52 protein-coding genes and 10 pseudogenes (1 of these 62 running past the window's edge) are annotated in these 57,671 nt (G+C 55.7%); 35 read left to right on the top strand and 27 right to left on the bottom strand.

Annotated features, from left to right (window positions below; genetic code table 11):
- The 9 genes from ASC97_RS23320 to ASC97_RS23280 form a co-directional block, all read left to right on the top strand.
- Positions 1-236, top strand: the final stretch of a protein-coding gene (locus ASC97_RS23320; protein ID WP_057470723.1) for an MDR family MFS transporter. 1,384 nt of this gene lie to the left of the window's left edge; only the last 236 of its 1,620 coding nucleotides appear in the window; its start codon lies beyond the left edge, outside the window; it ends in the stop codon at positions 234-236.
- Positions 237-271: 35 nt separating this feature from the next.
- A complete protein-coding gene (locus ASC97_RS23315) occupies positions 272-1,477 on the top strand; it encodes an adenylate/guanylate cyclase domain-containing protein (protein WP_244481556.1) in 1,206 nt (401 codons plus the stop codon).
- Between the two features lie 393 nt (positions 1,478-1,870).
- Entirely contained in the window at positions 1,871-3,355 is a 1,485-nt protein-coding gene (locus ASC97_RS33370; protein WP_156390441.1) for a S8 family peptidase, read from the top strand.
- Positions 3,352-3,576: a hypothetical protein gene (locus ASC97_RS23305; protein WP_057470720.1), complete on the top strand. Its 225-nt coding sequence runs from the start codon at positions 3,352-3,354 to the stop codon at positions 3,574-3,576. The genes ASC97_RS33370 and ASC97_RS23305 overlap by 4 nt, the downstream gene beginning before the upstream one ends.
- 9 nt (positions 3,577-3,585) lie before the next feature.
- Positions 3,586-4,845 (top strand): SagB family peptide dehydrogenase, encoded by a 1,260-nt coding sequence (locus tag ASC97_RS23300; protein ID WP_082530120.1) that lies wholly within the window; start codon positions 3,586-3,588, stop codon positions 4,843-4,845.
- 211 nt (positions 4,846-5,056) lie between these two features.
- Complete coding sequence (locus tag ASC97_RS23295) at positions 5,057-5,278, top strand: hypothetical protein (protein WP_156390440.1); 222 nt, start codon at positions 5,057-5,059, stop codon at positions 5,276-5,278.
- Between the two features lie 35 nt (positions 5,279-5,313).
- Positions 5,314-7,359, top strand: coding sequence for a B12-binding domain-containing radical SAM protein (locus tag ASC97_RS23290; RefSeq protein ID WP_057470717.1), 2,046 nt, complete (start codon positions 5,314-5,316; stop codon positions 7,357-7,359).
- Positions 7,360-7,687: 328 nt separating this feature from the next.
- Positions 7,688-8,314, top strand: coding sequence for a hypothetical protein (locus tag ASC97_RS23285; RefSeq protein WP_057470716.1), 627 nt, complete (start codon positions 7,688-7,690; stop codon positions 8,312-8,314).
- Entirely contained in the window at positions 8,311-8,799 is a 489-nt protein-coding gene (locus ASC97_RS23280; protein ID WP_057470715.1) for a hypothetical protein, read from the top strand. Before ASC97_RS23285 ends, ASC97_RS23280 begins: the two co-directional genes overlap by 4 nt.
- A 291-nt stretch (positions 8,800-9,090) precedes the next feature.
- Here the strand turns inward: ASC97_RS23280 and ASC97_RS23275 are convergent, their stop codons facing one another.
- On the bottom strand, positions 9,091-11,319 hold the full coding sequence (locus ASC97_RS23275) for a tetratricopeptide repeat protein (RefSeq protein WP_156390439.1): 2,229 nt from the start codon (positions 11,317-11,319) through the stop codon (positions 9,091-9,093).
- Positions 11,312-12,130, bottom strand: coding sequence for a hypothetical protein (locus ASC97_RS23270; RefSeq protein ID WP_156390438.1), 819 nt, complete (start codon positions 12,128-12,130; stop codon positions 11,312-11,314). Before ASC97_RS23270 ends, ASC97_RS23275 begins: the two co-directional genes overlap by 8 nt.
- Before the next feature lie 381 nt (positions 12,131-12,511).
- Between ASC97_RS23270 and ASC97_RS23265 the strand changes: the two genes are divergently transcribed.
- Positions 12,512-12,841 carry a sunset domain-containing protein gene (locus ASC97_RS23265; protein ID WP_057470712.1) on the top strand — a complete coding sequence of 110 codons (330 nt, stop codon included), beginning with the start codon at positions 12,512-12,514 and terminating at the stop codon, positions 12,839-12,841.
- A gap of 484 nt (positions 12,842-13,325) precedes the next feature.
- On the top strand, positions 13,326-13,967 hold the full coding sequence (locus ASC97_RS23260) for a recombinase family protein (protein ID WP_057470711.1): 642 nt from the start codon (positions 13,326-13,328) through the stop codon (positions 13,965-13,967).
- A 13-nt stretch (positions 13,968-13,980) separates the two neighbouring features.
- Here ASC97_RS23260 and ASC97_RS34190 read toward each other — a convergent pair whose 3' ends face one another.
- Both ASC97_RS34190 and ASC97_RS23250 read right to left on the bottom strand, forming a co-directional pair.
- Positions 13,981-14,781: an HNH endonuclease gene (locus ASC97_RS34190; RefSeq protein ID WP_156390437.1), complete on the bottom strand. Its 801-nt coding sequence runs from the start codon at positions 14,779-14,781 to the stop codon at positions 13,981-13,983.
- A 168-nt stretch (positions 14,782-14,949) separates the two neighbouring features.
- Positions 14,950-15,429 carry a YccF family protein gene (locus ASC97_RS23250; RefSeq protein ID WP_057470753.1) on the bottom strand — a complete coding sequence of 160 codons (480 nt, stop codon included), beginning with the start codon at positions 15,427-15,429 and terminating at the stop codon, positions 14,950-14,952.
- Between the two features lie 104 nt (positions 15,430-15,533).
- Here ASC97_RS23250 and ASC97_RS36315 point away from each other — a divergent pair, with 104 nt between their 5' ends.
- Positions 15,534-15,911: a helix-turn-helix domain-containing protein gene (locus ASC97_RS36315; RefSeq protein ID WP_057470709.1), complete on the top strand. Its 378-nt coding sequence runs from the start codon at positions 15,534-15,536 to the stop codon at positions 15,909-15,911.
- A 3-nt stretch (positions 15,912-15,914) separates the two neighbouring features.
- Here the strand turns inward: ASC97_RS36315 and ASC97_RS23240 are convergent, their stop codons facing one another.
- Entirely contained in the window at positions 15,915-16,409 is a 495-nt protein-coding gene (locus tag ASC97_RS23240; protein ID WP_057470708.1) for a hypothetical protein, read from the bottom strand.
- 691 nt (positions 16,410-17,100) lie between these two features.
- Here ASC97_RS23240 and ASC97_RS36310 point away from each other — a divergent pair.
- Together ASC97_RS36310 and ASC97_RS23220 are read left to right on the top strand one after the other, a co-directional pair.
- A pseudogene (locus ASC97_RS36310) lies at positions 17,101-18,596 on the top strand (integrase core domain-containing protein).
- 187 nt (positions 18,597-18,783) lie between these two features.
- Positions 18,784-19,065, top strand: a pseudogene (locus ASC97_RS23220) (DsrE family protein); the annotation flags it as partial.
- Positions 19,066-19,497: 432 nt separating this feature from the next.
- Here ASC97_RS23220 and ASC97_RS23210 read toward each other — a convergent pair.
- The 3 genes and pseudogenes from ASC97_RS23210 to ASC97_RS33360 all read right to left on the bottom strand — a co-directional run.
- Positions 19,498-20,601: an NADH:flavin oxidoreductase/NADH oxidase gene (locus tag ASC97_RS23210; RefSeq protein WP_057470705.1), complete on the bottom strand. Its 1,104-nt coding sequence runs from the start codon at positions 20,599-20,601 to the stop codon at positions 19,498-19,500.
- A 489-nt stretch (positions 20,602-21,090) separates the two neighbouring features.
- Positions 21,091-24,693, bottom strand: coding sequence for a hybrid sensor histidine kinase/response regulator (locus ASC97_RS23205; RefSeq protein WP_057470704.1), 3,603 nt, complete (start codon positions 24,691-24,693; stop codon positions 21,091-21,093).
- A gap of 298 nt (positions 24,694-24,991) precedes the next feature.
- Positions 24,992-25,252 (bottom strand): annotated as a pseudogene (locus tag ASC97_RS33360) (catalase-related domain-containing protein); the annotation flags it as partial.
- 280 nt (positions 25,253-25,532) lie between these two features.
- Between ASC97_RS33360 and ASC97_RS23195 the strand changes: the two are divergent.
- The 9 genes and pseudogenes from ASC97_RS23195 to ASC97_RS23160 all read left to right on the top strand — a co-directional run bounded on the left by ASC97_RS23195 (position 25,533) and on the right by ASC97_RS23160 (position 31,556).
- On the top strand, positions 25,533-25,742 hold the full coding sequence (locus ASC97_RS23195; protein WP_057470751.1) for a cold-shock protein: 210 nt from the start codon (positions 25,533-25,535) through the stop codon (positions 25,740-25,742).
- 124 nt (positions 25,743-25,866) lie between these two features.
- Positions 25,867-26,082: a hypothetical protein gene (locus ASC97_RS23190; RefSeq protein ID WP_057470702.1), complete on the top strand. Its 216-nt coding sequence runs from the start codon at positions 25,867-25,869 to the stop codon at positions 26,080-26,082.
- A gap of 194 nt (positions 26,083-26,276) precedes the next feature.
- Positions 26,277-26,498, top strand: a complete 222-nt coding sequence (locus ASC97_RS36065) for a hypothetical protein (RefSeq protein ID WP_338012537.1) — start codon at positions 26,277-26,279, stop codon at positions 26,496-26,498.
- A gap of 138 nt (positions 26,499-26,636) precedes the next feature.
- Entirely contained in the window at positions 26,637-26,909 is a 273-nt protein-coding gene (locus tag ASC97_RS23180) for a hypothetical protein (protein WP_057470701.1), read from the top strand.
- A gap of 588 nt (positions 26,910-27,497) precedes the next feature.
- Entirely contained in the window at positions 27,498-28,016 is a 519-nt protein-coding gene (locus ASC97_RS23175) for a hypothetical protein (RefSeq protein ID WP_057470700.1), read from the top strand.
- A gap of 72 nt (positions 28,017-28,088) precedes the next feature.
- Positions 28,089-28,424, top strand: a complete 336-nt coding sequence (locus ASC97_RS23170; RefSeq protein WP_057470699.1) for a hypothetical protein — start codon at positions 28,089-28,091, stop codon at positions 28,422-28,424.
- Positions 28,425-28,504: 80 nt separating this feature from the next.
- Positions 28,505-28,737 (top strand): annotated as a pseudogene (locus ASC97_RS35580) (IS3 family transposase); the annotation flags it as partial.
- A gap of 117 nt (positions 28,738-28,854) precedes the next feature.
- Entirely contained in the window at positions 28,855-29,007 is a 153-nt protein-coding gene (locus ASC97_RS35575) for a hypothetical protein (RefSeq protein WP_244481555.1), read from the top strand.
- 728 nt (positions 29,008-29,735) lie between these two features.
- Positions 29,736-31,556 (top strand): ABC transporter ATP-binding protein, encoded by a 1,821-nt coding sequence (locus tag ASC97_RS23160; protein ID WP_057470698.1) that lies wholly within the window; start codon positions 29,736-29,738, stop codon positions 31,554-31,556.
- A 208-nt stretch (positions 31,557-31,764) separates the two neighbouring features.
- Here ASC97_RS23160 and ASC97_RS35570 read toward each other — a convergent pair whose 3' ends face one another.
- From ASC97_RS35570 to ASC97_RS23145, 3 genes and pseudogenes are all read right to left on the bottom strand, one after another.
- A complete protein-coding gene (locus ASC97_RS35570; RefSeq protein ID WP_057470697.1) occupies positions 31,765-32,028 on the bottom strand; it encodes a DUF6522 family protein in 264 nt (87 codons plus the stop codon).
- Positions 32,029-33,050: 1,022 nt separating this feature from the next.
- Positions 33,051-34,216: pseudogene (locus tag ASC97_RS23150) on the bottom strand (IS110 family transposase).
- 199 nt (positions 34,217-34,415) lie between these two features.
- On the bottom strand, positions 34,416-34,940 hold the full coding sequence (locus tag ASC97_RS23145; protein WP_057470696.1) for a hypothetical protein: 525 nt from the start codon (positions 34,938-34,940) through the stop codon (positions 34,416-34,418).
- Positions 34,941-35,336: 396 nt separating this feature from the next.
- On the opposite strand from ASC97_RS23145, the gene ASC97_RS23140 reads away from it, so the two are divergent.
- Complete coding sequence (locus ASC97_RS23140) at positions 35,337-36,911, top strand: carboxylesterase/lipase family protein (protein ID WP_156390435.1); 1,575 nt, start codon at positions 35,337-35,339, stop codon at positions 36,909-36,911.
- Between the two features lie 4 nt (positions 36,912-36,915).
- Positions 36,916-37,167: a response regulator gene (locus ASC97_RS23135; protein WP_057470695.1), complete on the top strand. Its 252-nt coding sequence runs from the start codon at positions 36,916-36,918 to the stop codon at positions 37,165-37,167.
- A gap of 30 nt (positions 37,168-37,197) precedes the next feature.
- Here the strand turns inward: ASC97_RS23135 and ASC97_RS23130 are convergent, their stop codons facing one another.
- Entirely contained in the window at positions 37,198-37,734 is a 537-nt protein-coding gene (locus ASC97_RS23130; RefSeq protein ID WP_057470694.1) for a response regulator, read from the bottom strand.
- A gap of 228 nt (positions 37,735-37,962) precedes the next feature.
- On the opposite strand from ASC97_RS23130, the gene ASC97_RS36060 reads away from it, so the two are divergent.
- A complete protein-coding gene (locus tag ASC97_RS36060) occupies positions 37,963-38,313 on the top strand; it encodes a low affinity iron permease family protein (RefSeq protein ID WP_338012536.1) in 351 nt (116 codons plus the stop codon).
- 12 nt (positions 38,314-38,325) lie between these two features.
- Here ASC97_RS36060 and ASC97_RS23120 read toward each other — a convergent pair.
- From ASC97_RS23120 to ASC97_RS23105, 4 genes and pseudogenes are all read right to left on the bottom strand, one after another.
- Positions 38,326-38,673, bottom strand: a pseudogene (locus ASC97_RS23120) (low affinity iron permease family protein); the annotation flags it as partial.
- Positions 38,674-38,736: 63 nt separating this feature from the next.
- A complete protein-coding gene (locus ASC97_RS23115; RefSeq protein ID WP_057470692.1) occupies positions 38,737-38,967 on the bottom strand; it encodes a hypothetical protein in 231 nt (76 codons plus the stop codon).
- 73 nt (positions 38,968-39,040) lie between these two features.
- Positions 39,041-39,616 carry a cysteine hydrolase family protein gene (locus ASC97_RS23110; RefSeq protein ID WP_057470691.1) on the bottom strand — a complete coding sequence of 192 codons (576 nt, stop codon included), beginning with the start codon at positions 39,614-39,616 and terminating at the stop codon, positions 39,041-39,043.
- Positions 39,617-39,622: 6 nt separating this feature from the next.
- Entirely contained in the window at positions 39,623-39,937 is a 315-nt protein-coding gene (locus ASC97_RS23105) for a hypothetical protein (protein WP_156390434.1), read from the bottom strand.
- Between the two features lie 251 nt (positions 39,938-40,188).
- On the opposite strand from ASC97_RS23105, the gene ypfJ reads away from it, so the two are divergent.
- From ypfJ to ASC97_RS23090, 3 genes are read left to right on the top strand one after another with little or no spacing between them, the layout of a single operon-like run.
- Positions 40,189-41,064: a KPN_02809 family neutral zinc metallopeptidase gene (ypfJ, locus tag ASC97_RS23100; RefSeq protein ID WP_156390433.1), complete on the top strand. Its 876-nt coding sequence runs from the start codon at positions 40,189-40,191 to the stop codon at positions 41,062-41,064.
- Complete coding sequence (locus tag ASC97_RS34935) at positions 41,064-41,582, top strand: hypothetical protein (RefSeq protein ID WP_057470689.1); 519 nt, start codon at positions 41,064-41,066, stop codon at positions 41,580-41,582. Before ypfJ ends, ASC97_RS34935 begins: the two co-directional genes overlap by 1 nt.
- An 8-nt stretch (positions 41,583-41,590) precedes the next feature.
- Positions 41,591-42,034, top strand: a complete 444-nt coding sequence (locus ASC97_RS23090; RefSeq protein ID WP_057470688.1) for a DUF421 domain-containing protein — start codon at positions 41,591-41,593, stop codon at positions 42,032-42,034.
- A 40-nt stretch (positions 42,035-42,074) separates the two neighbouring features.
- Here ASC97_RS23090 and ASC97_RS23085 read toward each other — a convergent pair.
- Positions 42,075-42,939 (bottom strand): annotated as a pseudogene (locus ASC97_RS23085) (alpha/beta fold hydrolase).
- Between the two features lie 473 nt (positions 42,940-43,412).
- Between ASC97_RS23085 and ku (ASC97_RS23080) the strand changes: the two are divergent.
- Genes ku (ASC97_RS23080) through ASC97_RS23070 form a run of 3 tightly spaced genes read left to right on the top strand, consistent with a single transcriptional unit; the run spans position 43,413 to position 45,411 of the window.
- Positions 43,413-44,318, top strand: coding sequence for a non-homologous end joining protein Ku (gene ku, locus ASC97_RS23080; protein WP_057470687.1), 906 nt, complete (start codon positions 43,413-43,415; stop codon positions 44,316-44,318).
- Between the two features lie 12 nt (positions 44,319-44,330).
- Positions 44,331-45,143 (top strand): non-homologous end joining protein Ku, encoded by an 813-nt coding sequence (ku, locus tag ASC97_RS23075; protein WP_057470686.1) that lies wholly within the window; start codon positions 44,331-44,333, stop codon positions 45,141-45,143.
- A 4-nt stretch (positions 45,144-45,147) separates the two neighbouring features.
- Positions 45,148-45,411 (top strand): hypothetical protein, encoded by a 264-nt coding sequence (locus tag ASC97_RS23070; protein ID WP_057470685.1) that lies wholly within the window; start codon positions 45,148-45,150, stop codon positions 45,409-45,411.
- Between the two features lie 240 nt (positions 45,412-45,651).
- Here the strand turns inward: ASC97_RS23070 and ASC97_RS35560 are convergent.
- The 3 genes and pseudogenes from ASC97_RS35560 to ASC97_RS35960 form a co-directional block, all read right to left on the bottom strand.
- Positions 45,652-45,908: pseudogene (locus ASC97_RS35560) on the bottom strand (SDR family oxidoreductase); the annotation flags it as partial.
- A 659-nt stretch (positions 45,909-46,567) separates the two neighbouring features.
- On the bottom strand, positions 46,568-46,807 hold the full coding sequence (locus ASC97_RS34180) for a hypothetical protein (RefSeq protein WP_057470684.1): 240 nt from the start codon (positions 46,805-46,807) through the stop codon (positions 46,568-46,570).
- A gap of 1,448 nt (positions 46,808-48,255) precedes the next feature.
- Positions 48,256-48,384: a hypothetical protein gene (locus tag ASC97_RS35960; RefSeq protein WP_274534170.1), complete on the bottom strand. Its 129-nt coding sequence runs from the start codon at positions 48,382-48,384 to the stop codon at positions 48,256-48,258.
- A 1,229-nt stretch (positions 48,385-49,613) separates the two neighbouring features.
- Here ASC97_RS35960 and ASC97_RS35555 point away from each other — a divergent pair.
- On the top strand, positions 49,614-49,769 hold the full coding sequence (locus ASC97_RS35555) for an entericidin (protein WP_082530122.1): 156 nt from the start codon (positions 49,614-49,616) through the stop codon (positions 49,767-49,769).
- 8 nt (positions 49,770-49,777) lie between these two features.
- Here ASC97_RS35555 and ASC97_RS33330 read toward each other — a convergent pair.
- A pseudogene (locus ASC97_RS33330) lies at positions 49,778-50,132 on the bottom strand (SRPBCC family protein).
- Positions 50,129-50,421: pseudogene (locus tag ASC97_RS33325) on the bottom strand (ArsR/SmtB family transcription factor). The pseudogenes ASC97_RS33330 and ASC97_RS33325 overlap by 4 nt, the downstream one beginning before the upstream one ends.
- Positions 50,422-50,656: 235 nt before the next feature.
- Between ASC97_RS33325 and ASC97_RS23040 the strand changes: the two are divergent.
- Entirely contained in the window at positions 50,657-50,926 is a 270-nt protein-coding gene (locus tag ASC97_RS23040) for a hypothetical protein (RefSeq protein WP_057470680.1), read from the top strand.
- Between the two features lie 229 nt (positions 50,927-51,155).
- Here ASC97_RS23040 and ASC97_RS23035 read toward each other — a convergent pair whose 3' ends face one another.
- From ASC97_RS23035 to ASC97_RS23015, 5 genes are all read right to left on the bottom strand, one after another.
- Positions 51,156-51,941 carry an ABC transporter permease gene (locus ASC97_RS23035; RefSeq protein WP_057470679.1) on the bottom strand — a complete coding sequence of 262 codons (786 nt, stop codon included), beginning with the start codon at positions 51,939-51,941 and terminating at the stop codon, positions 51,156-51,158.
- The gene (locus ASC97_RS23030) at positions 51,938-53,119 is read right to left on the bottom strand and encodes an ABC transporter permease (protein ID WP_082530115.1); all 1,182 of its coding nucleotides are present in this window, start codon (positions 53,117-53,119) and stop codon (positions 51,938-51,940) included. The genes ASC97_RS23035 and ASC97_RS23030 overlap by 4 nt, the downstream gene beginning before the upstream one ends.
- Positions 53,116-54,180, bottom strand: a complete 1,065-nt coding sequence (locus ASC97_RS23025; RefSeq protein ID WP_057470748.1) for an ABC transporter ATP-binding protein — start codon at positions 54,178-54,180, stop codon at positions 53,116-53,118. Before ASC97_RS23025 ends, ASC97_RS23030 begins: the two co-directional genes overlap by 4 nt.
- A 94-nt stretch (positions 54,181-54,274) precedes the next feature.
- Positions 54,275-55,315 (bottom strand): ABC transporter substrate-binding protein, encoded by a 1,041-nt coding sequence (locus tag ASC97_RS23020; protein WP_156390431.1) that lies wholly within the window; start codon positions 55,313-55,315, stop codon positions 54,275-54,277.
- Between the two features lie 121 nt (positions 55,316-55,436).
- Entirely contained in the window at positions 55,437-55,985 is a 549-nt protein-coding gene (locus tag ASC97_RS23015) for a cupin domain-containing protein (protein WP_057470678.1), read from the bottom strand.
- A 183-nt stretch (positions 55,986-56,168) separates the two neighbouring features.
- Between ASC97_RS23015 and hisD the strand changes: the two genes are divergently transcribed.
- Entirely contained in the window at positions 56,169-57,467 is a 1,299-nt protein-coding gene (hisD, locus tag ASC97_RS23010) for a histidinol dehydrogenase (RefSeq protein WP_057470677.1), read from the top strand.
- The last annotated feature ends 204 nt before the right edge of the window (positions 57,468-57,671 follow it).

Here is a 57,671-nt window from a genome sequence, read left to right as displayed (position 1 = left end):
CCACCCGCGTTCGCGTCGCCAAGCTGACCGCCTACTTCATGAACCACGGCATCAGCGACCAGGCGGCGGCAACACACAAGGCCATGGTTGCGATTGCGCTGAACCTCAGGAAGCAGGCCAACATCATGGCCTTCAGCGATACGTTCTTCCTGCTCGGCGTGGCACTCGTCATCGCGCTGCTCGCCACGCTGCTCCTGAAAAAGCCCGGCAAGCTCTCTGGCGGCGGCGCTCACTGATCCCGCAATCGAAAGGCACGAGGATGAACACGATCATGCAGCGGCCAATGTCCCGTCGCCAGCGCACGGAAAGAAACCGGAACGCAGACACCGGCTCGATCCTCTCGGTCCTCGAATGGTTGTCGGGAGACGAATGCCACGCAATCGACGAAGCCGGACTGATCGCCGGCCTTGGGCGCAGACTTCGCCAGATAGGTCTTCCGGTCGACAGGCTGACCCTGCACCTGATGACCCTTCATCCTGAGATCCTCGGACGGACGCTTGCATGGGCGCCAGCCGAACCGATCGAGATCCATGACCGCGAACACGGGATGAAGCTCGCTTTCGCCACCAGCCCCCTGCGCAAGGTGATGGACAGCCGCGAACCGATGATCGTCGACGCCAATGACGAGAAATGGCCATGGAAGCATATCGACGTTTTCAGGGATCGCGGCCTGGTGCAGCTCGTCATCGCGCCGCTCTGCAATGCCGATGGCCCCGTCAGCGCTGCGGGGTTCGGCACCAGGCGACCCGGAGGGTTCACGGCGTCGGAAATCCGCGTTCTCGAGCGAATTCTTCCCGCACTTCGAAACACCTGCGAACTGCGCGTGATGCGGCAGGCCGAACTCTCGCTGCTCGACGTCTACATCGGGCCGATGACCACCCAGCGCATTCTCGCGGGAAGGATCAGGCAGGGCGAGATCGAGACCATGGAGGCCGCGCTCCTGCTATGCGATCTCCGTGGCTTCACCGAGCTTTCAAACAGGCTGCCCGAGGAAAAAGTCCTCGAACTGCTGAACGCCTACTTCGACATCGTCGTTCCGGCGATCACCGGCCAGGGCGGAGAGGTTTTGAAGTTCATGGGTGACGCCGTGCTCGCATTCTTTCCGAGCTCGGACGCCGAAATGGCAAGCGAGCAGGCGCTCGCGGCCACGGACACGATCCTCGACACCCTGTCGCGCTTCGAACTCGAGGGCGTCCGCGTCGAGGCCGCCGTGGCTCTTCACTACGGGAGGGTCAGTTACGGCAATGTCGGTTCCGGAAGCCGCCTCGACTTCACCGTGATCGGCTCCGACGTCAACCTTCTCAGCCGCATCCAGACGGCCTGCGGCACGCTCGGGAAATCCGTGCTGATGTCGGACGCATTCCGACGCCGAGCAGGGGCCGAGAATGTCGTCTCCGCGAAATTCCACCACCTGAAAGGGTTCGAAGACGCAATCGAACTCTTCACGGTCCCGACGCCGCAAAGGCAAGCTGGCTGAGCGATCGGACAACAAAATAAATGGCGCACCCGACAGGATTCGACCAGGAGGTAAAAGTTAAAAAAAACAATGCCTTGTACGAGCTACTGTCATGGAGGTTGTCACGAAAAATGTCACAGGTCTTCGTGACGCAATTCCTGGGCGGCGGTCGTTCTCGCAATCAACCTCGCGGTTGCAAATGATGTTATTGTTAGAGCAGATCCCTCAGACCGCTCCAGCGAGACCTCATATCCAACGAGGTGTGGACCAACTTCTGAAAAGCGGCTACGGAACTTGACACAGGGGTTCAAAAGGGCAGCGGCTTTCGAATCTCCCAAAGCACCTTGCGCTCTTGCGGATTAAGAGTACTTTTACTTGTAGGTCTATTAGAAAACCACAAGGGATATTCTTTCCGTGGCCGACCGTTACATTTTAATGGAAAGACCGACCAACACTAGGTCATTTGAAGCAGTCAATCTTCTCGCAACGCTCCCCGTCGTGAACGGTGGAGGCGGAGCTTTCCACGATATTGGGGGCCTCGGGGTGAACGTGCACATTATCGATAATGTGTCACCCTCAGGTCCCCGCCTAGCCACCATTGCCGATAGTGATGTGGCAGCGCTAAACAGTTCGCGGTCTCCTATCGTCGCAGTGAAGGAGGCATTTCTCCCACGTCTCGAACGACTAAACTCTCAGCCTGCATTGCTGGAGGGAGATGCCCTTCCAATGGATCGGCGCGAGGTGGTATTTACCGTCAGGGATAGTACGTCAGACCGACCGCTTAAAGGTGTAACGGTCGTGGCATACTGGGATGTTAGCCAAAAAGCCGGGGCAAAAGGAGTTACCAGTGCTGACGGCACTGTTCGCCTTTTTGTCAAACAGCTGAGAATAGAGCAGCTCCTCTTATTGCCTGAGGGAACTTATTGGAGCCGTTCTCTGACCAACGTCAGCTTTTCTGAGGCCTTCACTATACAACTTGATCCCATAACGTTGCCGTACAGTGATGCGCTTCATTTTTACTACGGAAACTCAAGTTTCAACGAGAAACTTGGTGTGCGCGTGGGGGTTCTAGATACTGGTTGCGGTCCACACACGTCGCTAAACCTAATAAGTGGACGCAACACCGTTACGGGTGAAGATCCAGGTGCGTTCGACGACTGGCATTTTCATGGAACTCACGTTGCAGGCATTGTAGGTGCTCGTCGAACATCACCGGACTCAATTTCCGGAATGGCCCCGGCAGTACAGATTGTGCCATATCGCATCTTCGGCCTCGGCCAAGACAGTGCAAGTAATTACTCTATTTTGAAGGCATTAGTGTTTGCTGCAGAAACTAGATGTGATGTGGTAAATCTAAGTGTTGGCGGGGGGGCCGAAGACGATGTCGTGAAGGAAGCGATACGCGATGCCCGGGAAAACGGGATGCTTGTGGTTCTTGCGGCTGGAAACGACAGCAGGGCGCCTGTTCGGTACCCCGCTGCGTATCCAGATGCCGTGGCTGTTTCTGCGATGGGCCGCTTGGGGACATTCCCATCGAGTGCCTGCGAGTCGTTGCAAGTGTTGTTTCCCCCCAAAGCTACATTGCCACAGGAGTTTATTGCCGCAGCGTCGAATATTGGAACGCAGATAGCCTTTACGGCTCCGGGAGTTGGGATTGTATCGACACTCCCAGGTGACCGATTTGGCGCCGAGACCGGTACTTCAATGGCGGCACCCGTCGTTACCGGATGGGCGGCGTGTGCGCTTTCTCAAAACGAAGCCATATTTAGTTCACCTCGGGACCGCGCGCGATCCGACGCTATCCTAAAGCTCCTACAGTTAGGAGCAATCAAGCAAGGCTTCGGAGCCGAATACGAGGGTTTTGGGATGCCTGAACCGTACAGTGGAAACATAGCATGAGTAGATTTGTCTTGTTTCACCGAACCGGTCAGCCTGAAGAAGCCGAGCGGCTTCGCATCCAAGCGCTTCCGGGGGTTCAGTTGATCGATGGGGAAAGCAAAAGGGCGATGCTTGTGGAGATGCCAGACGAACAAGTTGAAGCGGTTACTAAGGAAGTGGGGTCGGATTGGCTTGTAGCACGTGAGGACGCCATTTCCTCGCCTAATGACCCAGTTGCATAGGTTTGGAAAATGAAGCAAGGCAAACCCAAAGGGGGCAAACGGTCTGAGGCGACTTCCAGACTAGGTCAGGCCACGCGGATCAAACGTACACAATACGCTCAATTCCACTTTATTTCCTCCGATTGGAGTGAGTTCGTTCCATCAGACGTACGGGTCAAATCTCTGGGGAACAAAGTTGTCGGGTTCTCCGGTTTAACAAACGTACTTATTAATTTTGATACTGAGAAGTTGATGGCGTTTGCGGAATTGAGTTCAATTGAATGGATCTCCGTCTACGGGCTGCTGCGTTCTGGAATAGGGGAAAAGACGATCTCCCAACTTGTGGAGAAAGGATTTGCCTATTTCGACGATGTTAGCGAATGGAGTGTCTTTCTTAGATCCAAGGAAGAGCTGATAACGAATACTGGATGGAAAAGCAGTTCCTACATGTGTCATGTCGCCAACATGTGGCAGGACATGAGCCAATCGCTTGGGGACTATGGTCGCCTAGATGCGTTTGACGAATTTTTACCGAACGAAAAAGACCCAAGGAGCATACTTCCCGCGCTGTGCCCCGCTCCCCCCGCACTTTACCGTCGAGAGGACGCTTTATCGCGCGTGCAGCTTAAATCCGAAACTACGCAGGGGCATTTAACGAACTTGCTGCGCAAACGGCGTAGTAGGCGGTGGTTCACGGACGAATCCCTAAAGCGAAAGCATCTTTCAGAACTCCTGGAGAATGCATTTGGCTGGCTCGCGACCAGAAAACCGATGCCTACGCTAACTGTTGTGAGAAAGTCTAGCCCTTCGGGCGGCTGCCTTCATCCAACTGAATGCTATGTTTTGGTCATGAACGTGGAAGGCATCTCGCCAGGATATTATCACTATAACGTTGCAGAGCACAGTTTGGATCTGCTTCGTGGTCTTACCTGTGAAGAGGCCGTGAAAGATGCCCAGGAAATCGCGTCTGGACAGTACTATTTTCGAAGCGCCGCTATCTGCCTCATATTAGCTACTCGGTTCGACAGGCTATTCTGGAAGTATTCGGATCATGCGAAAGCGTACGCGGCGTCATGGGCGGATATTGGCCATATCAGTCAAACGCTATATCTTTTGACAACTGATATGGGCATTGGGATGACCTTCACGGCTGCAATATCCGATGCCAACGCAAACGTGGCATTGGGCCTAGATGGCGTGTCTCAAGGCTCTATGGCTGCAATCGCGTGCGGGAACGTTCACCCAGAACTCCGTCGCAATTTGGAGATGACTTTTACACCGCGCGTGTAGTGTTTTTTCGTGCTGCATTGATTGGTTCAGAGAGTAACCCAAGATAAATAGGCGCGAGTAGACGACGAGATCCAAACAGAAGTTGCATTCAGAGCTAATATGTGCTTTTGTTAAATCTATAAGCCCCACGTTGCTGACGTCCAGGCTTAATATCACTTCAAGTGTTCACATACGTCGACCTTTCCCTCGCAAAAGTACTATGGAGGAAGCTATGTCCGTTGACGCGGAGATGTTAATTCAGGTTTTGGAAGAGGCTTCGAACGGAGACGTGGAAGCTGCGATCGCGAAGCACGGTGCGTCTTTAAGCGATACCGAGAAGGCTCAATTGCGGCGACTTACGCCTGCCCAAATCAAAACCACTCTTAAGAATCTTCAGGACGCAAATAAAGCTCTGAATAAAATGCTGATATTGGACGTAAACAACAATCTATAGCTTCAGAGGGAGCAATTTGAAGGTGGGGGGCGAGGATGATCGCTGTTATTGTAAATCCGCCGTTCGTTGACCCAACCTGCCCACCTCACTTTGCAGCGTATCTAATTGGTTGCGCCAGGAATAACGGCATCAGTGATGTCGTATTCGCAGACCTTAACGTCGAAGTGTATAATCATTTTTTTGAGCAGGAATTTTATGCTGGCGTCAAGTCAGAATGCGCTGACGTGTTGGATCGCGTGGGGCAGATGCGGGCGCCCCATAAACTTGATCAAGCAAGATACAGGGCGGCACTGTCAGCGGAGGGAATCTCGTGGGAGGCTTTGCACCTTGCGGAGCTCATAATGAAGTCCCCGTCGGAATTCTACGATATTCAACGGTATAAAGCTGCCGCTTCACTTATACTGAGATATATGAGATGTATTGGAGCCGGTAATCTTCCATCCCTCATTGGGTTTGGGACTTTACACGCTGCGCCGTATACCACTTATAATTTTTTTGAAGATCTACAGAGTGACGTATTGCTTCATGCTGTCATGTCATCGATCGGTGGCGTTGTTGAAAAATTTATTCAATCACATTTGGACAACCCCCCGAAAGTATTTGGTATCTCATGCAATTACCAATCTCAACTTTTGGCTACGATAGGGATTGCTAAGCAGCTGGAAATTCGGTTTCCGGGTGCAAGGATAATTCTTGGTGGCACGGAAATTACTGAGCTATACAAAAGTGCCGATTCACTAAACCTGCTATGGCGCCTATTTCCGCGTGGCGTCATCTTAGTGGTAGGCGAAGGCGAAACAGCCTTCGTGAAAATCTTGTCAGCAGTGAGGGATGGTCGGTCCGACTTCAAGTCCCTCCACCCAAATATTGCAAGCGAAAGCGACGGAAACCGTGTGACCGATGCGTCTATCGAGGATATAAACGCAATTGGAGACCCGGCGTATGACATCTATTCACTTGATAGATATTGGTCTCCGGAACCAGTGCTGTTGTACTCCCCGACGAGAGGTTGTTACTGGAATAAATGCACATTTTGCGATTACGGCCTGAACTTCAATTCACCTACATCGCCTTCTCGGCAACGTCGCCAAGAGTTAATCGCATCCGACCTCGATTATCTTAGTGGGCTCACACGTCACGTCTATTTGGCCGTTGACGCTATTGCACCGTCTATATTGCGCAAGATTGCGCAGCAAATTGCAGATGCAAATATAGAACTAAACTGGAGCGCCGAGGTTCGGCTGGAGCGCAGAACTACTTCCATCGTCGACGCGCTTTTACTAAAAAGTGGCGGGTGTGTGGCTCTTTCGTTTGGGCTTGAGTCGGCCGTTCAAAGGGTTTTAGATCTCATCGACAAGGGGGTTCGAATCGACGCCGTGCGACCGCTGTTGGAATCCCTAACCGCTGTTGGGATCCATTGTCAATTGATGGGATTTGTTGGGTTCCCGACTGAGACAATAGACGAAGCCCGAGAAACGTTTCGTTTTTTGGTCGCGACACAACAATCTTGGACTTTTGCAGGCATTGGGGATTTCGTACTTACGCCTGGTGCGATTGTCGCGCGCGAGCCGTCCAGGTTTGGAATCGCGGCCTTACGGCCCGCACCGGGGGCATTTTCCCGAAGCTTCGAATGGGTGGACGAAGAGGCCAAGCCCCAGTCTGGGAATCGCAACGGCTTCGTTAGACAAGAGTTTTCCGGCGTTGGTGGTAGTATCTTTCCGCGCCCGTTCCTCGGGGGGATAGACACCGCACACTCCTTGCTCTACTTCGCGCAAGCCACGCCAAGTGATTTGCGTTCTAAGCTGAAGGCGGCATATCGTCCACTCGTTGAGCGACAATTTCGTACCGTAGCGTTCCCCGCGGTAATGGAATTTGCAACCGCTGACGAACTTGCCCAGCAGCGGTCTCATGCAATCCCGTGCGCCTTTGATTCGACGTTCGCTGAATTCGTCGCTCCTCAGCGGATGGTTGATAGAAAGCCCACCTCTGTATCGGTTGCACCAAGTGGAAATATCTATTTACGCGTTGATTGTGGGGGCAATGACGAGGCCATTGGTTGGATCGAGGAACTCTTTGTTTGATGTCTTCGGTAAAAGATTAGGCAACGGTTTGTCGTAAAACGATCAAGTTTACTAATGCAAACGGGCGACTGCGGAACTTATGTATGGTTTAGCATGCGCCTAGCCAAGTATTATTGGATTTCCGATTTTATGGAGGAGTAGGATGGTACACCTATCGAGCAGGATGATTCAGATCGCGTTACTGACTCTCGTGATAATTCTTGCACCGCATTTGTTGGTGGCGAGACCAGATAAAGACAAGACAAATGAGTACGTTAAGCCGACGATAACTGAAGTGAAACGTCAGATCATTCATGGAAAGCTTGTTTGAACCATATCGGGATGTGTTATGGACATACCATCTGCATTGGACGAGCGGGCGGCTTGGAGAGAATTCAACGGTCCGAAATTCTCCTTAAGGCTGTTTTTCGCTTGTGCAATTTCCGTTCTCGCGTGCAGCGTGGTTAAAGTTGCCGTTGCTGGGCCGAGTGAACATTCAGAGTTGAACGAGCGCGCGAGGGCTTATGCTGAGGTCCTTCAGGGCGATCCGATCCGAGTAATTTGCGATGCCGTGAAGGCGGAGTTTGCAGTCGACGGTGAATGTAGCGGTTCGATGTCAAATGGGAAGAAGAGTATACGGGCTAAACTCCTGGTAGATAACGAAGCCCAGAAGAGTTTTCAGATTGTTATTTCAGGGCTAAGCACTGCACTTGCGGTGGGGAGGAAGGGAAGCACTGAGCAACATAAGGTATTCGTTCTCTGCGGTTTCGACGGATCGCTTCGGCCAATTATTTTGGTGTACGACTTCGAGAGCCTTATAAAGTCGACACCATATTTGGACGGGTCAGACGATGACAAATACATATTGATGGACCGCGATCTGTCGGGTCAGGTCGAGACTTTCCAGGAAGGAATCAAGGCATCGATATGGTCCCGGTTTCATACTTTAGTAAACGAGAAAGTGGGCGCGCGATGACCGATCGTTACAGGGCGGACTACTTCCGGTATTTTGCCGGCGCACTTCTGTTGGGAACACATACGGTAGTCATAACAATACTATTTCTCTCCGATCGATCTCCTAAGATTGAGGACCGTATTGGAATAGTACTCATAGCGATCCCGGTGACCCTAGCGTACGTAGTCGCCTTTTTGAGGTTCTCGACGCAGCATGCATCCGCTGACTTAAATAACGAAGCGGAAACCTACAATGTCCTTGCTGTTGCGACAATGTCGTCGGTTATCATGGTCTTCTGCATTGCTTTGTTGTTAGTATCCATCGGTTACACCTTTTTCTCGTTTTCAGAGCCGCAACAGTTCAAACTCATATTGGGAGTAGTTGAGACCGCTTTCGGAGGCTTGGTTGGAACGATATTTGAGATGTTATTTGGCGTAAGAATCGAAACGGGAAGCGCTACCGGAGGGGCGTCCATAAAAAATTCATCTGCTCCTGACGTCCACTGAAACAGTTGGGAGCTGATGCACCCTCGCGAGCCTTTCCCCAGGGAGCCGTTTCGTTTTGTGAGGAAGGATGGTGACATGCTATGTGGGGAAACGACAGCAGTCTTTGCTCATCTTCTTCGATGATTTGGTGTCCACCTATTTTGGTGGACACTTCATGCCTGAGAGCACTGCGCGTGCGCAGAAATTCGCGCTCTGGATAGGGTAGGTGATGCCTTCGAGTCAACGCCGCTTTCCTGGCGCCAAAGCTATTTTGTGAACAGCGAGAAGCCGCAAGACATACAAGTGTGCCATTCAATGTAGATTTGCCATCTGTCCGCCGGCGCCGATTGCCCCGAAACCATTGAGCACGGAAATTGCTTTATCGACAAATGGTGTGACATCAAGGGGATCAAGAACCTCGAATTTGTCCAATTCTCCCTGCTCGTTGATAGTTAGTTGATACAAGCACGCAGCGCTGGTGCCCTTGGAATCCTTAGCTCTTAGAAAATCAAATCGGGCCGCAGGTATATCGCCCACAAGTGCATGCAGCACTCCGCTGTTGTACCAGTGCAGCTGAATTGCATCTTCATCAGCGTACTGTAGGGCTGCTTGCAACCACAGCCGTGCCTCCTTGTAGTTGCCATCGCCTATGTAAAGGTACCCAACATTGTTTGCGTTTTGATGCAACCGGCTCTGTTGGAGACTGAAGGCTGCCTCCGCGAATTCTTTGGCCCTAGTGCCATCTTTGTGGGTGACATAATAGTGTGTGACCATGTCCATGAATTCATTCGCGACTCGCGTTGACAAATGCTCATCGCCTAAAAGCTGAATTGTGTCTGCGGCGGCCTTTGCGGTCGGTACGACTATATCCCAAGATTGGATATTGATTTCGAAGCCAACTTCAAGCCCTCGGGCCGTCAGATCGTCAAATCTGCGTCTTATTTTCTTCAGGCCAGCAAGATGCTCTGGTTCGCGCCAGATGTACCAGGCTTGCCCCTGGGCCATGTCTGATTTGAACTGTAGTTCAATCAGGCGAACAGCCTTCCCCGGTCCTTGGTACAAGATACTCGTAAGCATGTTTTCCAAGAGTGGTGTTGTTTCATAGTCAGTGGGAACAGGTTTGCCGGCCAACAGATCAATGGTAGGCGCGATGTCTTGCGCACCACTTTCGGTTGTGATTCCTCCAATGGGAATCATTGCCTCAATGTCTGGAGCTACCAAGGCGAACAAGGTGAATATGTAGTTTTCGACCGGTAGCTCGGCCAAAGTGACTCGCGTATTTTTGCTTCGTGCAATGTACTTGAGATAAACTCTGTCGAATTGGTCGCCGCAGAACCTCGTCGAGTGACCATCGATAACAATAAGTCCGAGGGTCTCCAGTTCTTCACTTATTTGAACAAACTGCTCTTGCTTCCAACGCGTTTCGCCATGCAGTAAATATTCTAGTCGCCAACTGTCGGAGACCGAGAGTTCTTCCGTGCCGCCGCACAAGGCCTCAAGCGCCTGCAAAAAGTTTGCTCTAAGCTTCCTGGCGGATTTGATTACAGAACGATCATTGACATTTTGACCCCGCGCAAGCTCAGCCTGAATACCCTCTATGGTAGTCAAGTTGAGGCTAAATCGCTTTGCCTTACCCTCCTGGCAACGTCGAAACAGTTCATGACAGATGAGTTGTATTTCATAGGGCTTTCTGGCTGAGAGAGCCTCGACCTCTTTTATAAAGGAGGAAGACGCAAGCGTTCTAATGTCTCGTGGCGTGAGAGCAAATCTTTCAAGGGGTCGTTGAACGCATTGGCGAACGTCGTCATCGCCTTTAAACGGGCCAATATCAATCCTCTTGAATTGTCTCATGATCGGAGAGAAGACGTCGTCCATAATTGGAAAGAAGTCCTCGGTTGCTGCGAACATAAGCATATACCCAGGTAGATTCATAAATATGTTTCTGAGTTTCTCGAGTATTATTCGATTGTTTTTTAAGACATTGCACTCATCAATCAGTAATATTATTGGTTTTTTTACCTCTGCAGAAATGGTAATAAGGTCATCCGTAACAATTTCATCCGGTACGTTGAGAAGTTTATTGCCCGCTCTTAATGCTTGGGCAATCAGGATCGCGCTCACAAAAGGAATTTGCTCAACGTCTTTAACTTCACCTGACGCGGTCAGCTCGAGGTAGTGGAAAAATGCAGCGCCTTTCCGACCTCCGAACGCTCCAGCAGCAAACGCCGCCATAATTATAGCGCTCAATACTTTTCTAAAAAAATCGAGATCTGTAAGGACGTCACCTTCGTTGAGATTGATCCGCACCGGGCAAAAATCTCGGCGCTTTGCCTCTAATTCGGCCATGTTTAGAAAGCTGGTTTTTCCAGATGCGCGGGCGCCCACCAGAGCTAAATGGATTGGTCGGTTCGTGTTCTTTGCGTGATTTAAATAATAGATAACGTCCGAGGTTTCAGAGGATCGCCCATAAAATGACCTCTCCTCTGAAACCGGGTTGGCGAAATCATAGGGATTTGGCAGGTCTCTAAGTTTCTCAAGCATCGAACCGTTCCGCAGTGGTTAGCATTTGCCTAAGGTCGTCGACGGCATGTATTCCGAATTGCACGGCTTCTCGCTCCTCTATCCATTGGCGCTTTTTGAGGGCTTGGCCCAAGCCCGAGGGAAGTCCTTGGTAACCTTCTAACAGCATAGAAAAAGCTCTGATTCTCTCTGTCGACCGCCCTAGATAGGCGTCTTCGAACCACCATTGGTCGAGAGCATCGAAAATTTCGGATTGATAGTCCGTGTATGTCTTACCCAACCTCATTGCGACAAGCGCGCCTTCGATTGCGTCAACGAGACGAGCGAGGTAAGCGGTGATAGGTACGTGGGCTGCGGCAGATTGCATCAACCGCTTAAGGTCTGTCGGCGGGATGCACCCGACTATTCTATCACGAGCAGTCCTGAGGTAAGCTAGATCGCGGTCTGTGAGATATCTTAGGTGGGCAATCTTGTTTCGAATTGCCTCCAGTTCGCCCAGGTGGACTCGTACGCCATCTTTGTTGCGAAAGGTTTCCGCGAACAAAGTCCAGTTCCCGCCCATTTCAATAAGAATACGCAGGTGCGGAAAATCCGAATAATAGAGGGGAGAATGCGGGACAAGTTTCGCCCAAGGAATAGATCGCTCGTATTCCAACCCGTCAGATATGCGCTTTCTAATGTCGGGTGGCAGTGCTTGCTTTAACCACTTCTTGCCGAACTGCTGCTCCAGGTTTCTTGTGATGAGCTCCCTTAGCACTACCTCTATCTCAAAGAACAGCTCGTACCCCTCAACGCTTCGCGATTTAAAATCGGAGTAACTACGCTCGCCCATGAATTCACCCGTTAGACTCAGCTCTATTGGACGTATCATAAGTTGAATGTGCGTGATAGTAACTCTTCAGTCGGCGAGGCGTAGACAGAATGCGGTCGCAATGGTTCAAGGCGTGATGCGGGAACAACGCATGCTCATTCTCGATGAGGAAAAGGTATGCTGTACCCTGTACATGAAGGAACGCGATGCCTAATTGACCTGGCCGACGATTTCCTACTGTACTTATTCCGATGAGCGGTGACGCTGGTTGGAGTTGTTGGGATCATTGATTTCCGTCGGAAATGATAAAGCGGTGCGCCGATATCCCGAATTTTAGCGAAACCTTAAATCCAACAGCAAACCCCGAATGCTACAACCTTGAGAGGTCATTGAGGGTGCAACATGAAATTTCCAGCGGTTGTAGCATTCGGTTCGGTAGCAGCATTCTTGGGGGCCGATGGCTACACCGTGTTGCCAGATTCTATGAGTGCACCGATTGCAAATTTATTTTCTGTTTCGCCACGCCCGATGATCATTGAAAACGGCGTAATCGTCCAAAGGGGCTCGACTTGCAGTATCAAGGGCAATGTCAGCATCATCAGTCGCGAGCGCATCTATCAGGTTCCCGGCCAGCACTACGACGTCACAAAGATTTCGCCGGAGTATGGCGAGCGCTGGTTTTGCTCGGAAGCCGAAGCGCGTGCTGCTGGATGGCGTAGAGCTGGTTACTAAAGGTGTTGTCGAAAGGTCCAGGGGAAGCCCGGATCGCGACCGCCTATGAAAAATTAGAACGTATTGCTGAAACGCAAAAAAACCGGACGAACCGCGGCTGTGATTTGAGTGCTGGTCAGCATAAAAGATTGGGTCCCCACGATGGTCGAGCGCCAGTCGTGATACCGGGCGAGGCTTCTAGGCCGGCAACAGCCGCTTTCTCGAAGCAAGATTATATCGACGTCGGCCGTCGCGGCCCACAAGTCGCCGCAACCCTTTAGCCGGCGCACCGCCCTCACAGCGGCAATAGGGTTCTTTCACCTTCCCGGTTCAACCAGGTGTAGGATATCCATCCCACGCGCGTGTGTGATGCCACTTTGAAAAGGTATGCTTAAAACGAAGTCTTGATAGGATGCCGGACGAGTACTTCGATAAGCCGCATTGACTATATAAAACGAAGCGATATCTATCGAAGTAGAAAAAACGAAGTGAGGGTCGTGTTCATATGTTCATTCGGGCTTATTTGCGCGCGTCGACCAAAGAACAGGACGCTACCCGAGCGGGATCACAACTCCAAAATTTCGCTGAGGAACGCGGGTTTAAAATTGCCGCGAGATACATAGAGAACGAGAGCGGGACTTCGCTGAAGCGTCCTGAGCTGTTTCGGCTCCTGGCGGATTGCCAGGCAGGTGACGTGCTTCTTGTGGAGCAGGTAGATCGCCTGAGCCGATTGAACGGCGATGACTGGGCCAATCTCAAGGCTGCGATTGCTGCGAAGCGCGTTCGGGTGGTTTCTCTCGATCTTCCGACATCCTATCAACTAATTCACGCCGGTGATGAATTCTCGTCGCGAATGCTCGATGCCATCAATGGAATGATGCTCGATATGTTGGCCGCAATTGCGCGCAAGGATTACGAGGATCGCAGACGCCGCCAAAACCAAGGTATCGAGAAGGCCAAAGCCCGCGGTGCGTTTAAAGGAAGACCAGAGGATACGAAGCGAAATGCAGCTCTAATAGGTATGCTCAAGGGCGGACAGACCTGGTCGCAAATCGTGAATGCGACGGGGGTTTCGACCTCGACGTTGTCTAGGCTTGCTAAGCGAATAAGGGAGGAGCACCTGCCTGGACTGAGATCGAGCTCCTGAAAGCAGGGGGCGGCTAATCTCCAAGCGTTATCGCCGATTTGCCGAGAAGCGCCCTTATGACATTGACCGACCTAAGCGAGTTTCCAAGATGTGCGATACTGTGGCAGTTTGGGCAAAGCGGCACGAGGTCAGTTTTTGGATTCACAATGGTCCTGCCTGTCGCTGAAAGGGGCTTGCGATGGTGGATGTGGACAAAGCCATTCGCAACTTCACCGTAAACAGATTTGAGGTCCATTTCGCAGGCCAGGCATTGCGTGCCGTGAATTCGGACGGCCTCGTTGCGCAGTTTGGGATCACGTTCAAATCGAGTACCGTAGACAACTTTCTTGCCGCCTTCTTCACCAACCGTTGTCAAACCATCATCAGATCCAATGTCCTCGACGGCATCGATAACATCCATGCCTGCAATCCCCGCTACGGCCCGGAAGACATCGTAACTCGACTGGCGAACACCATCACGCCAAAAATTGTCCTTACGCGCGTCTGGGATTGTCTCCAGTGTCTCTCCGGCAAGTCGATGTGGAACGGCCTGTGAAAAAGGTGTGTACTTTTCAATAGTAACAAACAGATCACCCTTCTCGCTCTTGGGATCAGGAGAGTGAGAGCCAGCGATTGAAAAGGCAAAATAATGAGGATCCGGTGACATGCGCCTAGAGGCAAACTCTTTGTCGCGCAATCTCCCTTTGTAATGTAGCAGAAGCGTGCCAGGCGTCAGCAATCGCGAATATCGGCGAGGGAAATGGTACCGAGAACCGGTATCGTCCTCCCACTGAGTTAGATCGTTTTCGACAATAACCGTATACTGCTGCGTCAACTGCGTACCCCGCCCGTTTATAGAAGGGGCCAGCTTGGATCAGACTTGTATACTTGCGCAAGCATAAATTGGGATATTAATACCGCCCCGGTTATGATCCAGGTAGGCGATCTTGGGGAATTCCCATCGCGCGCTGTTCTCTGCCCGCGATGGCTTCGATTTATCTGTCTATGCGACGGCGCCGCCACGTAGCTTTGAAAGCCTATTGGATGCGTTGAGACGGCGAACCTCGTGTGCAAATTCCTTGGACACAACTCGGCGCCCGACTGGCCAAAGTGAAAGGCCAGCGAGCTTGAATGATTGAATTCCAAAGGGGATCGTAATGATAAAGAAGCAGTTGATCACCCCGGCAACGAGATAAGCCAGAAAGAGAATCCAGCCGAATGAGCAAAGCCAGGCGACATTGGCGACGAACCCAATAGTACCAGTCGCTGCGGTTAGCGCGGTCACGCCTTTCGCATCGATTTCACGAATATGAACAACGTCTTTCCCAAACGGAAACGCCGAAAGCTTAGCCATTTCGACAGCTGCTCTTGAGATAGGCAAACCAATAATTGAAACTGCAAAGAGCGCTGCACCTATAAGCCAGATTCCGGCCAGCCAAATGCCCCCAAAGACAAACCAGATTATATTTCCAACTAGTCTCATGTTATCCCTCTCTTCAAACCCTCGCGGTGCAGCGCTTATAGACCACATCACAGTATTCGTCCATCAAAAAACGTAGTAAACTACGGAATTTAGCCGTAGCGTATATGGGTTCTTTTTTGACTGTCGCGAAGCGATGTTCGGCGATGGCGTCAAGCAGGGACATAGGGAAGTCGATAAGAGAATTGCGGAAGGCGAGACGCCTGACGCAACGAAGCCTTGGTGAGTTAGTCGACAGGTCAGAAGACGCGATCTCGCAAATAGAACGCGGGGTTAATATACCAACGATAGAAACGTTGGCATCGATTAGCTCCGCGCTGGGTGTCTCACTTGACCAACTAATGCACGCTGATGATGGAATGATTTCTGATGAGCGCGCCCGGTTGCTCTCACGCGCAAATTCGATACTGGCGACCCTGCCTGACAATCACCTTGCGATCGCCCTGGAGCAAATTTCTCTTCTCGCGAAACTGAACAAGAACTAAGAGCTAAGCCACCCTGAGGCCAGCCCAATAGGCCTTTGCGTCATCCACGTGTGGCGATCGCAACAGGTCGGTCAGTGGCAATCGCCATGAAGGCAAATCTTTGATTCCGAGTAGCACGAGTTCATTTGCGATCTCACGTAGAAGATGCTCGGGAACCTCCTTATTGCGTGCCAACTTCATGGGCCCAATTTTAAAGCCGGTTGGTGCGTCGTTGAATAGTTCGATTACGACTTCAGGGGTGCCTGTCCAAACGCAATAATACCGTTCGCCGTTCGCCACGTCGAAAATCATATCGTCAAGACAGTTCCCTAGTCTTTTGCCAGCCAGTCTCATTTCCTCGTCCGTTTTGAGGAAGGTGATCTTATCGCTGTCCTCTGCCGGCGGACCGGGGAGCGGAAGTCTTCCAAATAAACTCGGATCAATATCAAAGGGAGCTGAGAAGAAAACCTCCTCGGGCTGATAAATCTTTTCGATAGCCACACTATAGAGTTGCGACACCGATCGACGTAGCTCCTAAGCTTGGCACTTGAAGCACCAAGGGCCTTCATCAAATCAATGTGGGAATTGAGAATACGCGCCGAATGTGTGTCGGGGATAAAAGAGAGTACCGATGCTCCTAGTACTGCCGGATCGATAACACGCACGGCATTCAGGGACCCGCTTGTGAAAATTACTGTGCCTTTAAGGGCTTGGATTTGCCGCTCTGGGGGATTGGTCAGTAGATACGCTACCAAGTCGTCGTAGAAGGCCTTCTCGCGTACGAAGTGTGTCTCCTTATTCAGAAGTTCAAAGGCGAGGGGAGGGAGCCCAAGTTTCCTAACTACGTCACGGCCTTTTCCGAAGTGCACCAAACTGGCAAATTCTTCAATTTGCAGTCCAGAGTTCGAATAATAGCGGCCAGTTTCGTCAAAAGACACGGCCAACGCGAGAGCCGTTATTTGCTTCCTTCGTCCGATCAACGAGATCCATTCCGAAAGAAAGCCATGTGAAATTCTTTCTAACTCTGCTGCTGACCTTGCCCCGTTGAAATAATCCATTTTGAAGTAAGCTCTGGCCCATTGAGAGGACCAGAGAATGAAGCGCAACCGTTTCACAGACGAACAGATCATCGGCATTCTGAGGGANTGACCTTGCCCCGTTGAAATAATCCATTTTGAAGTAAGCTCTGGCCCATTGAGAGGACCAGAGAATGAAGCGCAACCGTTTCACAGACGAACAGATCATCGGCATTCTGAGGGAGCACGAGGCGGGCACGCCTGTCGCGGAGCTTTGTCGCAAGCACGGCGTGAGCGATGCCAGTATCTATAAATGGAAAGCCAAGTTTGGCGGCATGGACGTGTCCGAGGCCAAGCGGTTGAAGACGCTGGAAGACGAAAACACGAAGCTGAAACGGCTCCTGGCAGATGCGATGCTCGACAATGCCGCTTTGAAAGACCTTTTGGGAAAGAAGTGGTGACGCCCGCAGCAAGGCGGAAAGCTGTCACTCATCTGATGGATCACCACCAGATGAGCGAACGGCGGGCGTGTAAAGCCATGGACTTTTGCCGGATGACGATCCGTTACGAAACCAGGCGCAGCGATGACCATGACCTTCGCGAGCGGATGAAGGCGCTGGCGCATGAACGTCGCCGCTTTGGATATCGACGCCTTCATGTGCTGCTTCGAAACCAGGCGCAGCGATGACCATGACCTTCGCGAGCGGATGAAGGCGCTGGCGCATGAACGTCGCCGCTTTGGATATCGACGCCTTCATGTGCTGCTCAGGCGTGAGGGGCACCTTGTGAACCACAAGCGGCTCTTCCGGCTCTATCGGGAAGAGAAGCTGACGGTGCGCAAGCGCGGCGGACGGAAACGAGCGATAGGCACACGAGCACCGATGCTGATCCCGCTTACCGCCAATGATCGCTGGTCGCTGGACTTCAGAGAAGCTGACGGTGCGCAAGCGCGGCGGACGGAAACGAGCGATAGGCACACGAGCACCGATGCTGATCCCGCTTACCGCCAATGATCGCTGGTCGCTGGACTTCGTATCGGATCAACTCACCGATGGTCGCAGGTTCCGGGTGCTTACGGTCGTGGACGATTGCACCAGGGAGTGCCTGGCTCTCGTCGCCGATACGTCCCTTTCCGGCCTGCGGGTTGCCCGTGAGCTGGACCGGATCATTGAGGGACGAGGTAAGCCGAAGATGATCGTCAGCGACAATGGCAGTCGCCGATACGTCCCTTTCCGGCCTGCGGGTTGCCCGTGAGCTGGACCGGATCATTGAGGGACGAGGTAAGCCGAAGATGATCGTCAGCGACAATGGCAGTGAGTTCACCAGCAACGCGATCCTGCAATGGGCCGASCGGACGACAGTCGAATGGCACTACATYGCACCCGGCAAGCCGATCCAGAACGCCTTCATCGAAAGCTTCAATGGGCGGCTGCGAGATGAGTTCCTGAATGAAACGCTCTTCTCGTCACTGACCCACGCTCGATCAGCACTTTTAAACTGGCGCAGCGATTACAACGATCATCGACCACACTCTGGACTTGGCTGGATGACGCCTGCCGAGTTCGCTCAGACAATCAACCCGCGACGTGATGCGGTGCTGCGCAGCCGGAATGGCTCCGCACCGCAACCCGCCGCTACCGCCCCGAATACAGCAACCCAAAACCGCTGGAGCGAACTCAAAACTGGATAAAACTTGGGGGCAACGTCAGGACGACCGAGTGCAAAAGCAACCGGCGCCGCGGGTGTTCTCAAATGATCTAACCGCCGATAAAACANAATGGCTCCGCACCGCAACCCGCCGCTACCGCCCCGAATACAGCAACCCAAAACCGCTGGAGCGAACTCAAAACTGGATAAAACTTGGGGGCAACGTCACTGACTCCGAAGTGATAGTGGTATTCCACACGAACGCGGGTCACCTCACGCTGCATGACGAAGCGTATAACGCCTCACGGAAGATCGCTGCGGGAAATCCCAACAAGGATCTGATTGCCTCCCTCATGCAGCTTGGTGTCAAGATTGAGTTGTGCGGGGCCACTGCGGAGGCAAATTGCTGGGGCAATGCCGACCTCCTTCCGAACGTGAAGATCAATACGGATGCGATGGCGCGAACGATTCAGCTTGTTCAACAGGGGTTCGTAAAAATCACAGAGGCGTAGTTGCGTCGGCCCCGACCGCAAGAGGTCCGAAGGATGAGAGAACCCGCTCGATTACGGATCGATCGTCGTTTTCCATCGGCTGGTCATTCCCCATCCCATGCCAGGCTTCTGGGAAACGATGAGGGCCGCCATCAAGCGTGAGTTCTCGCGGCGGAGCGCAATGATGATGCTGAAGGCATTTCCGCTGGAGTGGGAGAACAGGTTCCAGGATTCTGGCGCTCCAGGAAAGGATGCTTTCGAGCGCCGCCTGAAGGCTATGACGAAGCACTATCAACGGAACCTCGGAGTTTCACGAACGCCGGTCTCCCCGAATCTTGGGGGAGTTGTTCTGGCTGCCTATCAGGTTCGATGAAGGTCCTCAGGAACATCCCGAAATGCGCTCTGCATATCTGGTCTGAGGGCCTTACATCCAGATCGTGTTAGCTAGACACTTCAAGCTCTAAACAAATTCCGATACTGCGAGGGCTGAGACCGCAGATATTGAGGTGGCGCCCACACCTGGCCTCCGAGCGCGGCGGCCGCATGCCACGGCCAACGCGGGTCATAGAGAACCGCCCGTGCTATCGCGACGAGATCTGCGTCACCTGTGGCCACAATTGCCTCGGCTTGGGCGGGCTCCGTGATCAAGCCCACAGCCACTACTGGAATGCTAACTTCGCTCTTGATGGCCCGCGCGAGCGGCACCTGGTAGTTCGGACCGACTGGGATTGATTGCTTCGCATCCAAGCCACCGCTCGACACATGGATTGCGTCACATCCACTCGCCTCAAGCTCCTTCGCGAAGGTGATAACTTCTATCAGTTCAAGGCCGCCCTTGACCCAATCGGTTGCTGATACTCTCATCGTCACCGGCTTGCCCTCCGGGAACGCACTCCGAACGGCATCAAAGACCTCCAGAGGAAATCGCATTCGATTTTCGAGCGACCCGCCATAGTCGTCGGTCCGCAGATTAGAAAGCGGCGAAAGAAATTGATGCAGGAGATAGCCATGTGCACCATGCAGCTGGACGGCATCAATGCCGATATTGGCAGCGCGTCTTGCCGATGCGACGAAGGCGTCACGAACGCGCTTTAGTCCGTCACGATCCAGAGCTGACGGCGGGACGTACTCGGGAACAAACGGCACTGACGACGGCGCCTCCGTTTGCCAACCATTCTCGTAATCAGGGGCAATTTGCTTTCCCCCAAGCCACGGTTTGTCAGTAGACGCCTTTCGGCCAGCGTGAGCGAGCTGGATCGCGATAGGCATATCCGAGTAACGGCGAATACCCTCCAGCGTCCGCGCCATGGCAGCCTCCGTGGCCTCATCATACAGCCCAACATCGCCATAGGTGATCCGGCCCTCGGGCGAGATGGCCGTCGCTTCGATGGTGAGAAGCCCAGCACCCGACAGAGCAAGCTGACCAAGATGGATAAGGTGCCAGTCGGTCATGCAGCCATCTTGCGCCGAATATTGGCACATCGGGGCAATGACGATCCGGTTGGCAAGCTCAAGTCCGGCGACGCGAAACGGAGAAAAGAGTACGGGGCTGGACATTGGACTCCTTGCAGGTTTGGCGTTTCAGGCGAGCACTCTCGACAGTGGGAATGTCGTAAGCCATCATAGTCATAATTACACCCTCAGGGTCACCCCCTATTGCGCATAAAGTACCGACTTTCGGCCGCATCTGTTCTTCAAATGATTTGTCGCCGCTTCGACTGCCGTCTTGATCATGGCCGCGACAGTCAGTCCGCTAAAACACAATAAAAACTATTGCTTATATTAATGAATTCATTCTCATACGTCCCATAAGGCATCACAACACGTCTCAAAAATAAGTATCTGATAATAAAACGCTTTTTTGGGCGCGTACGTCAGACGTTCACCCAGTCTTCCGCTTCCCATGATCTTTGGCGTAAATCTCTCCATTCCGCACAACGTCCAGCAGCCTGTCGGCGTCGGCGCCCGACAGGCTGGGTTCCGGAACCAACGGCAACGCTATCTCCCACATTGGAGGTTGGTAGGACGCGAATGCCCGGATTTCGTCTAGCCCACCGCCTCCAGTACCGCACGTAGCTCTTCCAGTCCGTGCGGTTTCGGCAACAACGCCGTTCTTGAGACGTCCTCTAGTTCGGGCCCACGATCCATACCTGTTGCGAAGACGATACCAATTCGTGGCCAGCGCCGGCGAACCTCGCGGCAGAACGCTTCACCGGACATGCCGGGCAGACCAAGATCTGTAACGAGGATGTCGACAGTGCCCTGTCCCAGCATCATCAAAGCATCCTCGGCAGAGGCCGCCTCGGTCACCTGACAATCGAGTTCGGCCAGCATGTCGGCGGTCGCCATCCGAATGAGATCGTTATCCTCGACCAGAAGGATCCTGCGCTTCGTAACCTGATCATCTACCGCAGACGCAGCAGCTCCCAAATCGGGAGCCGACGGCTCTGTGGCTTTGCCTTCCTCTCGGCTATTGAGGACATGCCGTATCTTTCTAGCGAGCTGCTCCCGGCTATAGGGCTTTGAGAGAAGTTGAACGCCCCGATCGAGGCGACCGCCATGGACGATGGAATTTTCGGTATAGCCGGAGGTGAATAGCACGCCAATGTCCGGTAGGCGCTCCTTTGCCTTCCTCGCAAGTTCCGAACTCTTCAATTGACCCGGCATCACAACGTCGGTGAACAGCATATCTATGTTCAGGCCGCTTTCGATAATCGACAATGCGGCGGTTGCGTCCGGCGCCTTCAAAACACGATATCCCAGTTCCTGAAGGAGCTCGACGACGGTAGCTCGCACGGCGTCGTCGTCTTCGGCAACGAGGATCGTCTCGCGCCCTCCCTCGACGGGCGCATCGTGCCGTTCGACCTCCACGTCCTCCTGTTGCAACGACCGCGGTAGATACATCTTCACCGTCGTGCCGTGGCCCAGTTCGCTATAAATTTTGACGTGCCCACCCGATTGCTTGAGGAAGCCATATACCATCGAAAGCCCCAGGCCCGTTCCCTTGCCCTCGGGCTTCGTCGAGAAGAACGGCTCGAAGACCTTCGCCATTAGCTCTTGCGACATGCCGCTGCCGGTATCGGTGACCGACAGGACCACGTACTGTCCCGTCTGGACGTCGTCGTGAAGGCTGGCGTAAGTGTCGTCGATATAGGCGTTGCCAACTTCGATCGTCAGCTTTCCGAAGCCCTCCATCGCATCGCGGGCATTGATAGCGAGATTAAGGAGCGCGTTTTCGACTTGCATCGGATCGACAAGCGAGTTCCATAGGCCCCCCGACGCTATCGTCTCGATTTCGACGCCCTCGCCGATCGTGCGCCTGAGCATCTCGTCCATGCCACGGATAAGGCGGCCGATGTTGACAACCTTGGGATCGAGCGCCTGTCGTCGGCCGAAAGCCAGGAGTTGCGACGCTAGCTTCGAACCACGGTTGACGCCAGCGAGGGCGTTTGCGATGCGACCTTCGGCCTTTTCGTTTCCGACGACGTCTTTCGACAGGAGCTGCAGGTTGCCTGCCACGACCTGCAGAAGGTTGTTGAAGTCGTGCGCAACGCCTCCGGTCAGATTGCCGATCGCTTCCATTTTCTGGGCCTGCTGCAATGCAAGCTCGGTCTGGCGAAGTGCTGCGGCAGCTTCCCGTTCTTCGGTGACATCCCGCCCTACCGCTTGAATGAGGTTTTCGCCGGGAACGGCCGTCCAGGAGATCGTTCGGTAGGACCCACCCTTGGTTTTAAAACGGTTCTCGAACGAGAAAGTGGTGATGCCCTCGGCGAGCTTACCCAACTCGTCCAGGGTAGCTTGGCGGTCGTCGGGATGGACTAGATCCATGAAGGATCGGCCGATCTGGTCTTCCTCCGTCCATCCGAGGATCGTTGTCCAGGCAGGATTGAGTGCTGTGATGGTAGCGTCGAACGAGGTTACAAGCATGACATCAGTGGAAAGTCGCCACATTCGGTCTCGATCAGCGGTGCGCTCGGCAACGCGTTGCTCAAGCGTTCGATTGAGGGCTTGAAGTTTCTCCCGTGCGGCACGGAGTTCCTCGACCTCTGTATTGGTGCCGATCCAGCGAAGGATAACACCATCGTCGTCCTTGATCGGAATGGCACGTACGATATGCCAGCGAAAGGCCCCGGACGCATGACGCAGTCTGAACTCTGTCTGATACGTTACTCCGGTACTAATCGCCTGCTTCCACGCCTCCGCTGTGGCCACGACGTCGTCGGGATGGACGATCGATACCCACGACGCGCCGTCGAGTTCCCCCGGCTTATGACCAGCATACTCGTATACGCGGTCATTGAACCAATCGAGCAGCCCATCGGGCGAAGCCGTCCACACGTGGTTGGGAATGGCTTGGGCAAGCGCCCGGAAGCGGGACTCGCTCTCGCGCAACTCGCGTTGCGCCTTGCGCCGCTCTGTCACGTCCTGGACGACACCGACGAACCGGAGCGGTTTGCCGTCGGCAGCGAACTCAAATTCTCCGCGTCGGGCTACGACGCGCTTCTGGCCGGTGTCGGAACGACGAATGCGGTATTCGACCGTCAGCGGCGAAGTCCCCGTTCTCCTAGTATCCGGGTTCGAAGCGATCTCCTGATCCTCGTCGAAGACGAGCCCCTGGATCTTGGAAATGGGGATGGCATCCGACAGCTCGAGGCCATAGATGCTGCAGAACTCAGGTGTCGGGCTCAATATGTTCGTCTGAAGGTCGAGCGAAAACACCCCCACCCCGCCAGCCTCCTGCGCACGGCGAAGTCTTGCCTCGGCGTCGGCAAGAGCCTGAACGGCCTTGTACTGATCGGTCTGGTCGCGGAGAACCTTTATCAAACCAATCGGCTTCCCCTCGCCGTCGCGCAACTGGCTGATCTCGCCACTGGCCCAGAAGGTCTCGCCCGACTTGCGCTGATGCCATCGATCATGATGGGCGCTGCCGGCCTTCAAGGCCGCATCCATAGCTTCGCGCGGCTTGCCGGCCGCTCTGTCTTGTGGCGTGAACAGCATCTCCCAATGCAGTCCCGACACTTCGTCCTGTGTCCAGCCGAATATTCGGTGCGCACCCTCGTTCCAGCGCAGGACCCTGCCCTCCAGGTCGAGAGCGATGATTGCATAATCCACCGCGCCGTCGATGATCTGTCGGCTCTGTTCTTCGCTTGCGGCAAGCGCTCGCTCGGCCTTTACCTTGGATGTCGTCTCGATCACGATCGCGATGACACCGCACGGCTTACCGTCTTCGTCGATGATCGGCGAGTAGTCTAGATTCATCCAGACGGGCTCGGGCGTTCCCGTGCGATTTAACGAGAGTTCCTGATCCGCGTATCGCAGCGTTCGGCCGGCCAACCCAACACGCATGACATTGTCATTGAAATCGGCGATTTCAGCCCAGCCTTCGCGAACTTTCGACCCCAACAGAGCGGGGTGACGTTCCCCAGCGAAGGCGGAATAGGCATCGTTGTAGATCATCACGCCGTCCTCACCCCAAAGCGTGACGATCGGAACGGGAGACTGCAGGATCAATGCCACGGTGGTGCGGAGGCTTTGGGGCCATGTGCCCGGGCAACCAAGCGATGTGCCGGACCAATCTCGAGCGGCGATAAGCCGCGCGAGTTCGCCGTCATGTGCAAGGAATTTAAAAGCGTCGTTTTCTAGGCTCATGAAGGCGTTATTAGACGAGATTCCAGATCAACGGAAGAGTGCCTACCGAGAGGCAGTGCCGAGGCCGAGGCGATCCCCGGCCCTTGTCAAGGTGAGAAGGTTTGTTCGACCGATCGGGCTGTTTGCGGCGTTTGAATCCGCCGGTGCTCGGCCTAGTCGATAAGGAATTAGGCGATAGCCCGTGCCAGGCAGCATCGGACAACCGATTTTCCGGCCCGCGTGGACGTAGGATGATCATTACGCGTTCGAGATGCGCGCCAACGGGCGGCGATAGATTACGGTTCTTGCGACACCGCCCATCGATGTTCAGAAGGTGCAAGACCATGCGCTCGCCGATCACGGCACTTTCCACCTTGCTGAGCTCGAAAGTCAATGCGGCTGCGATGTGCCGTTGCTCGGGCGGGGTCTGGCTAACATAGAACTGGCGCGTCTGGCTGTAGTGGTCGGCGAAGCTCTCCGGGCGGAGGCGAACCTTCTGCCCTTGTTCTTCGGCGCGGAAGTGGCGATAGCCTTGCACCGGAGACTCCCGCGGTCCTTCGCCATGCGAGTTTGGCTGATGCAACCTGCCATACGATGTCCAAGTACGACTCATGCGATCCAATCGGCTGCATCTATCGTCGAGGCAACCCATGGCAGAAAGCAATCGTTTCAAAAACTAGCGGTTGACCTCGAAAGCTCGGTCGGGTACATAACCACCATCGATCTTTTGCTTGCCGAACTTTGTCTACCGCGCGATTGGCACCACGCTCTATTCGAACTTCCTTTCAAAAATAGTCGTTATCACCCACCGTGAAGCCTCGCTTTCACGGTCCTCACTCTATGCTTTGAAAGGGTTCATCATGACCACAGGCACAGTAAAATGGTTCAATTCCACCAAGGGCTTCGGCTTCATTCAGCCTGACAATGGCGGCTCTGACGCCTTCGTTCACATCTCTGCCGTCGAACGCGCCGGAATGCGCGAACTGGTCGAAGGCCAGAAGATCGGTTTTGAGCTTGAGCGCGACAACAAGTCGGGCAAAATGTCGGCCTGCAACCTGCAGTCCGCTTGATTGGTGCTTTGCTTCCGCCTTGACCACGGATGTACTGGCACTGCCGGAAGCGTACTGAACGTCAAGGCCAGGCTCTCGCCTGGCCTTTTTGTTTTGGCTCGTGAACGAGCCTTTTAGGAAATCCATGACACAGACATACAGCAGGCCCCGCCAGCGGGCGGAGATTGCCTTCGGCGAAGTGCAAAAGCAGTTTTTCGCAAAAGACAGAGCAGTTGAAGAACTCGATTCCATCGTCCTTGCCAGGGAAGCGAAGACGCTACGGCTTCGCGAGGCGCGCCTTGCCAAGGAAGCTCAGGATCGAGCTTCGGCAACGGGCGCGCTCGTTGCGAAACACGCCTAGGCGAGCTGACCCCTTGCGAACGATCATCAGGATAAAAGTTTGAGGAACACACGCAGATACGATCTATCCGACCTACGCACCGCAGCAACGGATGCCAAATTAACTCTCCTGAACACCTACCAAGCGTCAAATGCTGCCGCCGAGCCTACGCGGTTGGCAAGGCAAGCCGCGCGGGTCGCCATGGAGGCACGGAAGTGAGGCGCCTTGAGCGCGAGCGGTTCCAGCTTGAGGAGGGGCAACGACTTGTACCAGAGGCCGCTAAACAGCAAGTTGCTGCGAACGCAGGTGTTCAGGGCGAAGAGGATACCCGCCTGGCAAAAGAGAACGCACTTATCGCCCGGATGGTTGACGATGAGGCGACACGAAAGGCCGAACGCGACAGGCTCTACGCCGATCGCAAGGCGAGACAGGCTTAACCGTCCATACACGCTTTTATACCCATGGCCCATGGATCCCGAGGCACCGCAGGAATGCCACTACATGTGAAGACTTGGTGGCGCGAGTAATCTCTTCCGCTTTGTCGGGCTGTCAGTTCCCCCATCGAAGGACTTCTTATGAAACAGGATAACGAGCTCCAAGCTATCAATACCGCGTGGCAGATCGCCATCCAGGAAATTTTGCGCATGGTCATCAGGGACATATACAAGACCGGCGGTGAGATTGCGTTCAACACACATATCAAGCGCATCGAAGAAGCAGCCGTCGACAGCATCTATACCGATCTTCGTCTGCGTGGCACAGACGAATGGACGGAAGTAGTTGTCAAGGAAAGGGCGAGCAACTTCGTCACGACGCTTTTGACTTCTTTTACCTATGATCGTGCCTAAGCTCCTGTGTCGGATTCGACGAAGGCACCAGCCGTTCGTTAGACGGCAAGCGTGGCGATTTCGCACTATGACCGCCCGCGTTACGCTCGTCAGCTTGTCTCAGAAGAGACGGGAGTTGGACCAGGGCTCCACAGTTCGGCTTGACGCCACGCCGAGGATCTGATCGCGCCCGTCTTTGTCGGGCACTATCTTCACTCCAAGTTGCCGAACAGCAAGAAACGACGACACTCGGAGAACTTGCCCGCAAGGTGCGTAGCGCTCTCGATGCTAAGTTTGGACAGATGTATTGTCCCCCTTCAGGCCTTCAGGCCGCCATCCTCTTCAGAGTTTCGGTAATTTTACGGGTATCATAGGGTTCGGAACGAACACGCCGCGGTCGGGTATCTCAGCGCTTGCCCGCCGCTTCATCGTGGGTGCTACGGGCTCCGGCTGCAAGCATGTGCTCGGCCGCGGCCGCCCCAAGCAGGATGCGAAACTTTGGATGCCGGTGGAACAAACGCTCAGCCGCAGGGTTTGCAACTATATCTTCCCTCTACGATCAACGCACGTCGACTTCGGTGTGATCCGCGATCCGAAAGAGAATTCCTCATGAACCGTTACCTTACGCAGTCCCTGTCGATTGCGGTTACATCGCTCGCACTCTTATCGGGCGGTATCGCTCTTGCCGACGAGGCCCCCTTCCTGAAGTCGCTTTCCGGTAACTGGAGCGGAAAGGGAACCGTGAAGGTTCGCGTCAATGCGCCGACCATCAATGTCAACTGTCGCTTCACGTCCGACACGACTGCTGTTTCGCTTTCTCTTGGCGGCAAATGCACGAGCCTTGCCATCTTCTCTCGCGCAATCTTTGCGGACCTGAAGGTGAGCGGTGGCAGATACACCGGTTCGTATGTTGGCGCGGGGACTGGCACCGCAGGACTTGGCGGACAGCGCGCCGGCGACACCATAAATCTCGGCATCACGTGGGCGAAAGAAGTGAACGGCGACAGGAAAGCACAGATGACGATTGAAAAAATTGGAGCCTCCGGCATGCGTCTCACGACGGTAGATATGGATCAGAAGACAGGCAAGCCCGTCATCACAAGCCGTATCGATCTACGCCGGATCTGAGGCATCAGTAGTCGCACAAGATGAGCCGGCCGGCGCATCACGCGATGACTCCTATCAAACACGGAGACAACGATGGCCGCGATGGAACAAGTTCAAGTTGACGATATCGAAAAACAGATGGCAAAGCTGCGCGTTGCCCTCCCGGTCTGGGGAGAGGAGGCGAACGATCTTGTTGAACTCGCCCACAACGCAGAGCGGGCGGCCATGCAGATGGATGAACGTACGCTTCAACGGATGCGACGACTGCTTCAGACCGCGGCAGGATGGCATGACACTCTCCTCTACTGGGAGCAACAGCAGGCCGCGCCCGCTCTCAGTGCCGACATCCGCGTGCTCCGAGGATCGCTCGACGCGATGCGTACCGAGGTGAACGCGGCGGCATCCCTCTTTCCCGGACAAGAGACTTGATGCCATAAGATGGCTTCACCACACGCAACAAATGGACGACGCTAGCATCAATCCAATGCCGATCAGCTTCGCGTGCATGACTCACGGCTCTCTGGCGTCGCAAGCCAAAGGAAAAGGTTCTGATGTACTCGGGTCAGGGATCCCAATTCACCAGCATGGACTTGGCATCGTTCTGAGACACCTCAAATCTGGTTCATTTTCGATGAGCCGGCCACGACAATGCTCTGGCTGAGAGCTTCTTCAACCTGTTGAAGCGACAGTGGACACGCCGAAGTTCTACCGCTCGAGAGACGATGCTAGGCAGGATGTGTTCCCGGGATTTCCTGGCGCCGCCTATCTGGCGCTCTGTGGGCGTCCCCCGATCGCTGGAAGATCACCACCGCCGGGGTCCGGACAATTCATTTTTCGACAATACTGGGCGCAAGACCCCATGGATGAGAATCATCCGGATGGCGACAGCTACGCGACGCTTCAGTTGCTAGGTGCGCTGCACCTCAACAGCGCGCACGCCTACGACGCCGCGGCCCTCGCCGGGCTTGGCTTGATTCAAGCCCCCACTGTTGGGGATTCGCCGATATTTTGAGAGTGGCGCGCTTGTGGATATCATGCCTGATTTTCGTCGCCGGGCGATCCCAGTACCCACCGTCGTAATACATCGGAACAATCTGCCGCGCCGAGTCCCGCGCATTCATGAAATGGATCGAAGATGTGCTGACGCCGATCGGGAACAGCGAGGTGAGTCATTTCGTGCGGCCCCCATCATCCTCTCGCTCCTCCGCAATTTACATTGCGATGCCGGCATTGCTGTGCTTCGACGCGCCGATTCCGCAATGCTCCTGCGCCGCTTGTATACCAAGAGTACGTCGAGCGTTCAGCGCATTCCGGTCAAGCCGAAACGTCCATTCGGAGAAATAGGTCAAACAACATTGCCCCAGGTACGATGAGGGGGGTCTCCGCTGATGGCGACTAAATTTCTTTTCGGAGAGCTCCTCGAAACTGGCCGAGTTGCAACGATGTCGCATCTTAGAATTAGCCGAAAATATCGCCGAATTTGACTTGTCTTGGCTGTCAAGCCGATCTAGGGTTGAATATCACCAACACGGTTTCAGGGAGTTTTCGATGGCTGATTTTTCCAACTCCCCAGTGGCTTCCGCTAATATCGCCGGAAGCCGGTAGCGTTTTCCCAACGCGACAGAGCCTGATGGACCGGTGCTAACCCTTCCGTCGAACGTTCCTCACCAAACCATTTCGCGCGGTTTTGCGCGGACACCCTTTTCCTGATGACGGAGCCGGCGAACGCCGGATACATCAATGGCTCTTGGTTTAAAATCCCGCCGCGGCGGTGCTTTTCGCAGCGTTTTCCGTTTTTGCTGGGCTCATTGGAAGCAACAGCCGGGCCGCGCCGCCTTCATGTTGTTCACAGCGATGCTGTCTACATTTGCGGATGTGCTGACGCCCTTGTATTCGGGCAGGCTGGTCGATGCCGTGGTGTCCGGGCAGGCCAGCGACGCCGTAACGTGGAACAATGCCTTCAACGCCTTCTGCTGGCTGATGGCATTGTCAGTAGGCGCCGTCATACTGCGGCATGCCACGTTCACCGCCATTATCGGATTCACGCTGAAGTCGATGTCGGCGATCGCGGCGAATTCCTTCTTCCATATTCAGCGATTTTCGAGCGATTGGCACGCCAACAGTTTTGGTGGCTCCACCGTTCGCAAGGTGACGCGCGGAATGTGGGCGCTCGACCTGCTCAATGACACCGTCTTCGTCGCGCTGTTTCCGTCGCTGGTGATGCTCATCGGCTCGACCATTCTGATGACGTGGTACTGGCCGATGATGGGATTGCTGGTTGGCGCCGGGTCCGTATTCTTTATCGCGTTCACGGCGACGATGGCTCTGCGCTATGTCGCGCCGATGGCCAGCATTGCCAATAGCTGGGATACGCGCCTTGGCGGCGCGCTAGCCGATGCGGTGACCTGCAACGCTGTGGTCAAGGCCTTCGGCGCTGAAGACCGGGAGGACAAGCGTCTCTCCTCGGTCACGCGCAAGTGGCAGGATCGCACAAGGCGCACCTGGACGCGGGGCACCCTGAACGGCACATCGCAGAATACGCTGCTCACCCTGTTGCGCGGCTGCGTCCTTGGCTTTGCCCTTTGGCTATGGGCCAACGGCAAGGCCAATGCGGGCGACATCACCTTCGTCCTGACTTCCTTTTTCATCCTTCAGGGCTATTTGCGTGAAATCGGCATGCATATCCGCAACCTGCAGCGCTCGGTCAACGACATGGAGGAGCTTGTCACCATCCATGCGCAGCCTTTGGGCGTGGAGGACGTTCCGGGCGCGCCAGCTCTCCAAGTGAAGGCCGGCCTGATCACGTTCGATCATGTCACCTTCCATTATGGCAATCACCATTCCCCACTCTACAAGGATTTCTCGGTCACCATTAAACCGGGTGAGCGAGTTGGTCTCGTCGGCCATTCCGGCTCCGGAAAGACGACCTTCGTGAAGCTGATTCAGCGCCTGCATGACATCAACCAAGGCACGGTCTCGATCGACGGGCAGGATATTTCCAAGGTGGCGCAGACCTCTCTTCGCCGCCAGATCGCCATCGTGCAGCAGGAACCCATCCTGTTTCACCGCTCGCTGGCGGAAAATATCGCCTATGCCAGGCCTACGGCCACGCCAGTGCAGATCAGGACGGCTGCGCGGCTCGCCAGCGCCCATGATTTCATAGAGGCCCTTCCACAGGGCTATGCGACGCTTGTCGGTGAGCGCGGCATCAAGCTTTCCGGCGGCGAACGGCAACGAATCGCCATTGCCCGCGCTTTCCTGGCCGATGCGCCGATCCTGATCCTCGATGAGGCGACCTCGAGCCTCGATTCGGAATCAGAAATGCTCATTCAGCAGGCGATGGAGAAGCTTATGGAGGGACGCACGACACTCGTCGTTGCTCACCGACTGTCGACTGTGCGCGCTCTGGACCGTTTGCTGGTCTTTGAGCACGGACATATCGCCGAGGAAGGCACCCATACCAGCCTCATTCGGCGTAAAGGCGGGATCTATCGCGGGCTGTTCGAGCGCCAGGCGCTGGAGCTGACAAGGGGAATTGCGCGCGAAGGGCTGGTCAGCTGAGAGGAGTTTATGAAAGAGGCCCCCGGCCCCCGGGACAAATCACACGCCAGAAAGCCGGAGCGCGTGCGTGGCCGTGGGGATGGCGGCGAGCAGCCGTTCTCGCGGCACACCATCCCGGGCCTGCATCGGCTTGACCGTAAGCCAACGACGGTAAGCACCGCAAAGGCGCGCAAATTCCGCGCGCTATCCCCAGCTTCCGTTCTGGTCTTCAACGATGCCCTGCAGAACACCAGAGCTGTTCCTCCGCGACAACTTCGAAGTCTGGGCCGATGATGGCCCGCCACGTTCGGTTTCCCAACCGGAGCGACAAGCGACTATTGCCGTCATCCGCGCCGGTCCCTTTCTCCACAACGCTGACCAGCGCTCCCCTCTTCAAATGGTTCCGCATGGCCTCTGGTGTCAGCCCGAATTTAGACGCAACCTGTTCGGCCTCGACGACAAAATTGCCGTCCGCGTCCCTTATGAATTTCACGTTTTCGCCTCCGTGATCCGAGTAACAACATCGCGGACGATGCGTCCTGTAAGTTAATGTGGCAGGGCGGGCGCCTGTTTCCAAGCTTCTACATCGTATTCCGATATTTTAATACGAGCAAATGGCCCAAGCCCTCGTCGCTGGATACCGCTGCCGCGATTTCGCAGATAGGGCCAATAATTTGCTGAAGTCGGGCTCTCCTCCACCCGGGGTGGTGTCGCAAAACATAGCAAGTCTTATCGACAAGGACTGTCCGCTGTTCGCCTTCATTATCCAGCACTACCACGCCGCAATCTCCGGAATAGTTCAAATGCGGTGAGAAATCTGACAGAAATTTCCGCGCTGCTGCGCACGACGCGGGTCAGCGTCTGTTCTGGGGGAAGGTAGAGCCCCTGGCATGTCTCATCTCTTGGCGGTCTCCAGAGGGGCTTCGATCTCGGATCACGACGCCAAGGATGTTATAGAGCAGGTGCGAACGGCCGTAGACCGGCGGCCGCAGTTTGCTGAAAAAGCGCGGCTATCCAAGTCCCGAACTGCTGAACTCGACAAATTCTTGAACGGGAATCGGCGGGCTCAGACACTTCGCGTACACTACCATCGGAATGACGATAGCATTTCCAGGCCAACACGAGCAGCAAAAACCGTAAATGATGACGATGCGGGTGGTTTCAGCCCAAAGCGTTGATTTCCATCTATGAGTTGGTGGCAGTTGCTTATATGAGGAGGGTCAACACGGAACTTTCGTCAGGGTGACATTTCACACTCCGTCTTTCATTGCGGCATCCATGGTCTGAGCCCGTTACGCGACGCGGCTCGTTGCCAAGCCAAATCCAACTTATATACGGTCGCTGTTCGAAACAGCGGCACCAACATCCCGCTTGCGGGCGGACAGGGCTCAGGAGGACGATACCATTCTACACGAGCGGCCTATTTCAGAGCCAAGCAACTGCTAGGTTCGTCCACCTGGATCCGCCAGGACTGATCGGTCCTGGAAGATTGCGAAATTCAGTTCGGGTAACCGATCAGACGGTCTTTATAATAGCGCCCTCAATAACAACGCCGGCATTGACGTATTTCCACAGCGCGACGAGCAGCTTGCGAGCGAGCGCGACGATCGTCGTTTTCTTGAGGCGACCGCCGTTCTGCTTGACCCGATCTCTAAACCACAGGGTGAGCGCCGCGTGTGGTTGATGACGCACCCACAGCCAGGCCATCTGGATCATCGTCGTTCGCAGCCTTGGATTGCCGGATTTCGAGACCCCCTGGTCGTGATCGACCGAGCCACTCTGCCAGGGTGTCGGCGCAAGGCCGGCATAGGCGGCGACTTGTCTTCGGTTGTCAAACTGCCGCGACAGTCCCTCCGACCAGAGCACGGCGGCAAATTCCGGCCCGATGCCTTTCAAGGTGAGTAGCATTGCCGGCGCTGGCGAGACGACTGTTGCGGCAGCTAGCATGGCGTCGCGGGCGGCCTCGATAGCTTTGATCTGCTCGAGCAGCAGTTCCAGCCGATCGAGTTCGCGGCCGATCTGCGCCTTCAAATGTCCCGGCAGCGGACGGCCATCGCCGGTCTTACACTCCTCCAGTCGTATGCGGCGATCGCGGCGCAGCGGTTCGTAGTCGGATATGCCCTGGCTGAACAGCAAGCCCTTGATGCGGTTGACGTGCCGTATCCGCTCGTTCGTCAAGGCCTGGCGCTCACGCGAAAGGCGGCGACGGTCCTCTTCTTCGGGGGTCGGCACCCGGACCATCGCACACACCCGCGGCTCGCCCCGCTGATAGGCTAGCAACGCGCGAACCAGCGCTTCGCCGTCGATCCTGTCGGTCTTGGCCCGCCGCCGCCGGCGCGAGATTGCAATCGAGGCCGGATCGACGACGTGGCTTTCGATCCCCTCGGCCTCCAACACACGCGATGGATCCAGAAGCCGTCGAGCCCAGCCTCCTGGACGACAACGATCGGAAAACATCGACCGGTTCGCATCCGCGCTTTGTTCTTGAGTTCGGCAAAACGCCCCAGCATGCCGGCGACGTCGCCAGCCGCCACCGCATGCTTAGACATCTTCTCCCCACCACCCGGCGACAGCGAGGTAACTAGCCATTTCGATTGGCTGAGTTCTAACGAGACGAAGATTGCGCCAAGATCAGTCCGGATAGCGGTCGGCGCTTCGGATCGGTGAGCTGCAACGGGCATGCTTGCCTCCAAGGTAGGGGTGTTTCTGGTTGAGCAACCTTACTTTGCCACAGCGATGCTCGCTGGCCACCCTTCTCATAGGATCTACCTAATTGCGTGATTTTCCCACGCGGCACGCATGCCGACGTTGCAAGCAGCAATAACGCGTGGAGCGGATCACGCCGTCCCTGGGGCATCCAACGTCTGCCTCTATCACTTTTCAGCGGGCGTCACGCTTGGCCTGTGCCATAGCACCGGCCTTTCTCTGCCGTCCCTTTTCCATCGGACGGATAAGGTTTTCGCGTTTCGTGCGCTCTATCGGCCGCATTCCGTTCGATGCGTGTCGCGAATTGTAAGTCGTGTCGCCTTCTGTTTCCGATAGCTCCTTCAAGGCGAGTGCGGCGCGCATGTTGGCGATCAACCGTGCCTTTCCACGCATCTTACGACGCCTCGCATGTTCGCTGTTCAGGCGACGCATACTCATAGCCAATATCTCAAGTTTCCTATTGGTCCCTGTGTCCTTGCTAACAGGTTCCAACCCTTTTGGAGCGGCTTTTCCACGAATCTCTCGACGTTGCCGATGGGCTTCCGCCCTTGATCTGTCGCGACGTTCACGGACTTGCTTTAAAAGCGTGAGAAGATCGTCATCGGCCACATCCTGCACATCTGGATGATGAGATTGCCGGACTAGATGCCACTCGTCCTCCGTCAACAGTCGTTCTTCCTGTTTCCGCGAAATTGCCATCACAAAACTCCTCCGGTAGTATTTCCAGATTGGCATGTGCTGATGTGCGTAAACCGCGTCACGCGTTCACAACTTTGCCGCCAAAGATCTCGAGACGCAAGTGAGCTCGGCAATTTCCCCCTAGTGCATCTCAACATCGCACGCGCTGTTCAAATGCCGAAATGGTCACACATCATCTCAACAAAATTCGGTTCGCGTAGCCATGGGCCCGTCCGAACACTTCATCTCGAGCTTGCCTCTTGTGGGACCGCCCAATTACGCATGCTTTGGGCCGCCAACCGACAACGTCGTGGCGGGATTGCGCCGCCAATACCGGACGTTCGAACTCTTTTCGTTGCCGCTGTAGTGGAGTATTTTTACTCTCAGACTGCCTAAACCTAGCGGTTGGAGGGTGCAGTGTTAGCGGACCACAGTCGCAAGTTTCTGTTCTTTCTTGCAGTTGCAATTTGTCAGATGCCTTTTGCGCCACAGCTAGGTGCGGTAGACGAGACCGTTAAAATCGACAGCGGAATGCTGAAGGGTGAGAGGTCAGGCACAGTCGTTACCTTCAGAGGCATACCGTATGCCGCACCACCTGTTGGCGATCTGAGATGGCGCAATCCCGGACCAGTGAAGAAATGGAGCGGTGTCAAGGATACGCGCAATTTCGGTCCATCATGCATGCAGACCGACGACTTGCTGAAGTCAGAGGATTGTTTGACTCTCAACGTCTGGACACCCGCCAAGCGTTTCAAGAGACCCCTACCGGTAATGGTCTGGATTTACGGCGGTGCTCTTGCCCATGGAAACACCGCTCAATACCCTGGTGGTCAGCTAGCCGCCCAGAGTGTTGTGTTCGTCAGCATGAACTACCGCATGGGACGGCTCGGTTACTTTGCCCATCCGTCGCTAATAAAGGAATCCCCTGACGAACCCGTCGGCAACTATGGATACATGGACCAGCTTGCAGCCTTGATATGGGTCCAGCAAAACATCAAAGCCTTCGGCGGTGATCCGACCAAAGTGACTATATTCGGAGAGTCAGCAGGTGGCGGCTCGGTGATGGCACACATGATATCGCCGTTGTCACGCGGGCTTTTCGGAGGAGCTATTCTACAGTCGCCGAGTGTCCCTAGTGCGCGTGCGGAGAGCACGCCTTTGTCAACGTTGGAAGAAGCAAAGAAAACCGCGTTAGACTATGCGGCTTCCCTTGGAATCAATGGTAGCGACGCCGACTCTCTCAAGAGCCTGCGGGAGCTGCCTGCTGAAAAGCTAATCGAGGGTGCATCGGCAGCAGAGGTGGTGGCGGGAATGTCGACAGGCAAACCCGTCATCGGCGTTTCAGGCCCCATCCTTGACGGGCGGTTTTTGCTCGAATCGCCGGAAGCGGCTTTCGCGGCAGGCCGTCAAGCGCCAGTTCCGGTTATCGTCGGGGCAAACAACCGCGATCTCGGTATCGGTCAAGCTGCAACGAAAGACGATCTCTTCCAGCTCTTCGGGAATCATGCAGCCGAAGCCCGCACCCTCTACGATCCGACCGGCCTTGAGACTCTCGATGACCTGGCGCAGCAGGTTCTCGCCGACAAAACGGTTATTGAACCATCTCGCCACCTCGCTGACGAGATGGCCCGCGTTGGTCAACCTACATGGTGGTACCGTTTCTCGTATGTTGCCGAGGCTCTGCGCAACGATCCGAAATGGAAAGGCACTCTGCGCGGCCTCGAAATTCCGTATACGCTCGACATTCCAAGCGCATTGGTGAAGGACAAGGTTACGCCTGCCGACTGGGCTATGGCCGCATTGGCGAGTGCTTACTGGGTCCAATTTGCAACGAGCGGTGACCCCAATGGAGGCTCACGGCCAAAATGGTCTCCCCACGACCCAGCCGTCGACAAGGTCACCGACTTCGCCGATCACGGCCTAACTGAAGGACCCGATCCGCTGAAGCCCAGGCTCGACCTCTGGCAAAGGTATTGGCAAGAAAAGAAATGAGGTCTTGGTAGTCGACGACAACCTTGATTTAGCCTACACCCTCGGCTTGATGCTGGAGGAGATCGGCCACGATCACCTTGTCCACGACGGCCGAGAGGCATTGACGGAAGCCGAGGCATTCCGCCCCGACGTCGTTCTTCTCGACATCGGCCTTCCCGGCATGGACGGATACGAAGTGTGCCGGGCGTTCCGCGACGCTGGCTTGGTTGACCTTCCGATCATTGCAAAGGACCCTTCGGCGACGCGCCGACCATGAGGTTATCTGCTATCCCGCAGCAGCGGCCCTCTACGCGATCAGTTTCAATAGCTCCAACTTAGACGCCGGCTTCGAAATGAACGAGACCCCCATTTCAAGGTCGCTATGGGAGAGAGCTACTAGGCCGGACGTGACGATCAATTTTGTCGAGGGCCAGCGAACTCTCACGGTTTTCACCAAGCCAAGACCATCCATAGAACCTGGCATGTCGATATCCGTGAAGAGCGTGTCGATATCATTGCGCTTCAGGAGGATCATAGCCTCGTCGGCATTTGCCGCCTCCAGGACTCGATGACCTGCCTGCTCAAGAAAGTCGACCGTGTCGTATCGGAGCTGATGTTCGTCTTCGACGATCAGGACATTTGAAGGCGAATGAGTTACAATCGGCTCCTCTCGCTTGCGATTCATGATCTCTAGGCCATCGGGGGACGCCTTAGTATCTTCAAGAAGGTGCCGTTCCATCACGGCCTGCTGCCAGTGGGCGTGGTCCTCTCCGAAGGGGCGGCCCGCCAGTTCCCATAGTGCATAGGCTCGTGCTGCGATCCACGCATTGACGTTGTCCGTCATCGTCCTTGTCCTCTGTCGTATTGCCGTACGCGGATGGAGCTCTTCCTCCCCCGCGGTTCCTGAACGCCGGAGGCCGATTCCGGTTCCTAATGAAGGAGATGAATTCATCATTGGTGCGGGATCAGACCATAGGGCCTCCCTGTGCACAACAGAAGGTCGCGAATTGCACGAAGTGGGGCCACCAACCCTCGACCAGGAACCGAGAGGCGGTCCGCGCATTTCGCGCTCATGAACACGCGCTCTAAGTTCCTGCGGATTTCTGAAATCGCCGTCGCATCGCCGGTCATCGGCTGGCCCTGGCCGGCGTCTTCGGGGCTGTCGTTCTGTGGTGCTGGCTTGGAGCGCTGCTTCGCTTTCCCTCGAGTGGCTTCTGTTGTCGACATGTTGGGCACGATGTCCGTGCTCTTCATCCTCCTGTTGATGCAGCATTCGCAGAACCGGTACATGAACGCGCTACAGGTCAAGGTCGACGAACTGATCCGGTCGACCGACGGCGCCAGCAACGATCTGATCGCGGTAGAGCGCCGAGAGTCCGACGAACTTGAGGCGATGACGCAGGATCGGAGAGAAGACGCCTGACCCACCACGCGGGGCCTCCGCCTTGTCGTCGGCGACGTCATCGACGCATTCGGCTTTTTCGGCCAGCGTCCGGCTCATCTCTCGAAGCTGGGCTTCATCCAGCTTTTCGATGCCGACAAACTTGTTCTGCGCCTGCGACGAAAGGATCAGTTCGTCCAACTTGGCCTGCAGAGCCTTCCCGTCACGGTTTTGCGAATTCTGCAGCACGAATACCATAAGGAAAGTGATGATCGTGGTGCTCGTGTTGATGACGAGCTGCCAGTTCTCCGAGTAGTCGAAGATCGGGCCGGAGATTGCCCAGACGAAGACGAGAGCGACCGCCAGGACGAAAGTTGCGGGCTTCCCGGACAAGTCTGCGATGGTGGTAGCGAATTTAGAGAAGTATTTCGAGGAGTGTTGTCGCTCATGGCTGCCATACTTGCGCTAGTGGATCGCCGAGGACGTCGGCGCGTTGACCTTCGTTGACCAGATGCCGACGTATGTTCCGATAAGGGCAGTCGCAATGTCGTCGACGCTTCGGTAACCCTCGTTGTAGAGGCTGATCGCCGCCGTACATAGAACCTGCGAGGACTGGTCGTTTGGTGGGACTTCATAAAACCGGTACCAGTGCTGCACGGCTTCAGACATTGTTCGGAAATCAGGCTCTTTCTTCATCGGCTCCTCCATTCGAAAAAAGCTAGAAAGAATGGTTTCTTCGGCAACGGCTGGGCGGCCGCGTGACGCGCCCTCAGCATCCTCTCAAGAACTCCTCTGTCGTCAGCACCTGCACCTGCACGGAAAACCGTTCTCCGAGGAGCCGGAGGGTCGCGTCGTGGGTCTCGTCGGCGCCGCTGCAGACGGCGTCGCTGAGCAGCTTCACCGCGTAACCGAGGTCGATCGCTCCAAGTACCGCCGCAAGGACACAGACGTCCGTTTCGCCGCCCGTGATGGCCAGTGTGCTGATCCCCTCGGCTTGCAGGATCCGATGCAGCCGTCCGTCGACCCACGGCGAGTAGGTCATCTTGTCGAAGGTCCGGGCGGGCGGGACGAACCGTGCAAGGTCCGGCACTACTTCCACGAGCCGATGATCCATCTTCCCGAGCGTCAAGGACTCCCATTTTCGGTAGTAGTCCTTCCACATGCCCGTCGCCCCGGCAGGAGCGGTAGGTGGCACGAAACGCGTGAGGACCGTCTTTTCCGGGTAGCGGCCCGCTACCTCCAAGACAGCAGGGGTTACGCTGGCCATCCACGGCACATGCCACGGCGTGTCTTCCGCGAACATCGACTGCATGTCGATGCATAAATGAATCCAGCTTGCAGGCATGGGAAGTCAGGCCGTTGAACCAACCGAAGGGGGCGAGTTGCTGAAGGATGAGGCGACAGGGAGATCAGGCTTCGTCTCCACGGCGCCGCCCCCCTGCTCTTCACTTTCATCGCTGGAATGGCTCCAATCGTCCAGCGAAGGATCGCGATCCTCCGCGAAGGTTGTGATCTGGACCATAACGGCCTTGGCGCGACTGATCGCGGCGTCCCGCTCCACGTCGCCCCCCGCCATCCGGACGGAAACGAGCTCGCCGCCCTCGCCCTGGAATTCGACCGTGATCATGCCGTCCGTGTTGCCGACGAGTGTATCTGTGAGCTGCATCGAAGCCTCCTTTTGCATGCGCAGTAAAGCTCCAAATCGTCCTTAAGTTCCCTGCGAAAGCCGACTGGATCTTGAACCGTCGCCGGCACTGAGCATCGTTGAAGGCGGACCGACGCGTTTCGAGGAACGTAACTCGGGATACTCGTCACCGACGGAGTCGACGCTAAACTGCTAAAGGGCTTGACCGCCGAGATCACCAAAGAAAAGTCGGTCTTCCGACCCTCAAGCAAAGAACGGGAGCGGGCTATGGAATGGCAAGTCAGACGACAGTCGGTCCATTCGGACCATTCGGACGTGGTGGCGGGTTCAGCCTTCCCCTTGGACGTTGCGGCGGCGGACTCAGTATCGGCACTGTCATTTTCCTCGTCGTGATCTACCTGATCTTCAAGGCGATGGGCGTCGAACCCATGCAGATCATGGAGGGCGGGAACATGGACGACCCCGGTTACGAGCAGAGCCAGCGGCAGAACCCAGATGGAAGCCACACTTCCTCGACCGACCAGACGACGGCATTCGTGAAGACTGTCCTTGTCGAGAGGGAGGATACCTGGCAGCAGATCTTCCAGTCGCAGAGCCAATCCTACGAGGATCCGACGCTCGTTCTATTCCGTGGCCAGACGAGATCCGCGTGCGGCTCGGCCCCGTCGGCATCCGATCCGTTTTATTGCCCAGAGGATCACAAGGTCTATCTCGACACCGCGTTTTGCGATGACCTTAACAATCGCTTCGGAGCAAGCGGCGACTTCGCCGAGGGATACGTGGTCGCCCGCGAGGTCGGACAGAAACAACTCGGTATTCTTCCGAAATTCAACGAAGCACGACAGAGCATGAGCGAGGCGGCGCACGCCAACAAGATGTCGATCTGCGTCGAGCTGCAGGCGGACTGCTTTGCCGATATCTGGGGAAAGTACATCCAGCAGAAGGGTATTCTCGACGCCGGCGATCTGGGAGAAGCGTTGAACGCTGCGCAACAGATTGGCGACGATACGCTTCAAAATCGGACCCAAGGCTACGTTGTTCCCGACAGCTTCTATCATGGAACTTCCGCTCAGCGCGTGAAACGGTTCAAGCAAGGATGCGATAGCGGGCAGCTCTCGTCATGCGACACGTTTTCGGGAACCGTCTAATGGCAAACGGTACGAAGAGCCGGAAACTACCCTCGCGGCCCGCACTCCCTGAAGGCGTCGAGGATCACGGCGCCTTCCAACGGAGATTCTGGGCTGTGCAACGGGTAGCGTGGGCCGTCTTCGCGTTAATCCTCCTCGCCTGCCTGCTAGGCCTGCTCGGGCGCGGCGGAACGTTCGCGATGAGGACCTTCAAATCCTCAGGGGGAACCATTGAGATGCCGGCAATTTCACGCTGGAACGCCCCTGACGAGATTCGGGTGAGCCTTCCTGTCAGCGACGCGGACCAGACAGTTTTCGTTGATCCGCGTTTTCTTGAAGCCTTCTCGATCGATGGCGTAGACCCGCCTCAGAAGGCCACCGTTCGGAAGGATGGCCGCATTGGATACGTGTTCGGTTCGGACCCGTCCACTCCGGCGAAAATTGTATTCCACCTCCAAACTCAGCAGCCCGGTCTTCGTTACTTCCTCCTCGGCATCGAAGACGACATCGCCGAGCACTCGACATTCATCCTGCCCTAGGAGACATCATGGACACCGTCGTTCGCGGGCTCGCAATCTACTTCGTGCTTCTGATCATCATCCGGCTTTCGGGTCGACGGACCCTCGCGCAGATGACCCCTTTCGATCTGGTGATCGTGCTCGTTATTTCAGAGACGACGCAGCAGGCGATGCTCGGTGACGACTTTTCAATCACGAACGCCATTCTTCTCATCCTGACGCTGTTCACGACGGACATCGGGCTGTCACATCTTAAGCGATGGTGGCCGCGCGCTGGCCATGTGATGGACGGCGTGCCGACCATCCTGGTCGTCGATGGCGTCTACGACAGCGATGCCATGCGGGGATGCCGGTTGGATCGGGAGGACGTCATGGAGGCAGCCCGCACTCAGGAAGGCATAGAGTCGGTCAAACAAATCAAGTTCGCGATCCTCGAGGTCAGCGGTGCGCTCAGCATCATCAAGAAGACCTGAGCTACGAATCCCGATATCGTTTCTCCCCAAGTCGCCTCTCCTATCTGTTCAAGAAGCTCGCGATTGCTGTCGCAAGATCGACTGGATTCTCCTCTGCCACGTGATGTCCGCTCTCGATGCCATAGCCGCTGACGTCGGTCGCCCACCTTCGCCAGATATCAACAGGATCGCCATAAATCTTTTGGAGGTCGTCCTTTAGCGACCAGAGGCAGAGCAGCGGACAACGCACCTTCCTGCCCGCATCGCGATCCGCCTTGTCATGAAGGTGGTCGATGCGGATCCCCGCGCGGTAATCCTCGATCATGCCGTGAACGGTCGCAGGGCGATGAATGGCTTCAAGGATATCGGCATAGGCTTCGTCGCCCATCAGCCTGGGCGAGAGCGTGTCGTACCACCCTTCCGGGTCGGCCGAGATCACACGTTCGGGTTTGTCCGGCTGGGCGAAGAAGAACCAATGGTACCAGTCTCGTGCGAATTTCCAATCGGCCCGCTCCAGATGTTCTAGGACTGGCAGGCCATCGACGAGGATTAGTTTCTGCACCGACTGCGGATAGTTCATTGCCATACGGAAAGCGGTCAGGCTCCCGCGGTCGTGTCCGACGAGGAAGAACTCGTCATGACCCAATCGTTTCATCAGTTCCACCAGGGCCGCCGCCTTCGCCTGTTTCGACGAGTGGCGACTGTCGGGAGAGTCGTTCGGCACGTAGGATAGTCCGAATCCCGGGAGGTCCGGACAGACGACGGTGAACGAGGGGGCGAGTAGGTCGGCCACCTTGCCCCAGGTCATATGCGTGCGCGGGTGGCCGTGTAGCAGGAGAACAGGCGGACCTTTACCTCCGACCCGCAGCCGAATGCGACCCGCAATCGACATGTATGGTTCGGAGTTCGAAGCCCTGGAACGCCATCTCATTCTCCTTGTTGACCTCGTGGACGGCTCCAACTCGTCATCCACGTGTGGAGCGAGGGTTGAGCCGTTCGGACGAATGACGGCCTTCCACGAGCGATCAAGGTTGGCCGCTGCCACCAGCCGCGCTATAGACCTGAGCACGGCCTCGGGGTGTTAGTGTCTGTGCCATCGGACTTCTACGGTGAATGTTTGTCCGCAGTAGAAACTCACAATGATTCCAGTAGTTCCCGGGAGATGGTGTATGTCGATGATGGTGCGGTTGAAGCGGCTGGGCGTAAGCTGTTCATGGCTAACGAGAGAGCAGATCCTGGCCGCCTTCCACTAGCGCCGGGCGCAGTTCAACCAGCAGAGATAGCGGAATCAATTTCTGAGGGAGATTCCGTAAAGTATTGAAAAATGATTCGTTTTGAGTCGGAACGAATCATCCTGACACGTCTTTGAGTCGCGTATTAGTGATTCGGAGTATGCCTCATGGTCTCAGGACAGCGCGCGCAGTGGAAGGGCTTCATAAAATTCGGGGAGGTTTCCTTCGGGGTGGCGCTGTACACCGCTGCGTCCACCTCTGACAGGATCACCTTCAACACCATCAATAAGGCCACGGGCAACCGCGTAAACCGTGTCTTCATCGACAGCGAGACCGAAGAGCGCGTGGAGAAAGAGGCCCAGACCAAGGGCTTCGAGATCGAGAACGGCCAGTACATTATCATCGATCCGGAGGAGGTCTCCGCGGCGATCCCGGACAGCAACAAGACGCTAGAGATCGAGGCGTTCATTCCCTGCTCGGATGTGGATGATGTTTACTTCGACAAGCCATATTACCTCACACCGGACAAGATGGGCGGAGACGCGTTCGCGGCCCTCCGTGACGGCATGAAGGAATCGGAGGTTGCGGCCATCGCCCGCACTGTCCTCTTCAGGAGGATGCGCACGGTGCTGATCCGTCCGCACGGCAAGGGTCTGATCGCCACCACCCTGAACTACGACTACGAGGTCAGGTCGAGCGCGAAGGCGTTCGAGGAGATGCCCAAGCTCAAGATCGAAGGTGAGATGCTCGATCTCGCCAAGCACATCATATCGACGAAGAAGGGCGAGTTCGATCCAGCGACGTTCGATGACCGCTACGAGGCCGCGCTCGCCGATTTGGTGAAGGCCAAGATTGAGGGCAAGGCGCTTCCGAAGCCAAAGAAGGTCGAGGTGTCGAAGCCCAACGATCTGCTGGCGGCGCTCCGCGAGAGTGCTGGCATGTTGAAGGCCGCAGCCGACAAACCGAAGCGCACTGCCGCCAACGCCAATACTGGCACCGGGCGAGAGCGCGCCGTGCGCGGGGCCGGGAAGTCTCCTGCTTCAAAGGCTGCCTCGCAGCGCAAAGCTAGCTGAGGAGAATAGACCATGGCGCCGAAGTACTATTGGAAAGGCTACCTCAAGCTTTCTCTGGTCACCTGCCCTGTGGCGATGACCCCCGCGACATCCGAGAGCGAGAAGGTTCGCTTCCATACGCTCAACAAGGAGACGGGCAACCGCGTCGTCTCCCAGTACATCGACTCCGTCACGGGCAAGCCCGTCAGGGATGAGAACGAGGCGAAGGGATATGCCCGCGGCGAGAACGACTACGTGATCCTAACGGACGACGATCTGGATGCGGTAGCGCTCGATACGGTGAAGACGATCGACATTGACAAGTTCGTCCCAGCCGACAGCATCGAGTGGATCTACCTCGAGAAGCCGCACTACCTGATGCCTGACAACGCCGTAGGCAACGAGGCGTTCGCCGTCATCCGCGACGCAATGAAAGCCGACAGGGTATTTGGCGTATCGAAGCTGGTCATGGGTCGGCGGGAGCGTGCTGTCGTCCTGGAACCCCGCGGCGAAGGCATCGTACTCTGGACGCTGCGCTTTGGCGACGAGGTACGACCGGAGGAGAACTACTTCGAAGACATCGACGAGCAGGCGGATCCGGATCTCGTCCCCCTTGTGCAGCAGCTCATCAAGAAGAAGTCGGCACGGTGGTCGGCGACCATGGTCAGCGATCCGATCCAGGTGAGCCTGCTCAAGATCATCGCTGAGAAGAAGAAGGCGCTGAAGCCGAAGAAGGCGGCGAAGGGGAAGGCCGCCGAAGTCGCTCCGAGGTCCAATGTTGTCAACATCATGGACGCGCTCCGTAGGAGCGTCGAGGCAGATCTCAAAGGTAGGAAGGCCGGGTAGTCACATGCACTTGGTTGAAACGAAGATTGTTCACGAAACAACCGGCTGGCGGGTGGATTTCGTCGGCGACGATGGTGAAGCGGTGTCGATCAAGGTCGCTGACGATCACGCTGCAAGCGAAAATGAGGCCATTGAGTGTGCGAAGGAGGTCATGGTCCAGTTAACGGCATATGGCACGCGGGGAGGTGGCCGAAGCATCAATCCCTACGATGCGGCCAGTAACGGCAACTTCGACGACGGCGAGCTGCCGCTCGACAAGCGACACTGACCGGTGGTGGAGACGCACCCGTGTGCACACCTCCGCACTGAACGCCGATGGCCGAGGCTCCTATATTGGTGGTGTCGGGATCGGGCGAAAGCGACCCGTCCCACCCGTGGAACACGGATGCAGTCATGATTACCCTCGCCGCGACACGTGATGCCTCTTCGAGGACACTGGCCTAGCGGCGCCGACATGAGTCCTGCCGCTAGGCCAGTCGGATCAGGCCCTAGCACGGGGGCGTCGCGCAAACTGCGTAGACCGTACAATCGTGTGGGGATGCCGGCCTTCTTGATGATGTCTTCCTGAGCGACCTTGGCCGGGAAGTAGCCGTTGTCCGGCGATCTCTCGATGCCAAATATGGAGAGTGCGGCATGATGCCGGACTCCAGCGGCCTTCTCGGCCTTGAGCAGGTTGGCAGTCGCCGTCTGGAAGAACGACAGGACGGCGCTGGGTTCGAAAGACGGCGAGTTGCTGACGTCCAGGACAACGCTTGTCCCGGCCAGCCAATTCAAGTGATCCGAAGCGAATGAGGATATGCTGGTACCTGTCCAAGGAACCAAATAGCTCAAGGGCGGTTTCCACCACGGATCGCGTCGCGCGGTTTTTCCAACACCGCGATGCACCTCCCCCGGAGCCGACGCGATCCACCCTTCTGAAGGGCGAAGGTGCTGTGCGAATACTCCGTTAGACCGGGTTCGCTGAGCGGGAATACAAAGGAGGAGCGTGAACACCGCATGACTGTGGGATCTAACCGACATGGCAAGCCTCTGATTTCAGACGATCTAACAAGATGTCAGGAGATATTGGAGGGGTATTGTCGCCGACATAACGTCCCATTGTGGTCGAGCGAGGCATCTCACATTCGAGCAATCATAATCGAGATCTACGAACAGGGCGTGCGTGATGCGCGTCGTGGGATCGTAGAACGGCGATGCCACTGACCCCCTCTCGTTGGAACAATAGGGAGCCTATCGCGTTTTAGCGGGATGTTGCCGCGGTCTCCTCGGCTTGTTCCAAAGCCCTGACATTTCCCGCTCTCAAGCCGGCCTCGTCATGGGCGAATAGAGATGTTCCTCTGGAGGAGGATGTGATGTCTCAAAAGCACTTCAGTAGCGACAATGAGCGGCTGCACTCCGATGACCTGCGCATTTGCCACAACGTTCTAGATGCAATCTGCCGTGACATCGGAATAGAGCCTGGCTCCGAGGAAGCGGATCGTATTGCCGAAATCACCATCGATGTTTATCAGCAAGGCGTCCGCGGGACGCAGCTCAGACATATCGTTGATGCCGCGCGCGGCCTCAATCTCCATCGGGATGGACCCAGAGCGTAGCGCACTGTTGAGGTAAGGCCCGACCATGGTGGAGCTCAGCGGATCGACGCGCCCGAGGAAGAAGCCCACGCGGAGCCCGCGTGCGCCATAGCGCCAACAACCATAACGAAAAGGGCGCCCGATGGCGCCCTAAAAAGCCACTCCCCGATTAAGGAGAGGCGGCTGGCTCGCGCCGCGTTTGCGTCTTAGCGACAAACGGTGCGGTACTTGGTTATTTCATGATGATTGACACGAGCATGGTACGGCTGCTTCCAGCACCGATCGTAATGGACGTGGTGCCGGTACCGGTCACCGTAGTTGTCTCCATGATAATTCTGATGATTATTCCCACGCGGCTCGCCCATACGAATGGTTACACTGTCGGCAAAGGATGGTGCTGTTGTCGCCACGACGGACGACACGGCAATTGCGGCAGCGGCTAAAAGTCTCTTCATTGCATTCTCCATTAATTTCAGAGGCATAAACGCCGCAGTAACCAAATGGTTTCATGCAATCTTTGCCCTCTCCCGTTTTGCTGCCCCTCCCCCAGTGGCGCCTGGTGCGCCTGCTAAAGGCGCGCTTGTCGCGCGTCGAGCACGGCTGATAACCGCGACGCAGGGTATTATGATCCTTGGCCAAGGGCGGCGTCGAATCCAGAACCCGGGAACCAACTCTGCAGATCGAAGTTTAGAAAACGGACTCCGTCAGGCGCATATTCTACACGTTGCGCTGCGGCCCCCCGGCTGCCGACGAAGTCTTACTCGGGGCCCGCCGTCCTCCCAGGTCGGCGGGTCTTTTGCGGAACCTGTGCCCAAGGGTTTGCCAGAATGTCGGTCTCGGAAGGTCGGCCTTATCCTGACCAAGCGCTGCAATGAATGACCGCAACCTTGGCAGGTGCCCGACGGCTCCTTTGCCGCAACTCAGTGGGTTCTAGCCGAGGGGTCGCTCGGGCGACAGAGCTTGTGGACGTAGTCTGACAAGGCGGGGTCGTCGCGCAGGCACTCTTGAAACCTCCACTCATCCAGTCGACCGAGCCGGTAGGCTTCCAGAAGACGTCTCTGTTCATTTGTCAAAGGTGGGAGATGCATCGTAGCCGTCGGGGCTTGTCGCGTCTGGGAAGCGCTTTCAGGCGTCTTTTCGGATACGGGTATATGAGATGTCATGGGGTTCCTCCTTCCGACGGAAACGTACGGGCAGTCCAATCACGCCCGCTTGTCGCCATTTAATTAGAACTACCTAATGATCTTCAGTCAAGATGGGGAGGACTTAACGTAGCGAAGAACTCGCCGGCCGATGCACATGGAACAAAACCTCCGTGAAAGCATTTATTGGCCGATCTCGGGGGTATTTTCCGCGGTCGTATGGGGGCTTTGGTGTTACAATCGCTCGCCAGAGCCTCCATTCCATTCGCCCCCAATTCATGAGCCGCTGGTGTGTAGGCACGTGACGGCCCACTAAGGCAGGTTGAAGCCACCCTTCACCATAAAGCCAACGGCGCCCATGATGATGCCGGTTATTATTGCCCGGTTCACCCATTTTTATGTCCCACCGATCTCGTCGATTTTCTTGTCGATCGAGGTAAACCGCAGGTCCATGTTCTTAAACTGCTCGTCTTTGCGAGCGTCAGCGATGTCGCTTACTCGCTGCCACTTCTCTAGCTCGCTCAATGGCGTGGTGCTCCAGGCTGACGACTCTCGTGCGGAGATCCATATCAGTTTCCGTCGGCGTCAATTCCCTGCCCTTTCAATGCTTCGGCCCTATGCTTGACCGGAGAGACCCGATCGACTATTCGGCCCGCCGCCGTCCTCGTTAATGAGGCGGTAGCAACAGGAGGGTCCGGCCTTACGAGGAGGTCGGGCCCTTTGCTATTTCCGACAGGCCAGATCTTCGCGGCACTGCTTGTTGATTGAGGCGATTGCCGGTCCCGCCGGAGGGGCTTCAGCCGCAGCTCGTGCCGCAACGGGGTCACTGAAGTGGGTTAGCTGATTAGTCGCAGCCGCTGTCTGGCAGCTCGCTTTCGCGCATGAGGACAAGGCAACGATCGCGAGCCGACTTGCCACGGAAGTCCGCATTATTCTTCTCCATGTTTGAATTTCTGCTTGATGCCTCTTTGATCGCTTGCACCTGTGCCGCGATCCGCGTGTCTTTCGCTCCGGTCCATTTCCCGAGCTGGGCCTTGAACACGGCTGCGAGGACGCCAGCGCCGACTTTGATGATTTTGGAAGGCGGGAAAGTTGTCCTGCAGTTAGTCGGAGCCAGCGGGGTCGGTTGGCTCGGCGTTCGATGGGCGCGCTTCGCCGCTCGCGGTTTGGCAAAATGCGGAAGAGGTAAAGAGGGAACTCAGTGCAACAGAGACGCTCTTAGGGAGCAAATGGCGCTGGTATGGAAAGCATCACCTATCGGAAGGGCTGGTTTCTCTTTCCAAATTCGGTAGGAAAAATTCTTCGAAAGGTGCCAACAGACCTCTCAAATGCCTCTTACAATGCAAACAGTTATTGGGAAGCCTGGATAACGCATCCTTCGCGATGCCAAAGAAGCCATCATCGCAATTGCGCGAGCGGAACTCGATGTTAAGCTCAAAGCGGGCCACGTCGTCATGAACGACGAATTACAATTGCGGCTTCCCCCAGCTATTCCAAGGCTCAGCCCGGTTTCTCGAAGGTTGTGGCGGAGGTTCACCGCTCAATGGCTGCACTAACAATGGCAGGAACAATTCGTACAATAGGGAGTTAAACGGAAGCAACGGGCTCGGACAGGTCGTTGCATGCTGGCGTCCAGTCCCTCTAGATCGCTGGCGCAAAAGGCTCGGCGCTCCCGCGCCGGGCCTTTTGCTATCTGCCCGGCAAACAAACTTATAGAACAAGCCGACGAAGCCTCCTTGCAAAGGACAAAGGAAATGAAACAAGTATCGGCCATAACAGCCACATGCTTAGTGATACTCGCTCTTGCCTCATGCGCAAACACGATAAAAGGTGTTGGACGTGACGCCGCAAATACTGTGAACGCCACCCAAAACGCCGGCAATCGCATGGGTAATGCCGCAGCCCATTGAGAGCCGCGCTACTCTGTTTTGAAGACAGCCGCATTATCCGGAACCTCGCGGAGCCCCTTATAGGACGCATGCCGGAGTTTGGGGACAATGCGCAGGCGGTGCCGCCGGTCGCATTCGGGAGGATCGTGAACGTCACCGTGCTTTCAAAGAAAGATGGAGCGTCGTCGCGCAGGCTATAACGGACTTCCTCGCCAGATGTGATAGTGGCCGGGGCGGAGATCGGCTAATGCGTCTTTCGGCAACCAGTTTTCCCGAAATTCCGCAATGCTGATTGCTTGCACGCCAGACCTTTTGCGGCGGTTCATCCAGATCGAATTCCAGTTCGATGCCGTTTTTCTGTTCTTTGGCCTTTCCATCGTTCATTGGTCCATATCTTTCAGCAAGACCTTGAGAGCTTCGATGCGGGCAGGCCAGTCGGCGCGATACGTGGCCAATCATTGTGAGATGAGAGCCAGCCCCTCCGGATCGACTTCGTAATTCACGAAACGCCCCTGCCGTTCTTCCCTCACGAGGTTTGCGCTCCGCAAAACCGAGAGGTATTGCGACATTGCCGGTGACTGATCTCCATGCCCTCCCGCAGGGCACTGGCGTTCATGCCGCCGCCAGCGTCTCGAAGATCGCGCGGCTGGTCGGGCTTTTCCGTTTCGCACAAATCCTGACTTTTGCGACACTCCGGTCATTCCTAAAAGCGTTCGAGGATTCTCGCCGCAAAACTCTGTCGCAAAAGCTGGAGTGGCTATCGCAGAGGAGACTTTGGGGCGCTGCCGTAGCAGCGCTACTTGCCGAGTGAGGCATACCTGCCAATGCCGCTCGCAACTCTCTGGAGGGTTCCACGTTATGGACACATAGGCGGCCACTCCGGCTGCCTTCCAACTGTGGAGAATAGCATGAAGAACGTCAGAGACTGGCTCGAAGACCAAGTGAGCAACGATCAAGTGGACTTTAATGAGGACTCCGCCCTGGAGCAGCACGCAGAGATTATCCGCGCGGCAGCTGAGGCCGCAGGTTATTCGGCGGACGAGCTCGATCACGCATGCGGCGGCGACATAGCCGAATATCTCAGATATCGGCAAAAGGAAGTTATTGACGAAGACGCCGAAGGCAAGATGGCGGGCGACACCTTCCCAATTCCGGTGCCGGGTTTCAATCAACAATAATCAGGAAGTGCACCGAGGGCGCTCAGCCGCATCATGCGGAACTGCGTCCTTTGCAGTTGACCTTGGTATTGGCCGGCAAATTTCGCAACTAGGTTCTCGTCCGTAGTCGCCAGGAAGCAGTTCTCTGCTCACTCAAATGCTCATTGGAATGTCTCAGCGGCCAATAGCCGAAGATGGTCGATCGACAACAGGCGGGCTTGTTACCCCTGCCCCTTAGCTTTCGCACTCTTTAAGCGTTTTGTGTCCTCTTTCTCCCAAGGTTCACTAGCGCTGCGATGATCACCGTTCCCGCGATGAAGACAAAGGCAGCTGCCGCAATGGCGGGGCTGATATTCTCACGAATTGTCGAGAACATTTGCCGCGCAAGAGTTCGTTGGTTCGGGCCCGCGACGAATAGGGTCAACACCACCTCGTCCAGCGAGGTTGCGAATGCGAACACCGCACCCGAGACGATGCCTGGCATAGCTAGTGGAAGGGTAACAGTCCGCAGCACTGTTGGAGGTGATGCTCCCATGCTGGCTGCGGCATGTTCCAAACGTGTATCGATGCCCTGCAACGACGCGGTGACGTTCACGATTACGAACGGGACGGCCAGAACCGAATGAGCGACGATAACCCCGATATAGGTGTTCGCGAGGCCATATTGAGCGAACATCAACTGCATCCCCACGCCGAGAACGACAGCAGGTACAACCATCGGCAAGAGAAAGACGGTTCGGATAAATCCAAAGATCAGTGAAACCGACTTCCCCCTCAATCCCAGCGCCGCGACGGTGCCCAAAACAGTCGACAGGACCGTCGTACCTACACCGATTATCAGGCTGTTGAAGATCGAACGCCTCCAGGCGTCAGCGGTGAACAACTCATCAAACCAGCGCAGCGAAAAAGATGGGATGGGGTAATTCAGAAATACGCTGTTGGTGAAGGCAAGCGGAAGGATTGCGATCAGCGGGGCCATCAAGAAGAACACGACCATCGAGCCGAAGATCACCTTTGAAATAGTAAGGGACTTCATGACCGCGCCTCCTCGGAAGAGAGTCTCAGGTAGACAACGTAGAGGATGATGGTAGCCAGCAGCAGCACCAACCCCAGCGCTCCTGCCATACCCCAGTTTGCGGCCCCAGTGGCATAATATGCAATGACAGCGCTGATCATCTGATCCTTCGCGCCGCCAATCAGGGCTGGCGTGATGTAGTAGCCAAGGGCGCTCATGAACACCAAAAGCGAACCCGATACGACGCCGCGAAGGGCAAGCGGCAGCAGCACCAGCCAAAACGATCGGATGGGAGAAGCCCCGAGGGATGCCGCAGCGGGCATCAGGTTCTTCGGAATTCCGATGAGAACGCTGAAGATCGGCAAAACCATGAAGGGCAGGAGAACGTGGGTCATCGCGATGACAACGCCAACCCTATTGAAGATCAACGGTATTGGACCGCTTGTGAGACCGATGGCTTCAAGCGTTGAGTTAATGAGGCCATTGTCCTGGAGAAGGATGTACCAAGCCGCTGTACGGACGAGGAGCGAGGTCCACAGCGGCAACAGTACAGCGCCAAGGAGAAGTTGGCGCGCCCAGCCATTAACGGATGCGGCAACCATCGAAAATGGCAGTCCAATCAGAACACAGCAGATCGTGACCATGCCTGCCGTCACAAGGGTCCTTATCAACGTTTCGCGATTGGCTGAGCTGCCTTCTGGAAGGGAAACGATGCTCCCATCGTTGTCGCGCGTCAGGTCGACTGCGGCCAGAAGGTTGCGATCGGTGATCGGCGAGCTAGCGGCGTCTTGCACAGCGATCCAGAAAGCCGGATCGCTCCAACGTCGGTCAACCGATACAAGATCGCTGAGGTCTTCATCCGACACTGCTGCCGTCTTGGTCTTGCTCATCAGTGTGCGGAAACCAGACTTCGCGCTGTTCAAGCGCCTAACGAGATCGCCAAAAAGCTGATCATCCGTAATGCCGCGCAGATCGTGAGCGAAGGCTTTCTGTGCGTCGACGGGAGGGGTACTCGAACGATCCCATCCCTTCAACGCTGCTGCTGTGGTAGGAAGCGCTTGCGAGGCAACCGGGTCTGAGACTGCCGATTTCATCATGGTCGCCAAGGGAGCAACGAAAAAGAACGCAAGGAAGAGTGCCAAGGGCGCGACCAAGGCGAACGATGTCAGTTGCTTTCGGAACCAAGATCGCCGCGTCATGCCACAATCCAACATTGGTCTTGGGAGAATGAAGCTTGCGCTTCATCTCCGAGCTGCGGCGGCGTCGCCTTACGGTCCGACTTGATGATCAGTTCACGTCCGTGAGCGAGAGCCCGTACCTGGAGGTGATCGCCATGGTACACGACGTCAGAAACGCTGACATTTAGCCGATTTTCCAAGGCCACACTTGCGTTAAGCTCGATACGTTCCGGCCGGATAGAGACTTTGACCCCCTTCCCCGCCGGTAGCTCCGTATCAGAACGGACCTTGATGATCTTGCCATCATCAAGGCGAATGTCCGCGACACTATCAGCGGTCCGAACAACCTTGCCCGTGAGAAGGTTTGTTTCTCCAATGAATTGAGCGACAAATTGGGTCTTGGGACGGTCGTAGATTTCAGACGGCGAACCAATTTGCTCGATCTTGCCGTGATTGAAGATCGCGATACGGTCCGACATCGTCAAGGCTTCGGTCTGATCGTGCGTGACAAACACAATCGTCAAGCCCAATCGACGGTGAAGATCGCGAATGTCGAGCTGCATCTGCTCACGCAACTTCTTGTCGAGCGCTCCAAGCGGCTCGTCCATCAATACGACTTCGGGTTCAAAAACGAGAGCGCGAGCCAATGCGACGCGCTGCTGCTGACCGCCGGAGAGCTGAATTGGGCGACGGTCCTGAAAGGCGCCGAGTTGCACCATGTCTAGAGCTTTGGTAACTCGCTCTACGATCTCGGCCCGTGAAAAACCCCTCATCTTGAGTGGGAATGCCACGTTCTCCGCGACCGTCATATGCGGGAACAAAGCGTAGTTCTGAAAGACCACGCCCATATTGCGCTTGTAGGGCGGCAGAGCATCAACGCGCTTTCCGGCGACCGAAATCGAGCCTTTGGTTGGGCTCTCAAAACCCGCAAGCATCATGAGAAGAGTCGTTTTTCCCGAACCCGACGGTCCAAGCAGGCTGACGAACTCGCCCTTTGCAATCGCCAACTCAAGGTCATCGACGACGGTTACGATACCGAACACCTTGCTGACCTTGTCAAAATGAATAAACGCATTGCTCATTATGGGCCCAATTTCGATCGTTTCGAGCAAGACCGCTCGCGTCATGCGAATGGCAGTAGTGTGGGACCTCGATTGAGAGGCCCCACTACCGATTTTACTGTCCGAGCCAGGCGTTGAAGCGCTGGGTAAGCTCCTCGGAGTTGTCGGTCCAGAAATCCACGTCGAGCGCGATGGAGCCCTTCAGGTTTTCTTCCGTTGTAGGAAGCTCCTTCTGGTACTGCTCTGGTACAAGCTTCGAGGCGCCAAGGTTGGGCAAGCCGTAGGCGATGAACTCAGGCAGCTTGGCCTGGTTTTCAGCCTTGCTTGCGAAAGCGATGAAATCCATCGCCGCATCCTTGTTCGGAGCATCCTTGAGAACAACCCAGCTGTCGATCGCGTATACGCTGCCAGGGAAGACGAAGCCAAAATGCTTGCCTTCGCTACGATTGATGCCGCTGATGCGTCCATTGTAAGCCGACGTCATGACGACCTGACCGGATGACAGAAGCTGGAGCGGCTGTGCGCCAGCATCCCACCAAACGATGTCAGCCTTCAGTTCATCAAGCTTTTTGAATGCCCGATCGACGCCACCCTCAGCCGCGAGCACCTTATAGACTTGATCGGCGGGAACGCCATCTGCCATCAACGCGAATTCGAGGGCATACTTTGGACCCTTGCGGAGACCGCGCTTACCGGGAAACTTTTTCGTGTCCCAGAAGTCGGCCCAGGTCTTCGGCGCGTCTTTCAACTTGTCGCCATCGTAAGAAAGACCAGTTGACCAGACGATGTTGCCAACGCCGCAATCGCTGACGGCTGCAGGCAGGAAGGCCTCCTTGCCGCCCAGCTTCTGCCAGTCGATTTTTTCGTAAATTCCGTCGGCGCAACCGAGCGCCAGCTCTTCAGATTCCACTTCAACCGCATCCCAGTTCGGGGTGCCAGCCTTCACCTTGGCCTGTAGAACGCCGTATCCTCCATCCCAACTCTCATCCAGAACGGGCTTGCCGCTCTCTTTTGCGAAGGTTTCGAAAAAGATTTTGCGCTGCGCATCTTGGAAATTACCACCCCAGGATACAACTGTCAGGTCTCGGGCCTGAGCGCCCAAGACGCCAGTCATCAGAACCGTGGATGCAATGAGTGTTGCTTTAAGCACGTTCATTGAATTCTCCCCTTGTTTATTTCTAACGTCGAATAGGAAACCACGTTTTAGGGGATTTGGAAGGCGGGCTAACCGGCTTGGTGACTATACTCACCGACAACACTGCTTATGGACCCCTCTCCTAATAGGTCGGTGGTGTTATCGCGCTTAAAACCTCGCTTTCACCGTCATGGACGTTTCGGAAGCGATGGGGAAGACGACTGTCGAAGTAGTATCCGTCACCAGATCGTAGCACGCGCTTCTGATTGCCCACTGTAATTTCGACAGCTCCGGAAAGTATCATCCCCGCTTCTTGCGCCGCATGCGTGAATTCCTCGCCAGTGTCTGCGCCTGGCGCATACCTCTCATGCAACATCAGTAGCTGTCGATTCGGATGATCCAGTCCGATAACCCGATATGAAATTGTGTCGACTTTTCCGATCTCAACTAGGTCGGAAGCCGCGTAAAAAGGCGTGTATGGAAGGCTCGACTGGAGGTCGGAGAAGAAGCCCGGCAAAGTTGTACCGAGAGCATCCAAAACGGCACCTAAGGTATCGATAGAGGGCGACATTTTGTCTCGTTCGATAAGAGAAATCGTGGAGTGTGAAATCCCGGACCGCGCCGCCAGTTCACGGACTCCCAAGTCGCGACGGCGACGTAGTTCTCTGAGCTTTGTCCCAATTTTTGGCATTTTATTCGACCCCTGGTGTTGTCTGCCTGTTTTGCGAGCATGGCACCGTCTTTAACAACTCCATACCAGCGCAACGATTAGCGATTTCCACTGGTGAAAATACTAAACAGGTGTTTAGGAGGCAATTGTCGGACTCCTTTTTGTGCGTGATGCTCCCGGTCAGCACCCACATAGGAGACCCTCATGACATCGCGGCTGGACGCTCTCAAAGGCAAGTTTACTCAGATCAAAGAACCGAAGCGCGATGCCGTTTCGGATACAGCTTCCATTGAGAACACTGTTAAGGACATTATCGCCAACGTTCGTAAGCGTGGCGACGCTGCAGTCCGTGAATACTCGATGGCATTCGACAAGGCCGACGTTGCGACCTTCGAAGTTACCGAAGAAGAAAAGCTGAAGGCGGTTGCTGACCTTGATCCGCAGACCCGCGAGGACACCGAGTTTGCAATCGCAAACGTTCGTCGTTTCGCAGAAGCACAGCTCGGGACAATTCTTCCGCTTGAAATCGAAAGTCTGCCCGGCCTACACCTTGGCCATCGTGTCATTCCTATTGAGATCGTCGGCTGCTACGTCCCAGGCGGTCGCTATCCCCTTCTCTCGGCTCCCGTCATGACAATCGTTCCGGCGAAAGTCGCGGGCTGCGACCAGGTCATAGCGTGCCTGCCGCCCAATGCACATCCGGCAATGATCGCGGGATGCCACCTAGCTGGTGCCGACCGCATCTTCCGCGTCGGGGGAGCCCAGGCCATTGCCGCGATGGCATACGGTACCGAGACGATCCCGCCTGTCGACAAGATCGTCGGTCCAGGCAATGCGTTCGTCAACGAAGCGAAACGTCAGGTCTTTGGTCAGGTCGGCATCGACCAGCTTGCCGGTCCTAGCGAAATCTTCATTGTTGCAGACGAAACAGCCAATCCTGCAACACTTGCGACCGACATGCTGGCACAGGCAGAGCACGACGTCCGCACCCGCGTTGGCCTGGTCACCACTGACCGCAAGGTCGCAGAGGAAACCATCAAGGAAGTCGAGAAGCAGCTTGAAACGCTTTCGACCGCTGCTGTGGCTGGCGTGGCGTGGAAGGATTACGGCGAAGTCACAGTTGTGGACGATGAAGCGACCATGATCGCCTATTCGGATTATATCGCCACCGAGCATTTGCAGGTCCACACCCGTGATCCGCACGCGACGGCGAAGAAGCTGCGGAACTACGGATCCATCTTCATTGGTGAACTCGCCAGCGTCGTCTATTCTGACAAGTGCTGTGGCACCAACCACACCCTGCCTACGATGGCGGCTGGCCGTTACACGGGCGGCCTGTGGGTCGGCTCGTATGTGAAGATCGCAACTCACCAGTGGCTGGAAGAGCGTGGCGTCGCAGCTGTAGCACCAGCCGCTGTCCGACAGAGCGCTACCGAACAGCTTGAAGGCCATCGCCGCGCTGCGGCGCTCCGACTGAGCCCTCAGCAGCTCGAAGTCAAGTGAGCTGATCAGAGCCAGACGCTCTTGTCTTATGACTATCTGCGCTTCTTCGTGAGATAAAGAAGCGCCGGAGAGGACGGCCATCCTTCTCCGGCGATGGGGGACGGATCGGTGACGCGCCGGTCGTCATTCTGATGAGTGCCGGGCCGAGCTAGAGTATGATCGCCCCCATCTTTTCCAATCGTCCTGAACGGATACCCGAGCCTT

The sequence above is a fragment of the Rhizobium sp. Root1203 genome (genome assembly GCF_001424945.1).
GTDB lineage: Bacteria > Pseudomonadota > Alphaproteobacteria > Rhizobiales > Rhizobiaceae > Rhizobium.
This window is presented reverse-complemented; position numbering and strand designations above follow the sequence as displayed.

Coding starts and splice junctions, on each gene's coding strand:
- ASC97_RS23315 (WP_244481556.1), top strand. CDS start 272: ATGCAGCGGCCAATGTCCCGTCGCCAGCGCACGGAAAGAAACCGGAAC.
- ASC97_RS23305 (WP_057470720.1), top strand. CDS start 3,352: ATGAGTAGATTTGTCTTGTTTCACCGAACCGGTCAGCCTGAAGAAGCC.
- ASC97_RS23300 (WP_082530120.1), top strand. CDS start 3,586: ATGAAGCAAGGCAAACCCAAAGGGGGCAAACGGTCTGAGGCGACTTCC.
- ASC97_RS23295 (WP_156390440.1), top strand. CDS start 5,057: ATGTCCGTTGACGCGGAGATGTTAATTCAGGTTTTGGAAGAGGCTTCG.
- ASC97_RS23290 (WP_057470717.1), top strand. CDS start 5,314: ATGATCGCTGTTATTGTAAATCCGCCGTTCGTTGACCCAACCTGCCCA.
- ASC97_RS23285 (WP_057470716.1), top strand. CDS start 7,688: ATGGACATACCATCTGCATTGGACGAGCGGGCGGCTTGGAGAGAATTC.
- ASC97_RS23280 (WP_057470715.1), top strand. CDS start 8,311: ATGACCGATCGTTACAGGGCGGACTACTTCCGGTATTTTGCCGGCGCA.
- ASC97_RS23275 (WP_156390439.1), bottom strand. CDS start 11,319: ATGCTTGAGAAACTTAGAGACCTGCCAAATCCCTATGATTTCGCCAAC.
- ASC97_RS23270 (WP_156390438.1), bottom strand. CDS start 12,130: ATGGGCGAGCGTAGTTACTCCGATTTTAAATCGCGAAGCGTTGAGGGG.
- ASC97_RS23265 (WP_057470712.1), top strand. CDS start 12,512: ATGAAATTTCCAGCGGTTGTAGCATTCGGTTCGGTAGCAGCATTCTTG.
- ASC97_RS23260 (WP_057470711.1), top strand. CDS start 13,326: ATGTTCATTCGGGCTTATTTGCGCGCGTCGACCAAAGAACAGGACGCT.
- ASC97_RS23250 (WP_057470753.1), bottom strand. CDS start 15,429: ATGAGACTAGTTGGAAATATAATCTGGTTTGTCTTTGGGGGCATTTGG.
- ASC97_RS36315 (WP_057470709.1), top strand. CDS start 15,534: ATGGGTTCTTTTTTGACTGTCGCGAAGCGATGTTCGGCGATGGCGTCA.
- ASC97_RS23210 (WP_057470705.1), bottom strand. CDS start 20,601: ATGTCCAGCCCCGTACTCTTTTCTCCGTTTCGCGTCGCCGGACTTGAG.
- ASC97_RS23205 (WP_057470704.1), bottom strand. CDS start 24,693: ATGAGCCTAGAAAACGACGCTTTTAAATTCCTTGCACATGACGGCGAA.
- ASC97_RS23195 (WP_057470751.1), top strand. CDS start 25,533: ATGACCACAGGCACAGTAAAATGGTTCAATTCCACCAAGGGCTTCGGC.
- ASC97_RS23190 (WP_057470702.1), top strand. CDS start 25,867: ATGACACAGACATACAGCAGGCCCCGCCAGCGGGCGGAGATTGCCTTC.
- ASC97_RS23180 (WP_057470701.1), top strand. CDS start 26,637: ATGAAACAGGATAACGAGCTCCAAGCTATCAATACCGCGTGGCAGATC.
- ASC97_RS23175 (WP_057470700.1), top strand. CDS start 27,498: ATGAACCGTTACCTTACGCAGTCCCTGTCGATTGCGGTTACATCGCTC.
- ASC97_RS23170 (WP_057470699.1), top strand. CDS start 28,089: ATGGCCGCGATGGAACAAGTTCAAGTTGACGATATCGAAAAACAGATG.
- ASC97_RS35575 (WP_244481555.1), top strand. CDS start 28,855: ATGGATGAGAATCATCCGGATGGCGACAGCTACGCGACGCTTCAGTTG.
- ASC97_RS23160 (WP_057470698.1), top strand. CDS start 29,736: ATGGCTCTTGGTTTAAAATCCCGCCGCGGCGGTGCTTTTCGCAGCGTT.
- ASC97_RS23145 (WP_057470696.1), bottom strand. CDS start 34,940: ATGGCAATTTCGCGGAAACAGGAAGAACGACTGTTGACGGAGGACGAG.
- ASC97_RS23130 (WP_057470694.1), bottom strand. CDS start 37,734: ATGACGGACAACGTCAATGCGTGGATCGCAGCACGAGCCTATGCACTA.
- ASC97_RS36060 (WP_338012536.1), top strand. CDS start 37,963: ATGAACACGCGCTCTAAGTTCCTGCGGATTTCTGAAATCGCCGTCGCA.
- ASC97_RS23115 (WP_057470692.1), bottom strand. CDS start 38,967: ATGAAGAAAGAGCCTGATTTCCGAACAATGTCTGAAGCCGTGCAGCAC.
- ASC97_RS23110 (WP_057470691.1), bottom strand. CDS start 39,616: ATGCCTGCAAGCTGGATTCATTTATGCATCGACATGCAGTCGATGTTC.
- ASC97_RS23105 (WP_156390434.1), bottom strand. CDS start 39,937: ATGCAGCTCACAGATACACTCGTCGGCAACACGGACGGCATGATCACG.
- ypfJ (WP_156390433.1), top strand. CDS start 40,189: ATGGCAAGTCAGACGACAGTCGGTCCATTCGGACCATTCGGACGTGGT.
- ASC97_RS34935 (WP_057470689.1), top strand. CDS start 41,064: ATGGCAAACGGTACGAAGAGCCGGAAACTACCCTCGCGGCCCGCACTC.
- ASC97_RS23090 (WP_057470688.1), top strand. CDS start 41,591: ATGGACACCGTCGTTCGCGGGCTCGCAATCTACTTCGTGCTTCTGATC.
- ku (WP_057470687.1), top strand. CDS start 43,413: ATGGTCTCAGGACAGCGCGCGCAGTGGAAGGGCTTCATAAAATTCGGG.
- ku (WP_057470686.1), top strand. CDS start 44,331: ATGGCGCCGAAGTACTATTGGAAAGGCTACCTCAAGCTTTCTCTGGTC.
- ASC97_RS23070 (WP_057470685.1), top strand. CDS start 45,148: ATGCACTTGGTTGAAACGAAGATTGTTCACGAAACAACCGGCTGGCGG.
- ASC97_RS35555 (WP_082530122.1), top strand. CDS start 49,614: ATGAAACAAGTATCGGCCATAACAGCCACATGCTTAGTGATACTCGCT.
- ASC97_RS23040 (WP_057470680.1), top strand. CDS start 50,657: ATGAAGAACGTCAGAGACTGGCTCGAAGACCAAGTGAGCAACGATCAA.
- ASC97_RS23035 (WP_057470679.1), bottom strand. CDS start 51,941: ATGAAGTCCCTTACTATTTCAAAGGTGATCTTCGGCTCGATGGTCGTG.
- ASC97_RS23030 (WP_082530115.1), bottom strand. CDS start 53,119: ATGACGCGGCGATCTTGGTTCCGAAAGCAACTGACATCGTTCGCCTTG.
- ASC97_RS23025 (WP_057470748.1), bottom strand. CDS start 54,180: ATGAGCAATGCGTTTATTCATTTTGACAAGGTCAGCAAGGTGTTCGGT.
- ASC97_RS23020 (WP_156390431.1), bottom strand. CDS start 55,315: ATGAACGTGCTTAAAGCAACACTCATTGCATCCACGGTTCTGATGACT.
- ASC97_RS23015 (WP_057470678.1), bottom strand. CDS start 55,985: ATGCCAAAAATTGGGACAAAGCTCAGAGAACTACGTCGCCGTCGCGAC.
- hisD (WP_057470677.1), top strand. CDS start 56,169: ATGACATCGCGGCTGGACGCTCTCAAAGGCAAGTTTACTCAGATCAAA.